A 56,819-nucleotide genomic window follows, 5' to 3' on the forward strand; every position below is an offset into this window, starting at 1 on the left:
GGTGATCGCCGCCGCGGCAGCGGCGTTGGACAGCGGGGCCGTGCCGGCCTTCCGCATCACCTCGAAAAGCTTCGTCAGCTTGAGCGCGAGATCAGAGTCGTTGTCAGCAGCGCCACCGGCTACCGCTTCGTCTGGCCCGCCGCCGCGATCCAATGCACTCTCATTTCATCCACAGTCGATCATCGTGTACTGACGTTACCAGCCACCCAGCGTCAAATCCACCGAGCACCCCGCCTGACCTTGGCCGTTGGCCATCAGGGGAGGGGCGGCGCGGCGGTCGCCGCACACCGCGACCGCCGACGAACCCGGCCGCATACCAGCTGGCAGGCTGGTCCGGCGCGCCACGCCACGGCCTGTACGAACTTCCTTCTGCGCGAATGGATTTCGACGCAAAGACGCAGATGCGGCCGGATGCGGGTATCGGCTCCGAGGCACCGCATTCTTACGCTGCCGTAAACCGCCGGGGCGACGATTCGGCGCGCCAGCGGCGAAAGGGCGGGTTGTAACATGGGCCGAAGCTGTTGGCGGGTGCACGAAACGGGAGACCAGTGGGAGTCGACGATGTCCGGGCCGAAGGGCCGGATAACGGCGAGTTGGCATCGCGCTTGACGAAGCTTTTCGAGGTGATGCGCAAGGCCGGCACGGCCCCGCTGTCCAACGCCGCTGCCGCGGCGGCGATCACCGAGACAACCGGCGTATCGATCAGTCCGGCGTATCTGTGGCAGCTGAGAAGCGGCGTCAAAAGAAACCCGACGGTCGCGCATTTGCGGGCGATCGCAGAGTTTTTCGGGGTGCCGGCGTCGTATTTGATCGATCGCGACACGGACCAGAAGATCGACGCACAGCTGACCTTGATCCAAGCGCTGCGCGATGTCGGCGTACGGGATTTGGCGGTGCGTACGTCCGGGCTGACGCCGCAGGCGATAACGAGTTTGGCGGCCATGGTCGACGAGGTTCGTAAACTCCAAGACCTGCCGGTGATACCGCGCGAGGGCGGTGAGGCGTAGATGGCATCCACGGTTGACATGCTTGCGTTGGTTCGCACCCTGCCGGTTCCCGTGCCCTGGGATCGCGCGGCGTTCATCGACGGCGTCGCCCGCTTGCGGGGCCGGCCGATTCGCCTGGTGTCGACGGTGGACCAGCTCGCGCTGGGCCCCTGCGGGGTGTGGCTGAAGCGCGACGAAGACGACATCATCGTCCACGAGGCGGGTACGTCGGAATATCACATCGACCAGATCGTGTGCCACGAAATCGGGCACATGGTGTTGGAACACGATGGCGGGTCGCGGGGGGACGCGAGCGCCGAGTACTACCCCAAAATGATCTTCGCGAGCGCCCTGGCGGGGTTCGACCCCGGCACCGGGGTGATATTGGGCCGCACCAGCTTCGACGACAACCGCGAACGCGATGCTGAGATGTTCGCGTCGTTGGTGATGCTTGCCGCCGCCGAAGCCGGTGCGCGACAGTCGATGATGAGCAGCGTGTTCTTCCGCCAGTGAGCGCCTCCACTGTGCCCGGCTTCATCGCCTGGCCCTTGATCGCCTTCATGATGCTGGTGCTGCTCGGGCGCTACCGATGGTGCAACAGCAATCTCTATGAGAAGTATTTCAACAGCACACTGGCGTTGATGCTGGTTGCCCAATTGTTGCGCGAGCACCTTGTGCAAAACGTGCTCGTCCGAACGGCCTTCATGACGCTGCCCGGCACGTGGCAATTGAGCACCGCGGCGTTGAGTTACAGCTACAGCGAATTCATCGGGTTCACGCTGTTGTGGTCGGGAATGTCTGAAGCCGAAACCCGGCGCAGGCACAAATATTATCGGCTGGCGGGTGTGCTGCTCGCAGTCGGGTTGCTCGTCTTCGGCACTCATGCCCGCATTGCGGGGCAGTCCCTGGAGTTCACGACCGGCTGGAACTCCGTGACGACCTTGGCCTGCTTCATTGCCATGCCGATGGCCCTGGTTACTCGCGTGATCTGGAATTCCTTGCGCGAGTTGCGGATTGTTGACAGGCGGCGAGAGCGCCTGATCGCGATCAGCACGCTGGCGATGGGTCTGACGGCCGTTGTGACAGCGCTCCACGAGGTGGCCCTGCAGATATCCGACCAACTTGGTTGGACTCAGACCGACGAACTCAGGCACCAGTTCCACGCGTCCTGCTTTTTCTACATGATATTCAGCCTGTTCCTGATCGCCCCCGTCCCTCTTGTGGTGAAGCTGCGTCGCTCCCTCGGACTCGATCACATCAGCCGGAGCTGGCGCGAACTGCAGCCGCTGCGACAGGCCATGAGGGTTGTTGTCCCAGAAGGAGTTTTCGAATCCGGCGACGACGGGCAGGGGCGCCCGAAGACGGAGTTGCAGCTGCACCAGACCGTGGTCGAGATCCGCGACGCCATCTTGGGACTGCGACCATATTTCCGTGCAATACCCGGCGATGAGCTGACGCACTATCTCGCCGAGCCCCATAAGGTACCGGAGCGCGAGCGCAACGCGGCTATCTCAGCCCTGCGCCTGGCCCACGCCGCGAGGGCCAAAGTTGCCGGCGTCGGACCGGAACCCGCCGACGTCGACTCGACGGCGATCGTCGCGTCCCGAGCGGCGACGCTTCGACAGGAAGCGACCGAACTGACGCTGCTGGCGAAATGGTGGCCCGCCGCTTACGCCGCCGCCGAGAAGTTCACCGAACCTGCGGCCGAGACGAAAGCGGGCTCGACATCATGACCTGCCCGCCGCAACGCCGACCCCGGCGTTGATCGACAAGGTGGGCTAGTTATCGGCGAATGTGCCTTCCGGCCTTGCCATTACCGCTTTCGGGATGGGCCAGCACCGCCGAGCACAGCGGGCGCCGGGTCACCACGTTCGAGCAGCACGTGCACAGCTTCCTGGAGTCGCTGCCGATCATGGCGGGCTCGGCGCTGGGCTGCCTGCACTGGCGCGAGGTTCGTCAGCTCACCCGCGGCGCCCGATCGCGCGACGCATGGCGGCTGCGCTGGAAAAAGAACCGGCTGCCGGGCGGGTACCTCGCCGCCGTCGGGGCCGCGGTGGGCGCCGCGATCGTCGTCCCGTACGGCGAGGAGCTGTATCGGTGCCTCGCCCCGCGAGATGCAGCAGCGCGGGCTGGGGGACCGGATCATAACGGTGAACCGCGGCGCCTCGGTGACCGTTTGATGGACGGCGGGTGACGGGTAAACGGCCCTGGCCAGCAAATGTCAAATCGCTCTCAGCCAAAGGTATAGGGTGTCCTAACACGCGGCGGTCGAACTGGGAGGTACCGACTGCAGGTGACAGGCTTCGACGTGCAGAGTTTCAGGGTTCTTCGTTGCCTGGTTAACGCAAATTTGCTGGGGACGTTCTCAGCGTGGGCATTGTGAGATGTGATGGATCTTTTTGCACCCCCCGAGGTCACCTCGACGCTCATCCACACCGGGCCGGGAGCGGGCTCGTTGATCGAGGCCGCCGGCGCGTGGCAACGGCTTGCCGTCGAGCTGGAGAATTCGGTCTCCACCTATGCCTCGACCCTGTCGTCGCTCATCGAGTCCTGGGACGGTCCGTCGGCGATGGCGATGCTGCAGTCCGTCCAGCCCTACCTGCTCTGGCTGCGTGAGACCGCGCAGCAGTCCGCGCAGATGGCCACGTCGGCCGATGCCGCCGCGTCGGCATTCACCGCCGCGCGCTCGTCGATCGTCCCGCCGGCGGTGGTCACCGCCAACCGGACGCGCCTGGCGCAGCTGCTGGCCACCAACCGGTTCGGCACCAACACGGCGGCCATCGCCCAGGCCGAAGAGGAATACCAGACCATGTGGGCGAACAACTCGGCGGCGATGACCCGCTACCAGGCGGCGTCATCCCAGGCGACCACGCAGCTGTCGCAGTTCAACTCGCCGCTGTCCACCACCGACCCGAGCGGAACGACCAGGCAGCAGGCCGCGGTGTTCACGGCCCAAGACCAGGCCGCCGGCAACACCAGCGACTCACTTTCCTCGTTGCTCTCTTCCGCCGGCATCTTCGGCAGCGACGGCGACCCCAACAGCGGGTGGTTCGGCTACTTCAGCACCTGGGGCAACCAGTTCATCTCGTCCGGCTTCCCCATCAACATGCTGAGCTACCTGGCGCAGAACTCGTCGGCCAGCGCGCTGCAGAGCGTGGGCGGCGACATCGGCAGCGGCCTGTCGGAGGGCCTCGGAGCCGCCTCGGCGAGCCTGTCCAACGCGGTCAAAGGCATCGGCGCGGGCATGGCGCCGTCGGGCGCGATGGGCGTCGGGGTGTCGCTGGGCAAGCTGACCGCGCCCCCCGCCGTGGTGGGGCTGTTGCCGGGCACGCAGACCGGGGTGCAGCTCGCCTCGGCGGCCTCGCCGCTGCCGGCCGCGGAATCCGGTCTGCCCCTGATGCCGATGATGGTGCCGCCGACGACGGCCTCGGCCGGCACCGGCTGGCGCAAGCGCAAACAGCAGAAATACGAGGACGTTGCCGTGGGCCGGGAGGTCAAGGGCAAAGTGATGCCTCGGAACCCGTCCGCGGGATGACCTCTATGGTGCCCCACGACTGCGGACGCCGAACCCCACGGTCAACGGCGACCGGCAGCGGGACACCGCGATGTTTGATCGCCACCCGCTCGCGAATCGCCGGACGGGCCGACGCATGGCGTTCGCCCCACCCACGTTCTTCCCCAAGGTAAAGGTTCATGGATTTCGGGATGCTGCCGCCGGAGGTCACTTCGGCGCTGATCCACTCTGGGCCCGGTCCTTGGTCATGGATCGCGGCCGCCGGCGCCTGGCAGGAGCTCAGCACGGAGCTCGAGCAGTCCGCCGCCGGCTACAGTGCGGAGCTGTCCTGGCTGATGACGACGTGGCACGGACCGTCCGCCGCGGCGATGGCCCAAGCGCTGGAACCCTATTTGGACTGGCTGCGCGTCACCGCGCAGCAATGCCAGGAGGTCGCCACCTCGGTAGAGGTGATGACCGCGGCGTTCGAATTGACGCACTGGACGGTGGTGCATCCCTCGCTGGTGGCCGCCAACCGCGCGCGCCTGGCGATGTTGTTGGCCACCAACTTCTTCGGGATCAACTACCCGGCGATCGCCGAAACCGAAGCCGAGTACGCCACCATGTGGGTGAACAACTCGGCGGCGCTGGTCCGCTACGACGCGACCTCGGCGAGCACCGTCCAACCGCCCTCCTTCACGCCGCCGCCTCAGGTCGCCAATCCCTCCGGCGTGACGACCCAGGCCGCCGTGGTGCCCACCTCGAACACCGCCAACTCGGGAATGATGACGGCCGCCGACCTGGGGGCGGGCCAGGATCTCGCCACTTCCAGCGCCTTCGGCCTGGATCCCGACTCGGGCTGGTTCCGGTATTGGAGCGTCTGGGGCTGGCAGGAACTCGCGGGCGGCATGCCGATCAACCTGCTCAGCTACCTCGCCCAGTTCAACACCGCGCAGGCCCTGCAGGGCGGCGTGGCCGGGGACATCTTCGGCGGACTGGCCGAAGGTACGGCTGCGCTGTCGTCGGCCGAGACACAGCTGATCGGCGCGGTCAACGCCGCCGGATCCTTGGCGCCCCGCGCGGCGCTGGGCATCGGTGTCTCGCTCGGCAACCTGACCATGCCGCCGGCGACGGTGGGAATGCTGGGGTCGTCGGCGCCGGTGCAGCTGGTGTCCGCGGTCTCCGCGCTGCCCCCTGGCGCCGGCCAGACCCCCATGCTGCCGATGGTCCCGATGCGCCCGGGGGGTGGCTCGGCGAACGGTCGCCGGCGTAAGGGGGGACGCGACTACGACGATATTGAATACGGTGCGGAGCTGCCGGGCACCGTGATGCACAGGCCGCCGTCGGCGGGATAGCGCTGGTTGGGCGACTCCATCATGCGGTTGCGGACGAGGTGCTCGACGAGGATGGGGACGAAGGTCTGCACCGGTGCGTCGATGAATCGTTGCGCCGTCTCCTCGCACCAGCGCCTGATCTGCGCGGTGCGCCGTTCGTCACCGAGGCCCTCGTGGCGGGCCAGCTTGTCGGCCACGTCCGCCACCGACCGCCCAACCGTCACCCGGACGGCCGGCGACACCCCGGCCTCGGCGGGTGCCCGGACCGCCTCGAGTGCCCGGCGGGCGACGTCCGCGTCGGTCTCCGGCCGGATGACCTGCAGGGTAATGTGGCGGCCGTTCTCGCCCATCACGATGACGCTGGCCTCCTCGTCATTGATAAAGCCCAGCAATTCGATTGTGTGCCCGTCGATTTCAACCAGCGGGGGTGTCTCGTGCCACGCGTTGCGACGGTAGCCCACCATGACGATCTGCCCCAGCCGGTCGGTCAGCGACCGCACCAGGTCGGGCAGCTCGTCGGCCAGGTTCGTCGACCGCGGCCACCAGGCGCCGTCGATGTGCTCGGATACAGCACGATATGCCTTGAGCTGCAACCGGTTTGATTGCTCCATGTCACCCACCTGCTCGCTGAATCTCTCGGGTCGGGCCGACGGCCCCCCGCAACGTCAAGACCATCACGGGTAGTCGGCGACCACGGCGCGAGCGAGTGGCTGGCGGGTTTACCGATCGTGAACAACGATTGAGAAGATGTCGTGATGCAGATCGCTTCGAGTATCCAGGGCCGGGTGTGGCGCGGCGGCAAGGCGCAGGACGACTTCGAGTTCGACAAGATCTCGGACTACCTCACCGAACCCGGCACCCTGGTGTGGGCCGACCTGTGCGAACCGGACCACGACACGCTGTGCGGCCTGGCCGACGAACTCGGCCTGAACCGCTGGGCGGTCGAAGACGCCGTGGCGGCCGCCGAGCGGGTCAAGGCCACCGCATACGAAAGCCACACCTTCTTCACCGTCTACGCCGTCGAGATCGTGACGGACGCCCCCGACACCGGCGGGCGGATGCTGTCGATGCAACGCATTTCGGGATTCGTGCTGCCGCAGGGGCTGATCACCGTGCGCCTGACGCCCGACTTCGACATCGCACAGGTGACCCGGCGGTGGCAGGAGATCGGCGGCCAGGGCTACGGCGTCGGCGCGCTGGTGCACGGCCTGCTCGATGTGGTGGTCGACAGTCATTTCACCGCCGTGGAGGCCCTCGATGACTGCATCGAAGCCATCGAGGACGAGCTGTTCGACGGCAGGCCCCGTAAGGGGATCTTTCAGCGTCGCACCTTCCGGCTGCGCAGGGACCTGGTGAACCTGCGCCGGGTCGCCCTGCCGATGCGCGAGGTCGTCAATGCGATTGTGCATCACCGTGTTTCGGACGGTTCCGATCGCCGGCTTGACCCGCTGTACGCCGACCTGTACGACCACGTGCTGCGGGTGTCCGAATGGACGGAATCGTTGCGCGACATGATCACCACCATTTTCGAGACCAATCTGTCGCTGCAGGACGCCCGGTTGAACACCGTCATGAAGAAGCTGACGGGATGGGCCGCCATCATCGCCGTGCCGACGGCGATCACGGGCTTCTACGGGCAGAACGTGCCCTACCCGGGCTTCGGCACGCATGCCGGATTCGCGGCCAGCACCGGCGTGATACTCGTCTTGATGGTGGTGCTCTACGTGATGTTCAAGCGGCGCGACTGGCTGTAGGCCGCGGTGGGTTACTGTGCGACGTGCGGACTTGAAATGCCTTGGTGGATGCCCTGTTCGATCTTGTCCCGCAGCGCGGGGCTGCCCGGTGGATCGGAATCCTTACAGGCGCAGCTGAGATGACCGAAGGGATTGGGGTCAGTGGCGGCTGACGCCATTGCCCCGCTGGAAGCACCGAGGGCGATCGCCATACCCGCAACACCGACCAAAAGTTTCGGAACCATTTTGGCCTTGCTGGGTTTCGATTAGATCGGATACCTCAAATTTTATCCGCGATCACATCACGGGCCTGTCAACCGGCTGTAAATTTCAGGACCCGGATGATGCCGCGGCATCCGCGTATTTCGGGCAGTACGCCTTGATGCTGACCCCGACGAAATAGCCGGCGTGATAGCTGTCCAGGGTGCTGCTGGACAGCACGCTGTTGGCGACCTGTTCGGGTGTCTGGCCCATGTCGAGTTCGTGACACACGGTGTGCCCGGAGTTGACCGCGGCGTCGGGTGACTCGTAATTGATGCCCTTGGCTTTCAGCGCGGCCAGGAAGGCGTCATCGGGAGAGGTGGCGTGCGCGGTGACGGACGCGGCCAGCACGCCGAGCAGCCCGGCCACCGGCGCCACGCCGATCGCCAGGAGCGACAGCGGCCCGATGGGCTTGCGTATCTGGGTGGTCGTCATTTCTGATACTCCCGTGGAACAGAAGTGCCGTTGCTTGCTGAAGGCGGGGCTAGTTCGAATGTTTGCATGCCGGGGCGTCACCCGGCGCCGGATCGCCGATAATGCGGTGTGTGCCACACAAGGGTTTGCTCCGTCGTCGGACACGCGTTACCGGCGAGCCCTCGTCGACGCGCCGTCGGTGATCTGACGACATGACGTATGCGCGGTGGCTGTGCCTCGCTGTGGTGGCGATATGCGTGGTCGGCTGCGGTGTGCGGCACGTGTCGGCGGCCAGCGCTCGAGACATTTCCGGCACCTTTCGATCCGGCGGCATGGACCGAACCTACATGTTGCACGTGCCGGCGGGCGACCCCGTCGGGCTGGTGCTCAGTTTGCACGGGGGCGGCGGCACCGGGATCTCGCAGCGCGGCCTGACGGGCTTCGACACCGTTGCTGACGCCCACAACCTGGTGGTGGCCTACCCCGACGGCTACGACAAGAGCTGGGCCGACGGGCGCGGCGCCTCGCCCGCCGACCGGCGCCACATCGACGATGTTGGCTTTCTGGTCGGGCTGGTGAGCAAGCTGCAGAACGACTACGGCATCGCGCCCGGGCACGTGTTCGTCACTGGGATGTCCAACGGCGGCTTCATGACGAACCGGCTGGCGTGCGACCGCGCCGACCTCTTCGCCGCGATCGCCCCGGTGGCCGGCACCCTGGGCGTGGGGGTGGCCTGCAACCCGTCGCGGCCGGTGTCGGTCTGGGAAGCCCACGGGACGGCCGACCCGCTGGTGCCCTTCAAGGGCGGGGTGGTGCGCGGGCGCGGCGGGGTCAGCCACTCCATCTCGGCGGACAACATGGTGGCCAAGTGGCGCTCGGCCGATGGGTGCCAGGGCGAGCCGGCCATGGAGGTGCTGCCCGACGTCCGCGACGGCACCGTCGTGCACCGCTACGAGTCCACGGGATGCGCGGCGAACACCGAGGTGGTGTTCTACAAGATCGACCGCGGCGGCCACACCTGGCCGGGCGGCAAGCAATACCTGCCCGCGGCCGTCATCGGTCCCACCACGCGCGCGCTCGACGGGTCCGAGGCCATCGCTCAGTTCTTCCTCGCGCACGGCCGCGAGTAGCGGCGCACCTCAGCGCTGGCAGGACGGGCACCAGTACGTCACCCGTTCCCCGGAGTCGTCGACATTGATCCGAGTGCTGCAGCGCCGGCAGGCCTGCCCGGATCGCCCGTAGACCCACAGCTGCCGGCCGGTCCGGGTGTCGCCCGTGGTGCACCGGTTCCAGCGGAAGCGATTGAGCCACAACATATCCCGCGCGCGTGAGGCCAGCCGATGGGGGTCGGCGATGTCGCGCACCGGCGCGGTGGGCAGATGCCCGAACAGGAAACACAATTCGTTGCTGTAGACGTTGCCGACCCCGGCCAGCACCCGCTGGTCCAGCAGCGCCTCGGCGATCGGCCGATCCGGGTCGGCCGTCAGGTTGGCGGCGGCGAGCGCGGGATCCCAATCCTCGCCCAGCAGATCGGGACCCAGGTGCGCGACGGCGTCGCCGTCACGCTCGCGCTCCAGGATCTCCAGCACGCCGAGGTCCACGCCGACGGCGCGGACGCTGTCGGTTTCCAGGATGATTCGCGCGCGGTGGTCGATCCGTACCGGGCGGCTGCCGACCCGCCAGCTGCCGTCCATCTTCAGGTGCGAGTGAATGCTGGCGGCTCCCACCCGGATGAACAGGTGCTTGCCGCGGCTGAGCACCTCGTCGACCACCTGCCCGGTGAGGTCGACGGTGGCGAACCGCGGCACCCGGATGTCGCAGCGGGTCAGGGTGCCGCCGACCAGATGCTCGCGCAGCACGGCGGCGGTGTGCCAGACGGTGTCGCCTTCGGGCATGTCAGCGCAGTCGCATTCCGCGCGGGGTGCGGGCGAAGCCGGCGTCGGACAGCGCGTCGGCCGGGCCGGGCCCGTCCGCGCGGGGCTGCAGGGCCGGCACCCCGTCGATGCGTTCGACCAGGATCGACGCGACGCGCCGGGACGCGACGAGGTCCGCAAGCGCGGTGGCCGCGGCGTGGTTCGCGGCGGGGTCGTCGGTGAAGGTGAGCAGCGACCGCCCGCCCCGCTCGAGGAACCAGGCCAGCTCGCCGTCCACCAGCACGACCAGCGCACCGGCCTTGCGGCCCGGGCGCGCCCCCGGGCCGCCGGACCCCGAGGCCTCGCCGCGCGGCGCGGGCCAGGGCAGCGCGGCGCCGTAGGGGTTGGCCGGATCCGCGGCGGCCAGCGCGACCGCCCGGTACTCGGGCCGTTCCGGGTCGACCCCGTCGGAGTAGGCGCGCAGCCGGTCCACGGTCGACGCGACCGCGAATTGCGCGCCGCCCAGCGACTCGATGAAGTAGCCGCGCTGGCACCGGCCGGCGTCCTCGAAGGTGCTCAGCACCTTGTACAGGGTGGCGAACCCGCCGGGCACGCCCTCGGCGGTCACCGCGCCCCGGGTCAGCACGCCGTGGCGGCCCAGCAGGAGCTCGGCTTGGAAGTGGGCGCGCAGCGTGGAGTCCGGCTCCGGGACCGGCAGGACCGACCACCGGCCGGCGACCGTAGGGTCGGCGGGCCGCGCCTGCGGGTGCGCGATGCTGTATCGGCTCAGCCGTGGCGGGCGATGCGACCGGTGCGCGGGCGCCGAGCGCTTGCGGGTTCCGGTGCCCCCGAGCAGGGCGCGCACCGGCGCGAACGTGTCGCCGGTGATCCAGCCGGCCCAGATCAGTTCCCACAGCGCGGATTTGAGTTCGGACTCGGGCAACCCGTCCTGCGTGAGCTGGCGGAAGAAGTAGGCGCCCCCCGGCGCCAGCGTGTCCAGGACGGCGCGGTGGGCGTCGCCCAGTTCGATGTCGGCCGGCCCGGGCAGCGTCAACGGCGCGGATTCGCTGGGGTGCAACGCGATCCAGCCGTCTCCGCTGGAGATCGACCCGGCCCCTGACCAGGTGACCTCGCCGGTGGCGAGCAGCTCGTCGAGCAGCGCGGGGGAGTAGTCGCGGATCCGGGGGGCGAGCACCAGTGGCTCGATCGCCGAGGCGGGCATCCTCACCCCGGCCAGCTGATCGATCACCGTCATCAGCCCGTCCAGCCCGAAATGGCTTGGGGAGCGCGATGATTCGGCCGCCGCCACCCGATGCCACGCCGGCAGGAACCGGCCGTAGGCGGCCGTGCTGACCGGCTCGACCTGGGCCCGCAGCGCCGCCAGCGACCGCCGCCGCAGGATGCGCAGCACGTCGGCGTCACACCACTGCTCGCCCCCGGCCACCGGGGCCCCGGGCATTTCGGCCGCGGGGGCGCAGGAGCCCCGCCCCCCCCCCGCCGGGCCCGCCCCCCCCGCCCGGGGGGGGGGGGGGGGCCCCCCCCCCCCCCCCCCCCCGCCCCCGGGGCCCCCGGCTATTCGGCCGGGGCCCCCCCCCCCCCCCCGCACCAGCCGGCCGTCACCGGCCAGCCGGCCCAGGATGTCGGCGGTCACCCGCAGCCCCAGCCCGAACCGGGCGGCGGCCTCGCCGGTGGTGAACGGGGTGTGGGTGCGCGCGTAGCGGCCCAGCAATTCGCCCAGCGGGTCGGCCACCTCCTCGGTGAAGGCCGCCGGCACGCCCAACGGAACCGCGATGCCGATGCCGTCGCGCAGCCGGCCGATGTCCTCAACGGCCACCCACCAGCTGCGGCCGGCGAACGACACCGTCAGCGCGCGGCGGGCCGCGCGCAGCCCTTCCAGCCAGCCGCCCACGTCGGCGCCGCCCGCGCGGGCGGCCACCTCCTCCTCGGTCAGCGGGCCCAGCAGCCGCAGCAGGTCCGCGACGCCCACGGCGTCGCGGGCGGCCCGGTCCGGCGCGAGGTGCTGCAGCTGGCGGCCGGTGCCGGCGATGATCTCGGGATCGAGCAGGTCGCGCAGCTCCACCCGGCCCAGCAGCTCGGCCAGCAGCGTGCTGTCCAGCGACAGCGCGGCGGCCCGGCGGTCGGCCAGCGGGCTGTCGCCTTCGTACATGAACGCGCCGACATAGCCGAACAGCAGCGACGCAGCGAACGGCGACGGGCGCTGCGTCTCGACCTCGAGCACCCGCACCCGCCGCTGCGCGATGCCGGTCATCAGCAGGGTCAGGGCCGGGACGTCGTAGACGTCCTGTAGGCATTCGCGGACGGTCTCCAGCACCACCGGGAAGTCGGGGTATTTGCGGGCCACCTCCAGCAGTTGGGCGGCGCGCTGGCGCTGCTGCCACAGGGGCGAGCGGCGGCCCGGGTGCCGGCGCGGCAGCAGCAGCGCGCGGGCCGCGCACTCGCGGAACCGCGACGCGAACAGCGCCGAGCCGCCCACCTCGGCGGTGACGATCGGGTCGATCTCCTCGGCGTCGAAGACGAAAAGGTCGGCGCCGGGCGGGGTATCAGTTCCCGTGTCGGACGCGAAATCGGAAATAGTGTCGGGCAGCCGCACCACGACGCCGTCGTCGGAGGCGGTGGGCTTCTCGTCGATGCCGTAGCGCTCGCGCAGCCGTCGGGCCACCGCCAGCGCCAGCGGGCCGTTCACCGGCAGGCCGTACGGCGAGTGCAGGATCACCCGCCAGTCGCCCAGTTCGTCGCGGAACCGCTCGACGAGCAGGGTGGTGTCGGTGGGCACCACCCCGGCCGCGGTGCGCTGCTCATCGAGCAGCCCCCACAGGTTGTCGGTGGCGTACGCGTCGAAACCCAGTCCGGCGCAACGGGTGTCGAAGGCCTCGCGCTTGAGCCCGGCCAGCTCGCCGGTGAACGCGCCGAGCGCGGCGCCCAGCTCAGCCGAGCGGCCCAGGCCGTCGCCGCGCCAGAACGGCAACCGGGCCGGCTGGCCGGGTGCGGGGATGACGAGCACTCGGTCGTGGGTGATCTCGGTGATCCGCCAGCTGGTGGCGCCCAGCGAGATGACGTCGCCGGGGCGCGACTCGTAGACCATCTCTTCTTCGAGTTCGCCTACCCGCGAAGGCTTTTCGGATTCGGAGGCGAGGTAGACGGTGAACAGCCCGCGATCGGGGATGGCGCCGCCGGAGGTCACGGCCAGCCGCTGCGCGCCGGGCCGCGCGGTCAGCATGCCGGTGTCGCGGTCGTAGACCAATCGCGGTCGCAGCTCGGCGAATTCGGTGGACGGGTACTTGCCGCTCAACAGGTCCAGGGTGGCCTCGTACACGCTGCGCGGCAGCGTCGCGAACGGCGCGGCCCGCCGGACCGTGTCGAACCACCGGTCGGCGTCCAGCGGTTCCAGCGCGGCCGCCGCCACGGTCTGCTGCGCCAGGATGTCGAGCGGATTGGCAGGCACCCGCATGGTTTCGATCTGGCCGGTCAGCATGCGCTGCACGCTGACCGCGCAGCCGATCAGGTCGGTGCGGTGCTTGGGGAACAGCACGCCCCGCGAGACCTCGCCCACCTGGTGACCGGCCCGGCCGATGCGCTGCAGGCCGCTGGCCACCGACGGCGGCGCCTCTACCTGGATCACCAGGTCGACGGCGCCCATGTCGATACCCAGCTCCAGGCTGGAGGTGGCCACCACCGCCTTGAGCAGCCCGCGTTTGAGGTCCTCTTCGACCAGGGCGCGCTGTTCCTTGCTGACCGAGCCGTGGTGGGCGCGGGCCAGTATCGGGTCCGCCCCGTAGGTCTGGCCGCTGCCCATGATGTGCGCCGGCGCGCCGCCGGCCACCTTCGGGTTGGCGTCCGTGGACAGCTCGACGCCGCTGCGTTCGGCGTGAATCTCATTGAGGCGGGCGGTAAGTCGCTCCGCCAGCCGGCGCGAGTTGGCGAAGACGATGGTGGAATTGTGCGATTCGATCAGGTCGACCAGGCGGTTCTCCACGTCGGGCCAGATGGTGTTGTTCGCCAGGTTGGCCATGTCGGGCACCGGCACCTGCACGGTGAGCTCGACCGTCTTGGCCGACGGCGGGGCCACGATGGTCGTCGGCGCCTGCCCGGACAGGAACCGGGCGAGCTCCTCGGGCGGGCGCACCGTGGCCGACAGCCCGATGCGTTGGGCGGGCTTGTCCTCGCGCAGCGCGTCCAGGCGCTCCAGCGACACGGCGAGGTGCGCGCCGCGCTTGCCGGCGGCGATCGCGTGGATCTCGTCGACGATGACGGTCTGCACGCCGGCCAACGTCTCGCGCGCGGCCGAGGTGAGCATCAGGAACAGCGACTCGGGTGTGGTGATCAGCACGTCGGGCGGGCGGTTGATCAGCTGGCGACGGGTGGCGGGCGGGGTGTCGCCGGAGCGGACCCCGACGCTGATGTCGGGGGCGGGCAGGCCCTGGCGTTCGGCGATGCGGGTGAGGCCGGCCAGGGGGGTGCGCAGGTTGCGTTCGACGTCGACGGCCAGCGCCTTGAGCGGGGAGACGTAGAGCACGCGGGTGCCCGGCGGGCGCATAGTCGACCCGGCCAGGCTGTCCAGCGCCCACAGGAACGCCGCCAGCGTCTTACCCGATCCGGTCGGGGCGATCACCAGGGTGTTGTGGCCGTCGGCGATCGCGTTCCAGGCCTCGGCCTGGGCGGTGGTGGGGCTGTCGAAGGTGCTGGTGAACCACTCGCGGGTGATGGCGCTGAACCGGCCCAACGGGTCGGCAGCGCCGGGCGGCCCGGAATCGGCGCGAGTGCTCACCTATCCATGGTGCCAACGGGCACCGACAAGGCGTCGGCTAGCGCGGCTCGAGGCGAGCGGTGGACATCGCGTGGGACAGTTCCTCGGGGATCTCGGGCACCCGGGCGATGGCGTCGAACAGCGAGTGCGCGCACGCGTCGGCGAGGCGATCGGCATTGGTGGTGGGATCGATGATGCGCTGCCGGCACAGCTCGAAGGTGAACGCCAGCCAGCCGTGACAGATCACCCGGAGGTCCCGCTCGACGTCGGGTTCCAGCTTCCTCGCGGGGGTCTTGGCCACGAGGTCGGTGATCCGGCTCATGATGTGCTCGAGCTGACGATTCTTGGCTTCGTCGTCGACGCCCAACAGGACCGGGTCGGAACGGCCCAGCCCGACGTACGCGGCCCACGCGGCCTCGGGGTTCTGCTCGTGGTAGGCCATGTAGGCCATCACACCGGTCCGGACCTCTTCGTACATGGTCAGGCCGGTGGCGTCGTCCATGTTGGTGTTCTCGTACAGGCGGTCGGCCTCGTCTTTGACCACCGCCGCGAAGAATGCCCGCTTGTCCGGGAAATAGTGGTACATCAGGGCCCGCGACACCCCGGCGCGTTCCGCTATCTCATCGATGCGGACCTCGTCGTAGGGTCGCTTCCCAAAGACCTCTGCCCCTAAAGCGAGCAGCTCAGCGCGTCGATCCTCGGGGGACAAGCGCCTGCGGGCTGTCGGCATGTGTCAGATAGTACTCATACGACATGAGACGCCGGCCACATTGGATTCATCCGAACTTCACGCCCTGGGCCAGCGGCAACTCACCGGAATAATTGACGGTATTGGTACTTTGGCGCATGTAGGCCTTCCACGAGTCGGTGCCCGATTCGCGTCCGCCGCCGGTTTCCTTCTCACCGCCGAACGCGCCGCCGATCTCCGCGCCGGACGTGCCGATGTTGACATTGGCGATTCCGCAGTCGGATTCGGCCAGGAACCGCTCGGCCTCGCGCAGGTCGGTGGTGAAGATGGCCGACGAAAGACCTTGCGGCACAGCGTTATTGAGCGCAATTGCGTCATCCAGCTCGTCGTAGGTCAGCACGTAGAGAATGGGCGCGAACGTCTCGGCCGCCACGATGGCGGTCTGCGCGGGCATCCGCACCAGCGCCGGCGCGACGTAGTAGGAACTCGGGTGTTCGGCGGCACCGGTGCGCGCGCCGCCGATCACCTCGCCGCCGTCGGCGCGCGCCTGCTCCAGCGCGCCGACCATGTCGCGGTAGGCGGTCTCGTGGATCAGCGGTCCGACCAGCGTGCCCGGTGCGGCCGGGTCGCCGATGGCGAGCTGTCCGAACGCGGACGCGACGCGCGCGACGACCTCGTCGGCGAGCGAGCGGTGCACGATCAGCCGGCGCAGGCTGGTGCAGCGTTGACCGGCGGTGCCGGCCGCGGCGAACACCACCGCGCGCACCGCGAGGTCCAGGTCGGCCGACGGTGTGACGATGGCGGCGTTGTTGCCGCCCAGTTCCAGCAGCACCCGCCCGAACCGGGCCGCGACGCGGGGACCGACGGCCCGGCCCATTCGGACCGAGCCGGTCGCGGACACCAGCGCGATGCGGGGGTCGTCCACCAGCAGCTCGCCCAGGTCGCGGTCGCCCAGCAGCAGGGAGCTCACCGCGGGCGGGGCGCCCACGTCGGCCGCGGCCCGGGTGATCAGCGACTGGGTGGCCAGCGCCGTCAACGGCGTCAGCTCCGAGGGCTTCCACACCACCGGGTCCCCGCACACCAGGGCCAGCGCGGTGTTCCAGGCCCAGACCGCGACCGGGAAGTTGAACGCGGTGATGACCCCGACGACACCGAGCGGGTGCCACGTCTCCAGCAGGCGATGGCCGGGGCGCTCCGAGGCGATGGTGCGGCCGTAGAGCTGGCGCGACAGGCCGACGGCGAACTGGCAGATGTCGATCATCTCCTGCACCTCGCCGGCGGCCTCGGAGGTGATCTTGCCGACCTCGAGCGTCACCAGGGTGGCCAGCTCGTCCTTGTGCTCGGTCAGCAGCTCGCCGAGCCGTGCCACCAGCGCACCCCGGACCGGGGCCGGGGTGGCGCGCCATGCCGAAAATGCTTGTGCTGCCCCCGATATCACCAGCTCGGCCTGCTCGGGGGTGGTGGGTGCGACGGTGAACAGCACCTCGCCGGTGATCGGTGTGCTGACCGCCATGCCGTGGTCGTCCGGCTCGCCGAGCGCGACGTCGGCCCCCATCGCCCGCAGGGCGTCGCGCACCCGGGCGCGCAAGTCATCGGCTGTGGGCATGGTCATCGGGGTGCCTCCTGGGAGAGAGCTTCGTAAAGCGGGTAGGGATCGTAGATCTCGCGGCCGATAGACCCGGCCAGCCACTGCGCGTCGTAGCCGGAATCGTCGACGGCGCAACGGTTTCCGAATCCGGCGGGCGAGTCCAGGTTGGAGCGGAAAATGCCCGCCGCCGACGCGGGCAGGAAGTCCTCGTAGACGATCGGCGCCGACGGATCGCCGCCGCGGTAGTAGCCCAGTCCCGCGGCCGCCATCTCGGCGTCCGTAGGCGGGAAGTAGTCCGCCCACACCGCGGCAGGGTCGGCGGTGGCCATCGCGGCGTCGTAGCGTTCGCGGCCCTTGGGCGTCAGCGCGACGCCGCGCGCCTCCACCTCGCCGAAGCGCACCCGCAGCGTCGCATCGGTGATGCGCCCGTCGTCGCCCCGGAAGCGGCGCGGCTCGGCCAGGGCACGAAAAGACGTCTGGCGCAACAGGACCGCTGGCCCGTCGGTGCGAGGCGGTCCCTGGATGGCGTCGATCATGGTGATGCCGCGCCGGGTCATCCGCCCGTACAGGTCGTCGATGTCGAGCACGCGGGGCGTCAGGTGGTTGATGTGGGTGGAGCCGACGCCCGCGATGTCGGCGGCGACCGCGGAGACGCGCGCCAATTCGTCGTACCAGGATCGCTCGATCGGCTCGCCGGACAACGCGAAGGCCGCCACCGCCGCCGCGACGAACGGCCGCGCCTCGTCGGCAGCGCAGCCACCCTCGGCGGCGATGACCCGCGCCCGGGCCGCCAGCGCGGGGTCGAACAGCCGGCGCCGCGCCAGGAAGGCGTCGACGCGGCGGCGCAGGTCGCGGTCGAAGTAACGCGGGTCGCGGGTGGCCAGCATCGAGGTGAATACCCGGAACGGGTTGTGAGACAACTCGATTGGGTCGATGGGCCGGAAGGCGGTCGACACCACCGGGACGGGTGACGCCGCGCACCGCAGGTCGTAGTAGCCCACCGGCAGCATGCCGAACGCCGCGAAAAGGTCTGCGACGGCGGCCAGTTCGGCCGGGCTGCCCACCCGGATGGCGCCGTGCCGCTCGGCGGTGACGCGGCGCAGCGAACCGAAGCGTTCGGCATCGGCATGACGCGCCGCGTAATCGGCGTTGACCCGCTCGCTGACCTCGATCAGGGTGCCGTACGCGGGTACCTCGGCCGCATACATCGCCGACAGGCCCGCGGCGAACTCCGCCCGAAGCTGCCAGGTTTCCAGCCATTTCGTGCGGGTCACGACGGCCCGTTCCTGCGATAGTCTCCGGCCATGAGTGAGACGCTCGACGAGGTCGACCGGATTCTGGTGCGCGAGCTGGTCGCCGACGGCCGTGCGACGCTGGCGGAGCTGGCCGCCAGCGCGCGGCTGTCGGTGTCGGCGGTGCAGTCGCGGGTGCGCAGGCTCGAGGCGCGCGGCGTCATCTCGGGATACTCGGCGCGCGTCGACCCGGAGGCGGTCGGACACCTGCTGTCGGCGTTCGTGGCCATCACTCCCTTGGATCCCTCTCAACCCGATGATGCGCCCGCCCGCCTCGAGCGCATCGAGGAGATCGAATCGTGTCACTCGGTGGCCGGCGAGGAAAGCTACGTCCTGCTGGTACGCGTTCCCTCCGCCCGGGCGCTGGAGGACCTGCTGCAGCGGATCCGGACGACGGCGAACGTCAGGACGCGAAGCACCATCATATTAAATACTTTTTACGCTGATAGGCAGCGAATACCATAAAATATACGGCACAGCACTCATGATTCCGTAAAAATCGGCTACCATGAGGCCATGACCGCCACCCTGGAACGCCGCACCGGCACCGCGCCCGACCGGGTCCACGAGGTGCTGGCGCGCAGCATTCTGGTCGACGGTTTCGACTTCGTGCTCGATCTGGCCCGCTCCGCCGGCTCCTACCTGTACGACGCGCGGGACGGCCGGCGCTACCTGGACATGTTCACCTTCTTCGCGTCGTCGGCGCTGGGCATGAATCACCCCGCGCTGGCCGATGACCAGGAGTTTCGCGCCGAGCTGGCGCAGGCTGCCCTGAACAAGCCCAGCAATTCCGACGTCTACTCGGTGGCGATGGCCCGCTTCGTGCAGACCTTCGCCCGGGTGCTGGGCGACCCGGCGCTGCCGCACCTGTTCTTCGTCGACGGCGGCGCGCTCGCGGTGGAGAACGCGCTCAAGGTGGCGTTCGACTGGAAGAGCCGGTTCAACGAAGCGCGCGGGATCGATCCCGCGCTGGGCACCCGGGTGCTGCACCTGCGCGGCGCGTTCCACGGCCGCAGCGGATACACGCTGTCGCTGACCAACACCAAGCCGGTCACCGTGGCCCGCTTCCCCAAGTTCGACTGGCCCCGCATCGACGCCCCGTTCCTGCGGCCCGGCCTGGACCGCGCGGCCGTGGCGGCGCTGGAGGCGGAGTCGCTGCGCCAGGCCCGTGCGGCCTTCGAGGCCCACCCGCACGACATCGCCTGCTTCGTGGCCGAACCCATCCAGGGCGAGGGCGGCGACCGTCACTTCCGGCCGGAGTTCTTCGCGGCCATGCGCGAGCTGTGCGACGAACACGACGCCTTGCTGATCTTCGACGAGGTGCAGACCGGCTGCGGCCTGACCGGAACGCCTTGGGCCTACCAGCAATTGGGCGTGCTACCCGACGTAGTGGCGTTCGGCAAGAAGACCCAGGTATGCGGCATCATGGCCGGCCGTCGGGTCGACGAGGTCCGCGACAACGTGTTCGCGGTGTCCTCCCGGGTGAACTCGACGTGGGGCGGCAACCTGGCCGACATGGTGCGCGCCCGCCGCATCCTGGAGGTGATCGAGGCCGACGGACTGTTCGACCGGGCCGCCGAACAAGGGGCCTACCTCCATGCGGGCCTCGACGAGCTGGCCGACGAATTTCCCGGCCTGGTGCTGGACCCCCGCGGCCGCGGCCTGATGTGCGCCTTCAGCGTGCCGACTACCGCCGACCGCGACGAGCTGATCCGCCTGCTGTGGCGCCACGCGGTGATCGTGCTGCCCTCGGGGCACGACGGTGTCCGGTTCCGTCCGGCGCTGACCGTCTCGCGCGCGGAGATCGACGCCGCGCTGAGCGCCATCCGTGCCGCTCTGCGGGCCCTGCGCTAGGGCTTGATCTCACATCGATCCCGTTTACCCCGGTTTGCCGCCGGGTATTTGATCCCGTGCGGCTTCCGCTGCTACCAGCACGGTGACGAATGCCCCGTAACAAATGCGACGTAGCGAGCGATGAACCAAGCGCGGGCCCCTGAGGGAGGTGACCAACGATGCAGAAAGCGGACGCTCGATCCGGCGGTGACCGCTTGGGTCAGGAGGACGGCGAAGTGCACGCCGCCATCCGGTTTGCGGCGCTGTCCACGCTGGCCGCCGTCGGCTTCGTCCTGATCGCCGCGGTGTGGGTCAGCACCTGCCCGGGAGTGAGCGTGGACACGGTGGCGTGCGGCGTGCCGCAGCGCACCCTGCTGGCGTTCGGCGGTCCGCTGATCGCCCTCGCCGCTGGAATCTGGGCCTTCGTGCGCACCTATCGGGTGTGGAAGGCCCGCGGAACCTGGTGGGCATGGCACGGCGCGGGCTGGTTCCTGCTGACCGCGATGGCGCTGATGGTCGCCATGGGCGTTGCTCCGATCGCCGGTCCGGTACTGGCCCTTTAGCTTTGTCGTCCCGCGATCTAACGTTGATGGTGCGGTGAGGAGCAGCTATGGGAGACACCTACCACGACCCCGTCGACCATCTGAGGACCACGCGGCCGCTCGCCGGCGAGTCGCTGATCGACGTCCTGCACTGGCCCGGGTATCTGTTAGTTGTCGCGGGCGTGATCGGGGCCTGCGGCAGTCTTGCGGCCTTCGGCAGCGGACATCACCACGAGGGCATGACGGCGGGGATTGTCGCGGTCATCGCCGCGGTGCTCGGGCTGGCGTGGCTCGCGGTGGAGCATCGCAGGATTCGTCGAATCGCGGATCGCTGGTACGCCGAACATCCCGAGGTGCACCGGCAGTGGCCGGCCAGCTGACACCCGCCGCCGAATGAGCTTCCCCCCAGTGAACTGCCCCGACGTGGGGTGGTGCGAAATTTCGCGCGAAAGCTGATTCCGAGGTTACGGGCACTGACTTGTGGGTATCAGGTCTGCACCATGATGAGTGCCGGAACGGTTGAGTTAGCGTGGTCACCCCATCATGGGGAACAGGATCACGAACCCACCGACCTATATGTCTACTGCAACGACTATCGATATGACCAGCGTGACTCCGGCGATCACCGCGGCGCGTCGCTCTCGGCGCGTCGCGATTGTGTCGGTCGTGTCAGGCCCGCGCGCCGCGGGCCGAATACCCGGCGGCGATCATGACTAACCGGCTCGAACGCGAGGTCCACGGCGGACTGCGGAGCAGTAGTAGTGTCAGTCAAACATTGCCGGGAGACCATATGAAGGATGCTGGATTGCACGCTAAAGAGCGTCCGCGCGGCCATCGCGCCGTCGAGCTTCACGTTGCTGCGCGACTGGAGAACCTCGCGATGCTGCGCACCCTGGTCGGTGCCATCGGCACCTTCGAGGACCTGGATTTCGATGCGGTGGCGGACCTGCGGCTCGCGGTCGACGAAGTGTGCACCCGGTTGATTCGTTCGGCGACTCCCGACGCGACCCTGATCGTCGTGGTCGATCCGCAGGATGACCAGTTGGTGGTGGAAGCTTCCGCGGCATGCGACACCCACGATGTGGTGGCGCCCGGAAGCTTCAGTTGGCACGTGCTGACGTCGCTCGCCGACGACGTCCAGACTTTCCATGACGGTCGCGAACCCAATGAAACCGGCAGTGTCTTCGGCATCACACTGACGGCGCGACGGGCGGCCTCCAGCAGGTGACAGCGCGAGCTGCCGGCGGTTCGGTGTCGCGTCCGAACGAATACGCCGATGTTCCGGATATGTTCCGTGAGTTGGCGACGGCCACGCCCGACTCGATGGAATTTCAACGTCAACGGGACAAGATCGTCGAGCGGTGCCTGCCGCTCGCCGATCACATCGCGCGCCGCTTCGAGGGCCGCGGCGAACCGCGTGACGACCTGGTTCAGGTGGCGCGCGTCGGCTTGGTCAACGCGGTGGTCCGCTTCGACGTCGATGCCGGCTCGGACTTCGTCTCCTTCGCGGTGCCCACGATCATGGGCGAGGTTCGCCGCCACTTCCGCGACAACAGCTGGTCGGTCAAGGTCCCGCGCCGGCTGAAGGAACTGCACCTGCGGCTGGGCACCGCCACCGCCGACCTGTCACAGCGGCTGGGCCGGGCGCCCACCGCGACCGAACTCGCCGCCGAGCTCGAGATGGACCGCGAGGAGGTCGTCGAGGGCCTGGTGGCCGGCAGCTCTTACAACACCCTGTCCATCGACAGCGGTGGCGGCAGCGAGGAGGAAGAAGCCCGCGCGATCGCGGACACCCTCGGCGACGTCGATACCGGCCTGGACCGGATCGAGGATCAGGAGGCGCTGCGTCCGCTGCTCGAGGCGCTGCCCGAGCGCGAACGAACGGTGTTGGTGCTGCGATTCTTCGAGTCGATGACGCAGACGCAGATCGCCGAGCGGGTCGGCATCTCGCAGATGCACGTGTCGCGGTTGCTGGCGAAGTCGCTAACGCGGCTCCGTGACCAGCTGCAGTAGCGGCCGGGGCTCGTCCTCAACCCACAGCGGTTCCAGCAGCGGCTCGGCCCGCTGCGTCGTCACCGGTAGGGTGCCGTCCGGGTCGCAGACCCGCAACAGCCTGGCGACCGCCGGGCTCGGCGCCATGGCCCACGACACCTGGGCGGCCGAGCATTTCACGTTGATCCGGTGCAACGCCGAAAAGCCCGCGGTACCAATGAACTTCAGGCCACGCAGGTCAAGGACCATTCGCCGGGAGCGGCTGGTGCTCTGCTGCACGTAGGCGACGAGCTGATCGGTGTTGGCCGCGTCGAGCTCCCCGTCCACCGTGATCAGGGTGCCCGTCGGACCCCAGCGGGCGGTGAATTGTGCTGTGCGGCTTTGTTGCCAAGATTGCGCCACAGACATCGCTGACTCCATCCCATCGAGGAGGATTCCTGCTGTGGATACGTCAGCCACGTGCGAAACGTTCGGAGAAGGAGGGAATTCCGCCTACCCCACGCTACCGACGCATCCCGGGCGGCTGTGAACTCAACCTTGTCCGAAACCCTACTCGCGATAGCCAGGGCCGACAACGTTGTCTGAAAAACTCTCGCCGCAGCGCTACTTGATCTCGGCCAGCACCGTGCCCTGGGTGATGGCGGCGCCGGGCTCAACCGCAAGCCCGGTGATGACACCGTCCTTGTGCGCCGTGACCGGGTTCTCCATCTTCATCGCCTCGAGCACCACCACCAGGTCGCCCGCGGCAACCTCTTGGCCTTCCTCGACCGCGACCTTGACGACGGTGCCCTGCATGGGGGCGGTCACCGCGTCGCCCGAGGCGGCCGCACCCGCGTGCGCCCCGCGCTTGCGCGCCTTCGGCTTCTTGCGGATGACACCGGCCGGGTCGGCCGTGCCGCCGCTGGACAGCGCCAGGTCGCCGGGCAGCGACACCTCGAGCCGGCGCCCGCCGACCTCCACGACCACCTTCTGGCGCGGCCGGGCGTCGTCCTCGTCCAGCGGCTCGCCACCGGTGAACGGTTCGATGGTGTTGTCCCACTCGGTCTCGATCCAGCGGGTGTGCACCGAGAAGCCGTCGCCGTCACCGATGAACGCCGGGTCGGACACCACGGCGCGGTGGAACGGGATGACCGTGGCCAGGCCTTCGACGTGGAACTCGTCCAGGGCCCGGCGGGAACGGGCGAGCGCCTCCTCGCGGGTGGCGCCGTACACGATCAGCTTGGACAGCATCGAGTCGAACTGGCCGCCGATCACCGAACCGGCCTCGACGCCCGAGTCCAGCCGGACGCCGGGCCCGGTCGGGATGTCGTAGCGGGTGACCGGGCCGGGCGCGGGCAAGAAGCCGCGTCCGGCGTCCTCGCCGTTGATCCGGAACTCGATGGCGTGCCCGCGCGGCGTGGGGTCCTCGGTGAGGTCCAGCTTTTCGCCGTTGGCGATCTTGAACTGTTGCAGCACCAGGTCGATGCCGGCGGTCTCCTCGGTGACCGGGTGCTCGACCTGCAGCCGGGTGTTGACCTCCAGGAAGGAGATCAGCCCGTCCTGGCCGACCAGGTACTCCACGGTTCCGGCGCCGTAGTAGTGCGCCTCCTTGCAGATCCGCTTGGCCGACTCGTGGATCTCCTTGCGCTGCGCGTCGGTCAGGAACGGCGCGGGGGCCTCCTCCACCAGCTTCTGGAACCGGCGCTGCAGCGAGCAGTCGCGCGTGCCGGCGACGATGACGTTGCCGTGCTGGTCGGCGATCACCTGCGCCTCGACGTGGCGCGGCTTGTCCAGGTAGCGCTCGACGAAGCACTCGCCGCGACCGAACGCCGCGACCGCCTCACGGGTGGCCGACTCGAACAGCTCGGGGATCTCTTCGATGGTGCGGGCCACCTTCATGCCGCGGCCGCCACCGCCGAACGCCGCCTTGATGGCGATCGGCACGCCGTACTCCTTGGCGAAGGCCACCACCTCGTCGGCGTCCTTGACCGGGTCGGGGGTGCCGGGTACCAGCGGGGCCTGCGCGCGGGCGGCGATGTGGCGGGCGGTGACCTTGTCACCGAGGTCGCGGATGGACTGTGGGCTGGGCCCGATCCAGATCAGGCCCGCGTCCAGGACCGCCTGGGCGAAATCGGCGTTCTCCGAGAGGAATCCGTAGCCGGGGTGGACGGCGTTGGCGCCGGACTTCGCCGCCGCGTCAAGGAGCTTGCCGAAGTCCAGGTAGGACTCCGCCGACGTCTGACCGCCCAAAGCGAACGCCTCGTCGGCCAGACGCACGTGCGGCGCGTCGGCGTCGGGTTCGGCGTACACCGCCACGCTGGACAGGCCCGCATCGCGGGCCGCGCGGATCACCCGGACAGCGATTTCGCCGCGGTTGGCGACGAGCACCTTGGAGATCCTCGAGCTGGCGTGATTAGCCACTGCGCCTCCTGTTTGGCATAACCGCAGACGTATTCCTGCGGGCTTCTCTAAGAGAATTTCTTACAACGAGTTCTCGGGAAGTCTAAGCGGCGCGCCGTTCGGCCCGACGAGGCGGTCCACCTTTTCTCAGGACGCCTCGCGCAGCCTGCGCTTGATGCGGGCGAGCATCGCCGACAGGCCGCGCAGCCGCAGTGGGCTGATCAGTGCGGCCAGCCCGAGGTCGGCGTAAAAATCCTCGGGCACCGCCAGAATGTCGGCGGCCGGCTGTTCGTCGAGGCCCGCGGCCAGAATCGACGCGAAGCCCCGCGTGGTGGGCGATTCGGCGGGCGCGCTGAAGTGCAGCCGCACCCGCTCGGGGTCGCGGGCGTCGACATGCAGAAACAGCGGGGTCTGGCATTCCGGCACCGGCTCCATCGCCGCCTGTTCGAGGTCGGGCGGCAGCGCCGGGAGCTCGTTGGCGAACTCCAGCAGCAGCGCCAGCTTGTCCTGGCCCTCGACCTCGGCGAAGTCGGACACCACCTCGGCGAGCGGCGCGGGCATGCTCATCGCGGCACCATCACACCGGAACGGTGCCCGGCTCTTCACCCGCCACGATCGGCGTGCGCACGGTGTTGCCCCATTCGGTCCACGAGCCGTCGTAGTTGCGCACCCCGGGCTTGCCCAGCAGATGCGTCAGCACGAACCAGGTGTGGCTGGACCGCTCGCCGATGCGGCAGTACACGACGGTCTTGTCGTCCGGTTGCAGGAAGCCGTACAGCTCCTCGAGCTCCTCGCGGCTGCGGAACCGGCCGTTCTCGTCGGCGGCCTTGGCCCACGGTATCGACCGGGCCGTGGGGATGTGTCCGCCGCGCAGCACGCCTTCCTCGGGGTACTCGGGCATGTGCGTGCGCTTGCCGGTGTACTCGTCCGGGGAGCGTACGTCGATCAGCGGCTGTGTGCCGAGGATGCCCAGCACGTCGTCCTTGAAGGCGCGGATGGGCGCGTCGTTGCGGGTGACGACGGGGTAGCCGGTGGACGTCTTGGTGGGCACGTCCAGCGTGGTCTCCCGGCGTTCGGCCAGCCACAGGTCACGGCCGCCGTTGAGCAGCCGTACGTCGGGGTGGCCGAACAGGGTGAACACCCACAGCGCGTAGGCCGCCCACCAGTTGCTCTTGTCGCCGTAGATCACCACGGTGTCGTCGCGGGCGATGCCCTTGCGGTCCATCAGCTCGGCGAACTGTTCGCCGTTGATGTAATCGCGGACCCGGGGATCGTTGAGGTCGGTGTGCCAGTCGACCTTCACCGCGCCGGGGATGTGGCCGACGTCGTAGAGCAGGACGTCCTCGTCGGATTCGACGATCGCCAGGCCGGGGGCGCCTTGATTGGCGGACAGCCAGTCGGCGGTGACCAGTCGCTCGGGGTGGGCGTAGCCCTGCAGGGTGGGGCTTGGATCGGGTGGTAATGCCACACTGCCGAGCCTACCCATCCCGTTCGCCTGCGCCCAACGTCGACGTGTTGTCGGAAAACCCGGCTTGCGGCCCGACGAGCGACGTTCGGCGTCAGTTGCCGTTGGCGGCCCACAGTGCGGACACCGACAGCCCGACCCGGCCCAGCAGCGACCGCAGCAGCGGCAGGCTGACGCCGATCACGTTCGACGGGTCGCCGTCGATGCCGTCGACGAACCAACCGCCCAGGCCGTCCAGAGTGAAGCCGCCGGCCACGTGCCATGGCTCCCCATGATCGACATACGCCCGCAGGTCCGCCTCCGATGGAGTGGCGAAATGCACTGTGGTGCTTAGTGATTCGACTTCCCAGTGCGTGATGCCACCGTCGGTGAGCCGCAGCAGGCAGTGCCCGGTGTGCAGCTCGCCGGAGCGGCCACCCATCAGGCGCCACTGGCCGGCGGCGGCATCGGCCGACCCGGGCTTCCCGCACAGCCGGCCGTCGATGGACAGCATCGAATCACAGCCGATGACAACGCAATCGGACGCCAGGTCGTCGTCGAGCTCGCCGGCCACCCGGTCGGCCTTCGCGCGGGCCAGGGCGCACACCACGTCGGCCGGGGACGCGTCGGGGCCCAGCGCGGCGGCGACGGCGTCCTCGTCGACGCCGGAGACCACGACCAGCGGATCGACGCCAGCCTGGCGCAGCACCTTGAGCCGGCCGGCCGACGCCGAGGCCAGCACCAGGCGGGTCACTGCCTCATGTGGGTCATCTGCTGGAACGTGAGCCGCTGATAGTTGGTCATCGCGAAACGCAGCCGGTCGACCGGCAGGCCCCAGCGGGTCCGCTCGGGCTGCTCGGGCTCCGGCGCGCCGCCACCGGCGCAGCCCAGCACCGCGACCAGCGCGGCCACCTCCTCGACGGTGGGCTCACCCTTGAGGATCTGGATGTGCGGCTCGTGCGCCTGCGGCTGCGCGGTCTCGCCGGCCACCGCGTCGTCGGTCTGCACGTCGGTCGTCTCGGTCATAGCGGGATGTTCCCGTGCTTCTTGGGGGGCAGGTGGGAGATCTTGCGTTCCAGCAGGCGCAGCGCCGTGCCGATGTAGCCGCGGGTGTGCGACGGCGGGATGACCGCGTCGACGTAGCCGCGCTCGGCGGCGACGTACGGGTTGACCAGCGTGTCCTCGTACTCCTGCTGCAGCTGCAGGCGCAGCGCGTCGACGTCCTTGCCCTCCTTGGCGGCCTCGCTCAGCTGCTTGCGGTAAACGAACCCGACCGCACCCGAGGCGCCCATCACCGCGATCTGCGCCGACGGCCACGCCAGGTTGACGTCGCAGCCCATGTCCTTGGACCCCATGACGCAGTAGGCGCCGCCGTAGGCCTTGCGGGTGATGACGGTGATCTTCGGGACCGTCGCCTCGCCGTAGGCGAACAGCAGCTTGGCGCCGCGGCGGATGATGCCGTTGTACTCCTGGCCGGTGCCCGGCAGGAAGCCCGGGACGTCCACCAGCATGATGATCGGGATGTTGAAGCAGTCGCAGGTCCGGACGAACCGCGCCGCCTTCTCTGAGGCGTTGATGTCCAGGCAGCCGGCGAACTGGGTCGGCTGGTTGGCGACGATCCCGACCGGCCGGCCCTCCACGCGGCCGAACCCGACGACGATGTTCTGCGCGTAGCCGCCCTGCACCTCGAGGAACTCGTCGTCGTCGAGGATGCGGGTGATCACCTCGTGCATGTCGTAGGGCTGGTTGGGCGAGTCCGGGATCAGCGTGTCCAGCTCGAGGTCCTCCTCGGTGAGGTTGTCCTCGATGGCGCCCGGCGGATGCGGCTCGGCGTAGCGCGGCGCGTCGGTGGCGTTGTTGGGCGGCAGGTAGCTGAGCAGGTCGCGAACCCAGTCGAAGGCGTCCTGCTCGCCGGAGGCGACGTAGTGCAGGGTGCCGGACTTGGCCATGTGGGTGTGGGCGCCGCCCAGCTCCTCCATGGTGACGTCCTCACCGGTGACGGTCTTGATGACGTCGGGCCCGGTGATGAACATCTGGCTGGTCTGGTCGACCATCACCACGAAGTCGGTCAGGGCGGGGGAGTACACGTGCCCACCGGCGGCCGCCCCCATGATCAGCGAGATCTGCGGGATGACGCCCGAGGCCAGGATGTTGTTGCGGAAGATCTTGCTGTACAGGCCCAGCGAGACGACGCCCTCCTGGATCCGCGCGCCGGCGCCGTCGTTGATGCCGATCAGCGGGCGGCCGGTTTTGATCGCCAGCTCCTGGATCTTGACGATCTTCTCGCCGTACACCTCGCCGAGGCTGCCGCCGAACACCGTGGCGTCCTGGCTGAAGATGCACACGTCGCGGCCGTCGATGGTGCCGTAGCCGGTGATCACGCCGTCGCCCAGCGGGCGGTTGTTCTCCAGGCCGAAGTTCTTGCTGCGGTGCTTGGCCAGCGCGTCGAGCTCCACGAACGAGTCCTCGTCGAGCAGGGCGAGGATGCGCTCACGGGCGGTCAGCTTGCCCTTGGCGTGCACCTTCTCGACGGCCTCTTCGCCCACCGGATGCAGCGACTCTTCGCGGCGCTTGTGCAGCTCGGCCAGCTTGCCGGCGGTGGTGTGGATGTCGATGGAGTGTTCGGCGGCCGGTTCCGCGGTGTGGTCGGTAACGCTCGTCATGGCAGCGATGTTATCGGCAGCCCTGTCGGTCCCCCTTAAGCAGCCCTTAAATATTCGCCGGCGATTCACGAATATAAACATCCGTTGAGTTTCGCCCCGCGGGCTCGTAGGTTGCAGGGGTGGCTTCCGAAAACCCGTTGGCCGGGGAACAAATAGTGTTCATGCCGTCTCATCCGCTGGAATCGGGGGACAGATACGGCGTGCTGAGCGGGTTCGATCCCGGCACGCGGACCCTGCCGGCGGGATCTCGGCTCGCGCCCGCGTTCCGGGAGCTGCCGGTCGACATCGTGCTGGAAAAGGACGTGGCGGTCACCATGCGCGACGGCGTCACCACCTACGTCGACATCCTGCGGCCGGTGGGTGCGGAGAAGGTGCCGGTCATCGTGGCGTGGAGCCCGTACGGCAAGGGGGAGGGCAGCGCCCCGGCTGCGATGGGGGTGTTCGGGCTCGTCGGCCTGCCCAACGACATCGTGTCGGGTTTGCACAAGTTCGAAGGCCCCGACCCCGCCTACTGGTGCGCGCGGGGTTACGCGATCTGTAATCCGGATGTTCGAGGCGTCTCGGACTGCGACGGCGACAGCGTCCTATGGGATCGCCAGGAGGGCGAGGATTGCTACGACCTGATCGAATGGCTGGCCGTCCAGGACTGGTGCACGGGAAAGGTCGCCATGAGCGGCACGTCCTACCTCGCGGTCGCGCAGTGGTTCGCCGCCGCCGAGCAACCGCCGCACCTGGCGGCGATCAACCCCTGGGAAGGCGTCAGCGACGTCTACCGCGATCTGGTGATGCGCGGCGGCATGCCCGACACGGGGTTCGCCCGGCAGCTCCGGGACAACAGCTTCTGGGGTAAGGGTCGCAAGGAGGACATCCTCGCCGAGGCCGAGCGCTACCCGCTCGTCAACGACCTGTGGCGGAACAAGATCCCCCGCGTCGAGCGGATCACCGTGCCGGCGTATGTCGTGGCGAGTTACTCCAACTCGTTGCACACGGCGGGGACTTTCCGCGCCTGGCGTCGCCTCGGGTCGCCGCAGAAGTGGCTGCGCATCCACAACAGCCAGGAGTGGCCGGACTACTACGACGAAGCGAACAGGGAGGAGCTGCGGCAGTTCTTCGACCACTTCCTCAAGGACGCCGACAACGGCTGGGAGCAGACTCCGCGCGTGCGGTACGCGCTGCTCGACCTCCAAGGCGGCGACCGCGTCAATCTGCCCGCGAAGCAATTCCCCCCGGCGGCTGTCACGTACACGAAGTACTACCTTGACGGCGCGACGCGAACGCTGCGCTCCGAGGCCGCCGCGGCGGCGACCGCGGCGTACGACGCGCAGGCCAACCCGAACTTCGTCTCATTTCTGGTCCGCTTCGGCGAGGAGACCACGATGGTCGGCTATCCGAAGGCGCGGCTGTGGGTGGAGGCAAAGGACGCCGACGATATGGACCTGTTCGTCTTCGTCCAGAAGCTGGATCGGCACGGGACGCCGCTGCAGCAGTTCACCGTGCCGAATCACAGCGCGCGAGTCCACGACGTCACCGAACGGGGGGCATCGATCCTGCGGTACAAGGGCTCCGACGGCCGCTTGCGGGTCTCGATGCGGCATCTGGACGAGGCGCAGTCGACCGATGAGGTTCCCGTCCACAGCTTCGACCGGGTGCAGAAGCTGAATCCGGGCGAGGTGGTCGAGGTCGAAATCGAGTTGCTGCCAATCGGTCTCGTGTTCCATCCCGGCGAGCAGCTGCGGTTCATCATCAGCGCGCAGAACTTGTTCGGCACCTGGATGCCCGGACTGCGCGAATACTCCCCGTTCAACAGTGGTCAGCACGTCATCCACACCGGGGGATCGCGTGCCTCGTATCTGCAACTGCCCGTTCACCCGACGCGATGACCGCGAAGCCAGTCGTCGGCGGGCGCCGCGGCCGCCGGCCGGGGGCGAGCACAACCCGGCAGGCCATCCTGGACGCGGCTCGCGCCAGGTTCGCCGCCGACGGCTATGCCGGTACCACGATCAGGCGGATCGCCGCCGACGCCGGGGTCGATGCGTCGCTGGTGATGCAGTTCTTCCGATCGAAGGACGACTTGTTCGGCGCGGTCATGTCGATCACGCCGGAAGCGTTGGCGCGCTTGGGATCCGCGTTCGAGGGCCCCGATGAACACCTCGGGGAGCGAGTCGTGCGCGCCTTCCTCGGCGTGTGGGAGGGCAACCCCCGGGACTCGGAGCCGCTCATGGCGATGCTGCGCGGCGCGATCGTCAACGAACAGGCGGGCGAGCAGCTGCGTGAGTTCATCCAGGCCCGACTGCTCGACGGCACTCGCTCGCGGCCGGGCGACCCCGACGAAGCGGCGTTGCGCGCCGGTCTGGCGTCGTCGATGTTGGTCGGTATCGTCGTCGGACGACGAATCGTGGGAGTTCCGATCCTCGCGGGAGCGGACAGCGAAACGCTGATCGAGCGGATCGCGCCGGCGATTCACAGCGTATTGACGGCAGCGCAGGAGGAGTAGCGATGGTCGACTGGCCGGCCGAATGCGACGTGCTGGTCGCGGGTTCCGGCGGCGGCGGCGTCACCGGCGCCTACACCGCGGCGCGCGAGGGCCTCGACGTGCTGCTGGTCGAGGCGACATCGAAATTCGGTGGCACCACCGCGTATTCCGGCGGCGGTGGCGTCTGGTTCCCGTGCAACCCCGTCCTGCTCCGCGCCGGCATGGACGACGACACCATCGACGACGCGCTCACCTACTACCGCGCGGTGGTCGGCGACCGGACCCCGCGCGAGCTGCAGGAAACCTATGTCCGCGGCGGCGCGCCGCTGATCGAGTACCTGGAGGCCGACCCGAACCTGAAGTTCGTGCCGCTGCCGTGGCCCGACTACTACGGCAAGGCGCCCAAGGCGCGGCTGGACGGTCAGCGCCACATCGCGGCCAAGCCGCTGAAGGTGGCCGCAGCCCCCGAATTCCGCGCGGCGATCCGCGGGCCCTTGGACACCGACCGCCTCGGCGCCGAACCGCCGTCCGACTACTACCTCGGGGGTCGCGCCCTGATCGCGCGATTCCTCAAGGCCATCGGGCAGTACCCGACGGCGTCGCTGTGGCTCGACACCGCCCTGGTCGAGCTGGTGGTGTCGGACGGGCGGGTGACGGGAGCGGTCGTCGAGACCGCCGGCGAGCGCCGCGCGATCCGCGCCCGCCGCGGGGTGCTGCTGGCCGCCGGGGGCTTCGAGGCCAACGAGGAGTTGCGCCGGCGCTACGGCGTGCCGGGTACGTCGCGAGACACCATGGGCGGACCGGGAAGTCGCGGCCTGGCGCTGCAGGCCGGCATCGCCGCGGGCGCCGACACCGACCTGTTGGACCAGGCCTGGTGGTCGCCGGGCATGACCCATCCCGACGGCCGGTCCGCCTTCGCGCTGTGGTTCACCGGCGGCATCTTCGTCAACCAGTCCGGCGACCGGTTCGTCAACGAGTCCCGCGCCTACGACCGGGCCGGCCGCGAGATCATCGCGCAGCTGCAGGACGGGTCGATGACCTTGCCGTACTGGATGATCTACGACGACAAGGAGGGCGAGGTCCCTCCGGTCAAGGCGGCCAACGTCTCCATCGTGGAGACCGAGAAGTACGTCGCCGCCGGCCTGTGGCACACCGCGGACACCCTCACCGAACTCGCCGCCAAAATCGGCGTGCCGGGGGAGCGGTTGGCGGCGACGGTCGCGCGGTTCAACGGCTTCGCCGCCACCGGCGTCGACGAGGACTTCGGTCGCGGCGACGAGGCCTTCGACCGCGCCTTCTCGGCGGGCGCGTCGCCGCTGGTGCCCATCGATTCGCCGCCGTATCACGCCGCCGCGTTCGGCATCTCGGATCTGGGCACCAAGGGCGGGCTGCGCACCGACGCCGCCGCTCGGGTACTCGACCCGGCCGGCAACCCCATTCCCGGCCTGTACGCGGCGGGCAACACGATGGCCGCACCCAGCGGCACCGCCTATCCCGGCGGCGGCAACCCGATCGGAACCAGCATGCTGTTCAGCCATTTGGCGGTGCTGGACATGCGCGACCGCCGGCCCTGAGTTCTAGGCTGGGTGCGGTGACAGAACGAGATCGGCTTCGAGCACCGTTGGACGAGAGCGCATTGCGCGCCGAGTTGATCGGCACCGGCCTGGGCTGGCGCAAGCTTGACGTCGTCGAGCAGACCGGCTCCACCAACGCCGACCTGCTGGCGCGCTCGGCGTCGGGTGACGACGTCGCCGGTGCCGTGCTGATCGCCGAGTACCAGACCGCCGGGCGGGGCCGGCACGGCCGCGGCTGGTCGGCCACGCCGCGGGCCCAGATCACCATGTCGGTCGGCGTCAGCGTCGTCGACGTTCCCACCACCGGATGGGGCTGGCTGCCGCTGGCCACCGGGGTGGCGGTGGTCGACACCGTGGCGCCGCTGCTGGCGGGGACCGGCGCGCAGGCGGGCCTCAAGTGGCCCAACGACGTGCTGGCCGGTCCGCCGGATTCGCCGGGCAAGCTGGCCGGCATCCTCGCCGAGGTGGCCAAGCCCGTCGTGGTAATAGGCTTGGGGCTCAACGTGACTCAGGCCGCCGACGAGATCGACGGCCCCGGCGCGACGTCGCTGCTCGACTTGGGCGTGGCCGCGCCCGACCGGACCCAACTGGTGTCGGCGCTGCTGCGGGAGCTGGGCCGGCGCATCGTGGGCTGGCGCGCCGCGCGCGGGGCCGACTGGGCGCTGGCCGCCGACTACCGGGCGCGCAGCCTGACCATCGGCACCCGGGTGCGCGCGCACCTGCCCGGCGGCAAGCAGGTCGATGGGACCGCCACCGCCATCGACGACCAGGGCCGGCTCTGCCTGGAGAGCGGCGGGCAGACGGTCGTCGTCGCGGCCGGCGACGTGGTGCATTTGCGCTAGTGGCGATCGCAAGCGCGGCGCAGCCGGGCGCAGCGGGTCGCCACCTTTGCGCTAGTGGCGATCGCAAGCGCGGCGCAGCCGGGCGCAGCGGGTCGCCACCTTTGCGCTCGTGGCGATCGCAAGCGCGGCGCACAGCTAATGTCGGCGGGCATGGGCTACCCGGATAACGTTCTGGCCGCCGGCGAACACGTGATCGTGCATCGCCACCCGCACTGGAGGCGGCTGATCTGGCCGGTGCTGGTCCTCATCCTGGTGACCGGACTGGCCGCGTTCGGTGCCGGATACCTCAACTCGACGCACTGGGAGCAGCTAGCCAAGAACATCATCTACGGCGTCATCTGGGGGATCTGGCTGGTGATCGTGGGCTGGCTGACGCTGTGGCCTTTTTTGAGCTGGCTGACCACGCACTTCGTGGTGACCAACCGGCGGGTGATGTTCCGGCACGGGGTGCTGACCCGCGCCGGCATCGACATCCCGCTGGCCCGGATCAACAGCGTGGAATTCCGCGACCGCATCACCGAGCGCATGTTCCGCACCGGGACGCTGATCATCGAGTCGGCGTCACAAGATCCGTTGGAGTTCTACGACATTCCGCGGCTGCGCGAGGTGCACGCGCTGCTGTATCACGAAGTCTTCGACACCCTGGGTTCCGAGGAATCGCCCAGCTGACCCAGGCGGCTGGCCCGGTTGCGCCAGGCGCGCAGCAGCGTGACGTTGCCGCCCTCGATCTCGTCCTCGAAGATTTCGGCGATACCGCCGGCGGTGAGCGCGGATTCCAGCGCCTTCTCCGGGTCGCGCGCGAATTGGTCGGGGAACACCCAGCGCCGGAACGCCCAGAACCGGAACGCCATCTGCAACAGGTTGCCGATGATGTAGGCCGAGATGAAGTCGGCGACGTTCTCCACCGCCAGCGACACCGTCGGCTCGCGCAGCTGTAACACGTAGCTGGAGAACCACAGCGGCGCCATGGAGAGCAGCACCCCCACACCGCTGAACGCGAAGAACAGCAGCGCCTCGTGGTGGCGCTCGCGCCCGCCGCGATTGCGGAAGCTCCATTCCCGGTTCAGCACGTAGGACGCGATAACCGCCACAATGCCCGCGATCACCTTTGCGGTCACCGGTTTGGGTTCCAGAATTGTCAGCTTCAGCGTGTAGAAAATCGCCGAGTCGATGACGAATGTGGTTCCGCCGACGATGGCGAATTTGATCAGTTCGTGGTGGCGTAGCAAATAGGGCTGCATAACCCGAGGCAGACGCGCGATCGTGGCTTCGGCGAAGGACACAACACGTCAGTCTACGGATGGACACAAATTCGACGCAAAATCGTACATAACAATTCGGTGTCGGCCCCGGTCAACACGCCTTTGGCGCCGGTTTGTTTCGCCGTGACACGATGATGGCCGTGCCGAGTACACGCCCGCCGGGCGCAGCCCCCGTCGTAGCACCCCGAGCCGTCCCCCGAGCCGTCCCCGTCGTCGCAATGGTCGGTGGCGGTCAGCTCGCCCGGATGACCCACCAGGCGGCGATCGCGCTGGGGCAGTCGCTGCGGGTGTTGGCCACCGCCGCCGACGAGCCGGCCGCGTTGGTCGCCCCCGACATCGTCATCGGGTCGCACACCGATCTCGATGCCCTGCGCCGGGTGGCCGCGGGCGCCGACGTGCTGACCTTCGACCACGAACACGTGCCGAACGAGCTGCTGGAGAAGCTGGTCGCCGAGGGCGTCAACGTGGCGCCGCCGCCGCAAGCCCTGGTGCACGCGCAGGACAAGCTGGTCATGCGCCGGCGGCTCGAGGCGCTCGGCGTCCCGGTGCCGCACTACGCCGAGATCCGCAGCGTCGACGAACTCGACGCCTTCGCGCGGCGTATGGGCGGCCCCGTGGTGGTCAAAGCGGTCCGCGGCGGTTACGACGGGCGTGGGGTGCGGATGGCGCGCGACCCGTCGCACGCCCGTGAGATCGCGACCGCCTTCCTGGCCGACGGTGTGCCGGTGATGGCCGAGGAGCAGGTGACCCTGCGCCGCGAACTGTCGGCCCTGGTGGCCCGGTCGCCGTTCGGCCAGGGCGCGGCGTGGCCGGTGGTCGAGACCGTGCAACGAGACGGGATCTGCGTGCAGGTGATCGCGCCCGCGCCGGAGCTGTCCGGCGAGCGCGCCGCCGCCGCGCAGCAGCTGGCGTTGCGGCTGGCCGCCGATCTGGGGGTGGTCGGGGTGCTCGCGGTCGAACTCTTCGAGACGGTCGAGGGCGAGCTGCTGGTCAACGAGCTGGCGATGCGGCCACACAACTCGGGGCACTGGACCATGGACGGGTCGCGCACCAATCAGTTCGAGCAGCATGTGCGCGCGGTGCTGGACTACCCGCTCGGCGACACCGACGCCATCGCGCCGGTGACGGTGATGGCCAACGTGCTGGGCGCCCCCGAAGTCCCGCGGATGAGCGTCGATGAGCGGCTGCACCACCTGTTCGCGCGGATGCCCGACGCCCGCGTCCACCTCTACGGCAAACAAGAGCGTCCCGGCCGCAAGGTCGGGCACATCAACTTCGTCGGCTCCGGGCCGGCGGGTCGGGAGAACGTCGCGAAGCTGCGGGAACGGGCCGAGCTGGCGGCACACTGGTTGTCACACGGGCAGTGGACGGATGGATGGGACCCACATGAGTGAGCAATCGCCTCGGGTCGGGGTGATCATGGGCAGCGACAGCGACTGGTCGGTGATGCAGGACGCCGCGGCGGCGTTGGCCGAGTTCGACGTGCCGGCCGAGGTCCGGGTGGTCTCCGCGCACCGCACCCCGCAGGTGATGTTCGACTACGCGCGCGACGCGGCCGGTCGGGGCATCGAGGTGATCATCGCCGGGGCCGGGGGAGCCGCGCACCTGCCCGGGATGGTCGCGTCCGCGACGCCGCTGCCGGTGATCGGTGTGCCGGTGCCGCTGGCGCGCCTGGACGGCCTGGACTCGCTGCTGTCGATCGTGCAGATGCCCGCCGGGGTCCCGGTGGCCACGGTGTCCATCGGGGGAGCCCGCAACGCCGGGCTGCTCGCGGTGCGCATCCTCGGGTCGTCGGACCCCGCGCTGCGCGCGCGGATCGTCGAGTTCCAGGAGGAGCTGGCGCGCAGCGTGCGGGCCAAGGATGAGGCGCTGCAACAGCGTCAGGGTAAAGTTACCGGCTAGTAGCCTGGCGACGAGGCGGGCCGCGCCCGCCGAGAAGCCGGGCATGTCGGCAGAGTGCAAGAGGAGGCCGAGATGGCTGGATGGGCCGGAAACCCCGACTTCGATCTGTTCCAACTGCCCGAAGAGCACCAGGAGTTGCGCGCCGCGATCCGTGCGCTGGCGGAGAAGGAGATCGCTCCGCACGCCGCCGACGTGGACGAGAACTCCCGCTTTCCCACCGAGGCACTGGATGCGCTGAACTCGTCGGGGTTCAACGCCGTGCACGTGCCCGAGGAGTACGGCGGGCAGGGCGCGGACTCGGTGGCGGCGTGCATCGTGATCGAGGAGGTCGCCCGCGTCGACACCTCGGCGTCGCTGATTCCCGCGGTGAACAAGCTGGGCACCATGGGGCTGATCCTGCGCGGTTCGGACGAGCTGAAGAAGCAGGTGCTGCCCTCGATCGCGGACGGCACGGCGATGGCGTCCTACGCGCTGAGCGAGCGCGAGGCCGGCAGCGACGCGGCGTCCATGCGGACCCGGGCGAAGGCCGACGGGGGTGACTGGATTCTCAACGGCGCCAAGTGCTGGATCACCAACGGCGGCAAGTCGAGCTGGTACACGGTGATGGCCGTGACCGATCCGGACAAGGGCGCCAACGGGATCTCGGCGTTCATGGTGCACAAGGACGACGAGGGCTTCACGGTGGGGCCGAAGGAGAAGAAGCTCGGCATCAAGGGTTCACCGACCACCGAGCTGTACTTCGAGAACTGCCGCATCCCCGGCGACCGGATCATCGGCGAGCCCGGCACCGGTTTCAAGACCGCGCTGGCGACGCTGGACCACACCCGGCCCACCATCGGCGCCCAGGCGGTCGGCATCGCCCAGGGCGCCCTGGACGCCGCGATCGCCTACACCAAGGACCGCAAGCAGTTCGCGCAATCGATCAGCAGCTTCCAGGCGGTGCAGTTCATGCTCGCCGACATGGCGATGAAGGTGGAGTCCGCCCGGCTGATGGTGTATCACGCCGCCGCGCGCGCCGAGCGCGGCGAATCGCACCTGGGCTTCATCTCCGCGGCGTCCAAGTGTCTGGCCTCCGACGTCGCGATGGAGGTCACCACCGACGCGGTGCAGCTCTTCGGCGGCGCCGGCTACACCATCGACTTCCCGGTCGAGCGGATGATGCGGGACGCCAAGATCACCCAGATCTACGAGGGCACGAATCAGATTCAGCGCGTGGTGATGTCGCGGGCGTTGCTGCGCTGATCGCTTTCGGCGATCCCGTTGGGAAAAGCCCGACCGCCAGGCATAGGATCTCCACTCGGTGCGTGAAACCCGCACCGAGGTCGGTAAACAGACACCGAATCTCGTCCGACCACCGTCACGGAGCAAAGGGTCTTATCGCGGCAAGGGGGTCTGCGGTGCAGAACGTGACGTGCCATGTGCGTCTACAGATGGACGGGAATTGATACCGACGCGAGCTCCGGTCACCCCGACGGGGAGCTGGCAGTCATTGTCGTTGCTGTTGGTCGAGGACGACCGCGCCGACGCGGTGCTGGTGGAAGACCTGATCACCGACGCGGTCACCGACATCCGGGTGGTGTGGGCGAAGTCGATGGCGCACGCCGAACGCGAGCTGGCGTCCGCCCGGCCGGACTGCGTGCTGCTGGACCTGCACCTGCCCGACGCCAGCGGGATCGACGCGCTGAACCGCATCGCCAACCTCGACGCCACCGTGCCCATCGTGGTGCTGACCGGGCTGAACGACGAGTACTTCGGGGCGTCGGCGGTGGCCGCCGGTGCCCAGGACTATCTGGTCAAGGGCCGGGTCGAGCCGGAAATGCTGCGACGCGCACTGCTGTATGCGATCGAGCGCAAGCGCGCCGAGCTCATCGCCGCCGACCTGCACGCCACGCAGCTGCGGGCCCGGGAGAACGCGCTGCTGGAACGCGGCCTGCTGCCCTCGCCGCTGCTGCTGGACAACCCGGGCGTCGACATCGTCGCCCGGTACCGGCCGAGCCGCGAAGACGCGCTGCTGTGCGGTGACTTTTATGACGTCGTGCAGACGCCGGACCGGGTGGTGCACGTGCTGATCGGCGACGTCGCCGGGCACGGCCCGCACGAGGCCGCGCTGGGTGCGGCGCTGCGGATCGCGTTCCGCGCGCTCACCTTTGCCGGCGTGCACGGCGTCGAACTGATGCGGCAGCTCGAACGGGTCCTGTATTCGGAACGGCCCGACACCGGAATCTTCGCGACCGTGCTCAGCCTGGAGATCTCGCCCGACGGCCCGCACGTCAGCGTGATCCGCGCCGGCCACCCGCCGATGTTGGTGCAGGCCGGCGGAGCCGTGGAGTGGTTCGAGCCGTCGGGCGGCCCGGCGCTGGGCCTGGGCGTCGGCGACTGGCCGTCCGAAGAGCTGGAGCTGCCCGCCGGGCACGCCCTACTGTTGCTGACCGACGGACTCTTCGAGGGCTATTCGGGCGAGGGCACGCAACGCCTGGGCGAGGACGGCCTGCTCGCCCTGGCCCGCGCGCACGCGCACCGGCCCGGCCCCGCGTTCGTCGACGCGCTCATCAACGGCGCCCAGGAACTCGCCCAGCCCCGCGGCGGTTTGACCGATGACATCGCCGTCCTGCGTGTCGAGAGGACTACCACGTGATCCCATCGCGCCCGCTTCGGCTCACGGAGCTCACCGTGCGGGGATGGCTGGCGCTGGTGCTGTGGATCATGGGCGCGACCGTGCTCGTCGGGGCGCTGGTCGGCGCCGTGTTGCTGCATCGCACCGACGAGGTGTCGCGCCAGATGGCCCAGAACATCCAGCCGGCGCGCGTCGCCGCGGCGCGCTTGCAATCGGCGCTGCGCGACCAGGAGACGGGCCTGCGCGGCTACCTGATCTCCGCCGACCGCCAGTTCCTCGCGCCGTATTACGACGGACAGCGCGCCGAACAGGCTGCGGCCGAGGAGGTTCGCCGCCTGGTGGGCGGCCGCACCCAGCTGACGGCCGATCTGGACGCGGTGGAAGCCGCCGCCGCCGACTGGCGGACGAACTACGCCGAGCCGTTGATCGCCAGCGTGGCCCCCAAGACGCCGAGCTACATCAGCGCGCGCACGGCCGACACGGGGAAGAACAAATTCGACCATCTCCGTGAGCTTTTCGATACGCAGAACAACCACCTGACGGCGGCCACGACGGCCGCCGTCGACGAGCTCAACGAGATCAACGGCTGGCGCGACTGGGTGCTGGGCGCCACGGTGCTGATCGTGATCGGGACCGCCCTGCTGCTGGGGCTGCTCAGCCGCGCCGCGATCACCCGGCCGATCGCCGCGCTGGCCACGGCCTGCCGAAGCATCACCCAGGGCAACTTCGAGGAGACGATCCCACCTCCGGCGCGCCCCAGGGACATTCGGAAGATGGCGATCGACGTCGAGGACATGCGCAAGCGCATCGTCGACGAGCTCGAGGTGTCGCGGTCGGCGCAGGCGCAGTTGGACGAGCAGGCCGCCGAATTGCGGCGATCCAATACCGAACTCGAGCAGTTCGCCTACGTGGCATCGCACGACCTACAGGAACCGCTGCGCAAGGTCGCGTCGTTCTGCCAGCTGCTGGAAAAGCGCTACGGCGACCAGCTCGACGAGCGCGGCATCGAATACATCGGGTTCGCGGTCGACGGCGCCAAGCGCATGCAGGCGCTGATCAACGACTTGCTCACCTTCTCGCGGGTCGGCCGGCTGGGCACCACGGAAACCGAGGTGCAGCTCGACGCCACCCTCGACGCCGGCCTGGCGAACCTGGCCACCGCGATCGAGGAAACCGAGGCGCAGATTGTGCGGCCGGAGCAGCCGCTGCCGCAGATCGTCGGGGATCCGATGTTGTTGACGATGCTGTGGCAGAACCTGATCGGGAACGCGATCAAGTTTCGGCACAAGGACCGTCGGCCCCGCGTCGTCATCGAATGCGCGCCCGGCACCGGCACCCATGACGGCGAATGGCTGCTGAGCGTGTCCGACAACGGCATCGGTATCCCGGAGGAATTCTCCGACAAGGTCTTCGTGATCTTCCAGCGGCTGCACGGCCGCGACGTGTACGCCGGAACCGGGGTCGGCCTGGCGCTGGTGAAGAAGATCATCGAACACCACGGCGGCACCGTCCGGATCGACACGTCCTACACCGATGGGACCCGGTTCGAATTCAGCCTGCCCGGCCCCAGACCCGTCGACGAAGCGGACTCGGTCGCTTTGGAAGGAGCGCATCAATGACGACAACAGAAGGCAGAGCAATCGACATCCTGCTCGTCGAGGACGACCCGGGCGACGAGCTCATCACCCGAGAAGCGTTCGAGCACAACAAGCTCAAGAACAGGCTCCACGTCGCCCACGACGGCGAGGAGGGCCTCAACTACCTTTACCGGCGCGGTGAGTTCGCCGACGCGCCGCGGCCCGACCTCATCCTGCTCGACCTGAATCTGCCCAAATACGACGGCCGCCAGCTGCTGGAGAAGGTCAAGTCCGACCCCGACCTGGCGCGCATCCCGGTCGTGGTGCTGACCACCTCCTCGGCGGAGGAGGACATCCTCAAGAGCTACAAGCTGCACGCGAACGCCTACGTCACCAAACCCGTTGACCTGGACCAGTTCATGAAGGCCGTCCGGCAGATCGACGAATTCTTCGTTCAGGTGGTGCGGCTGCCGGGCGCGGGGGCCTAGCTGTGCGACCTGCGCCCGGCCAGCCAGGTGATCAGCCGGCCGAGCAGGATCAACAGCAGCAGGAACACGATCAGCAGCAAGGCCGCGTCGTACGACAGGTTCTGGGCCGACTTCGACGGCAGGTTGTAGAACGTCCAGATCGGATAGGTCAGGTAGGCGACGGGCGAATCGGTGAGCTGCCCGGTCGGTGGGGAATTCGACCAGCCCGCCGTGTAGAGCATCGGCGCCGTCTCGCCGACCGCGAGCGCGAGCGCCACCAGCAGGCCGGTGACGATCCCCGGAATCGCCTGCCTGAGCACGATTTTGCGCAGCGTCCAAATGGCAGGCAGCCCAAGCGCTTCCGCGCCCTCACGGTAGGACGTCGGCACTTGGGCCAGCGCGGACTCGGTGGCCTTGGTGATGTAGGGGATGCTCATCACCGACAGCACCGTCACCCCGGCCGCCAGCGAGAAGCCCCACTCGAAATACACCACCAGGGCCAGGTACCCGACGTAGCCCAGCACGATCGACGGGATGCCGGCCAGCACCTCGTAGGCGCCACGCAACACGGAACGCCTTCTGCCGGTGGCGAATTCCGAAAGATAGATGCCGGCCAGCACGCTCACCGTGCCGCCGACGAGCATGACGCCGAGGCTGAGTACGGCGGTGCCGACGATGGCGTTGCGCAACCCGCCGCCGTTGCCGTGGGTGTCGCGGAAGAGCACCCGCAGGTGGAACACCGGCAGGGCGCGGCCGATGACCTCGATCAGCATCCACGCCGTCGGGACGATCACCAGGGCCAGGCAGCACAGGCACGCCGCCCAGAACACGGCGTTGACGATCCTGCGCCGGGAAGTCGACGACCGCATCGCGACGGCCACCTCAGACGCCCCGCCCGACCGGTAGGGCGGTGCCCGAGGTCCGGTGCACCAGCGCGCGGGCGGCCAGGTTGGTCACCAGCGTGATCATCAACAGCACCAGCCCGGCCTCGGCGAGCGTCTTGACCGCGAAGTTCGTCGAGTCCGTCATCGCCGAATCCAGTTGGGACACAATGGTGGCGGCGATCGTCGTCATGGTGGAGTAGATGTTGGTGGGCATGGCGCCCAGCATCGCGCCGGACACCATGGCCACGGCCATCGTCTCGCCGAGGGCTCGTCCGAGGCCAAGCACCACCGCGCCGACGATGCCGCTGGACACCCAGGGCAACGTGACCCGGCGAACGCACTCCCAGTCCGACATGCCCAGCGCCGTCGCGCCCTCGCGGGGTAGCGCCGGCACCTGGCGGATCAGGTCGCGGGTGGTGGTGGCGATGATCGGGATGATCATCACCGCCAGCACCAGTCCCGAGACCAGCAAGCCCTCGCCGTTGCCGGTGTTGCCGCGCAGGTAGCTGAGCACCGGCACGTCGGGCGCGTTGCGGGCGACCACCGGCGCCACGCGGTGGGCGATGAATGGCCCGAATGTCATTGCGCCCCAGAGGCCTACGACAACACTGGGGATGCCTGCCAGCAGTTCGAGAACCAGACCCACCGCGCCGGCCAGGCGCCGGGGCAGCTTCTCGGCGATCATCAACGCCGCGCCGATGGACACCGGCACGGCGACCACCAGTGCGATCGCCGAGGTGGCCAGCGTGCCGACGATCAGGGGCAGCGCGCCGTAGTTGGCGTTGGGCGGGTGCGCCACGCCGTGAGTGACCACGGTGTCCCCGTAGGTGTTGCCGGGGTTCCACTCGGTGCCGGTCAAGAAGTGCAAGCCGTTGAGCCGGATCGCCGGAAGCGCCTCGACGACCAGCGTCCCGAGCACGAACACCAGCGCGCACAGCGGCACGACCGCGCCGAATCCGCCCAGCAGCCTGATGATCAGGCCGTCGCGGGCCATCTCCTGGACGCGGAGCACGCCGCGCCGCCCGGCGCGCACCTCGCCCATGGCTTCGGGGTTCGCGGTAGTAGCCAAGAAGTCAGCTCGTGATCTTGGCGATCTGCGCGTCGGAGAGCTTCACCACCGACGCGGGCAGCGGTTGGAAGTGAACCTTGTCCAGGAACGAATTGCTGTTGCCGTCGGTGATGGCCCAGTGCAGGAAGGCCTGCAGCGTCTGGGCGGTGGCGGCGTCCTTCTGCTGGCTGTTGACGATGGCGTATTCGTAGTTGATGATCGGATACCCGTTCGGGGCGGGGCCGTTGATCAGCGAAATCACCTGGTTCGCCGGGGTCGAGGTGAAGCTGGCGGCCGCGGCCTGGATGCTCTGCGCGTCGGGCATCACGAAATTGCCTGCGGCATTGGCCAACTGGGCTTCACCCAGGCCCTTCTGATTTGCCTGGTCTAGGAAGCTGATGCCGATGTAGGCGACGCAGCCGGGGGTGTCGGCGCAGCCGGTCACCATGCCGCCGTTGCCGTTCTCGCCCAATGCCCCTGGCACGGCGGGGAAGTCGACGGTGGTGCCGAACCCGGGCGACTTGCCCCAGCCGTCGGAATCCTGCTTGGACAGGTACTGGGTGAACAGGAAGGTGTCGCCGGACCCGTCGGAACGGTGCAGCGGAACCACCGGTGTGGCAGGCAGATTCACCCCCGGGTTGAGGCCGGCGATCTGCGGGTCGTTCCAGGCCTTGATGGAGCCCTTGTACATCGCGGCCAGCACCTTGCCGTTGAGCTTGATGTGGTCGGTCACGCCGGGCAGGTTGTAGTTGATCTGCTGCGCGGAGATGGCCATCGCGATGTTCATCAGCCCCTTGTGCGCGGCCATGTCGCCCTCGGACAGGTATGCGTCGGAGGCGCCGATGTCGACCGCGCCGGCGGCGGCCTGGGCGATGCCGGTGCCGGACCCGGTGCCCTGGGCGGTGATGCCGACGTTCGGATACTTGGCGTGGTAGGCCGGGCCCCAGAGGTTGAACAGCGGATAGAGCAGGGTGCTGCCCGTCTCCGACAACGCGACCTGTGCGGAAGCCGGGGTGGTGGCGGGGCTGCCGTTGCCCCCCGCGCCGGAGGAACCGCCGGTCGACTTCGAGCCGCAGCCCGCCGCCGCAACGGCCAGCAGCGCGACCGACACGGCCACGATCGTTCGCAATCGAATTGTCACCTCGACACCTCTCTGTACGGGGTTGGTTGCTTACTCGTGGTTCGCGCTGGGCGTCTCCTGCATTGGCGGCGCTTCCGGGGCGCCGATGACCGCGCCCAGCAGCCGGCGGTCGCCGAACAGCCCGGAGACGTAGCGCAGCGTCTCGGCGTGTTTCGGTGAGGAGAAGAGCTGTTCGGTGGGACCCTCCTCGACCAGCCTGCCGTCGAAGAACAGCGCGGTCCGGTCGCCGATGCGGGCCGCCTGGGCCAGGTCGTGGGTCACCATGATCACGGTGAGCCGGTCGGCCAGCGACCGGATCAGCCCTTCGATCGCCTCGGTGGTGGCCGGGTCCAGCGACGAGGTGGGTTCGTCCAGCAGCAGGACCTCGGGGTCGACGGCGAGCGCGCGGGCCAGGCACAGCAGCTGCTGCTGACCGCCGGAGAGCCGGAACGGCGAATCCCCGAGCCGGTCCTTGACGGCGTTCCACAGCCCGACCTCGGTGAGCCGGGCCTCGGCGACGTCGCCCAGCCGCCTGCGCGGCGCCAGCTTGTGGGCGCGCACGCCGGCGACGACGTTGTCGCGGATCGACATCGGGAACGGGTTGGGACGCTGGAACAGCATCCCGACGCGCCGGCGGAAGTCCATCAGGTTGCCGGTGCTGAACACGCTCTGGCCGCCCAGCAGCACGTCGCCGGTGTGCCGGTAGCCGGCCACCTTGTCGTTCATCCGGTTCAGGGTGCGCAGGAAGGTGGTCTTCCCCGAGCCGGTCGGCCCCAGCAGCGAGGTCACCGAGCGGGCGGGAAAGTCGAGACTGACCTGTTCAAGGACGGTTTTGTTGCCGAATCCGAGGGTCAGGTCGACCGCGCGGATGGCCACGTCGCCGTCGTCGGCGGCGGGAGCCGGACCTGCGGCCCGCGATTGTTGTCCTCGACCCATCGCCAACCGATGCTACGTGCCGGCTCCCGCGATTCAGTCACCGCTTATTCACCTCTTATTGTTTGTCAAGGGTTTGTATATTCGCGATTGGTTAACTTTTACTAGCCCGCGGGTCGCGGGCCGGCGCGCATGCGTCATTCGCGGCTCGGACAGCAGCCGGCGGCGTGGCCTGCGCGTTCGCCGCCGCGACGTGCGAAGGAGTCTCGTGAGGTTCGCTCGATATGGCGCGGCGCTGGGCCTGGCGGTGGTCACCGCCCTGGCGCTGGCGGGGTGCGGCCACTCGAACTCGGCCGGCTCCGGCGCCAAGTCGGCGTCGGTGGACTGCGGCGGCAAGAAGGTGCTGAAAGACAGCGGCTCGACCGCTCAGCAGAACGCCATCGAGCAGTTCGTCTACGCCTACGTCCGCGCCTGCCCGGGCTACACGCTGGATTACAACGCGAACGGGTCCGGCGCCGGCGTTAGCGAATTCGTCAACAACCAAACAGACCTCGCCGGTTCCGACGTCCCCCTGGACCCGTCCACGGGTCAGAACGATCGGGCGGCGCAGCGGTGCGGTTCGCCGGCGTGGGACCTGCCCACGGTGTTCGGGCCGATCGCGGTCACCTACCACCTCACCGGGGTGAACGGGCTGAAGCTGGACGGGCCCACCGCCGCGAAGATCTTCAACGGCACCATCACCAAATGGGACGATCCGGCGCTCAAGGCCATCAACTCGGGCCTCAACCTGCCGTCGACGCCCATCGCGGTGATCTTCCGCAGTGACAAATCCGGCACCACGGCGAACTTTCAGAAGTATCTGGACGGCGCGTCGAACGGCGCGTGGGGCAAGGGCGCCAGCGAGACGTTCAACGGCGGCGTCGGGCAGGGCGAAAGCGGGAACAACGGCACGTCCGCGCTGCTGCAGAACACCGAGGGCTCGATCACCTACAACGAGTGGTCCTTCGCGGTGGGCAAGCAGCTGACCATGGCATCGATCATCACGTCGGCGGGGCCGGACGCGGTGCCGATCACCAAGGACTCCGTCGAGAAGACGATCGCCGGGGCGACCTTCAGCGGGCAGGGCAACGACCTGGTGCTGGACACCTCGTCGTTCTACAAGCCGACGCAGCAGGGTGCCTACCCGATCGTGCTGGCGACCTACGAAATCGTCTGCTCGAAATACCCGGACGCGGCCACCGGCGCCGCGGTGAAGGCGTTCATGCAGGCCGCCATCGGCCCGGGTCAGGACGGCCTGGACCAATACGGTTCCATCCCGCTGCCCAGCTCGTTCACGGCAAAGCTGTCGACGGCGGTCAATGCGATTTCCTGACGAGATGAAAGGGGCTCGACGGTGACCGATAACGGTCCGGCCTCGCGGGTCGGGTCCTGGTTCGGCCCCTACCGGCTGGTGCGACTTCTGCGCCAGGGCGGCATGGGCGAGGTGTACGAGGCCGAGGACGCCCGCAAGCGCCGCATGGTGGCGCTCAAGCTGATCTCCACGGAGTTCTCGGGCAACGCGGAGTACCGCGCCCGGCTGCAGCGCGAGGCCGACATTGCCGGGCGGTTGACCGAGCCGCACGTGGTGCCGATCCACGATTACGGCGAGATCGACGGGCGGTTCTACGTCGACATGCGCCTGGTCGACGGCGTCGATCTGGCCACGCTGTTGCGCCGGGACGGGCCGTTGGCGCCGCCGCGCGCGATCGCCATCATCAGCCAGGTTGCCGCCGCGCTGGACGCGGCGCACGCCGCCGGGGTGACGCACCGCGACGTCACACCGGGGAACATTCTGGTTACCCCCAACGACTTCGCCTACCTTGCGGATTTCGGGATCGCACGGGGCGCGAGCGATCCGGGCCTGACCCAGGTCGGGACCGCGATCGGTACGTACTACTACATGGCCCCGGAACGATTCACCGAAGACGATGTCACCCACAGCGTCGACATCTATTCGCTGGCATGTGTTTTGACCGAGTGCCTGACCGGTTCGCCGCCTTACCGGGCCGAGACCATCGAACGGCTGGTCGCCGCGCATCTGACGAAGACTGCCGCGCCGCCCAGCCAGTTGCGTCCCGGCGCGTTTCCTCCGGCCCTGGATCAGGTGATCGCCAAGGGCATGGCCAAGAATCCCCAGGAGCGCTATCGCACCGCGGGCGAATTCGCCGCCGCCGCCCACCGGGCGCTGACCACGTCCGAGCAGCGCAAGGCCGCCACGATCCTGCGCGAGGGAGAAGGCGCGGCCATGGGCGCGGGTGCGGGCGATCCACGCCCGACGCGCGATTCGTTCGCCGCGTCGCCGAGCGCCGAGACCATGGCGGGACCGCTGCCCCGGGGCGCGAGCGGTGCCAACAGAAGCGACCGGTCCGGCCCGGCGCCGTCGCTGATCCGCGCCGCCCCAACGACTTCCGGCCGCCGCGCCTATGGGCCTGGACCGGACTTCGGGCGTCCCGCCGTGCCGCAGGACAGCAAACGCAAACAGTGGATCATCGTCGGCGCCATCGCCCTCGTCGCACTGGTCGCGTTCGTGGTTGCGGTCGTCGGCTACCTGTCCACCGAATCGTCGTCCTCAAAGCAGGCCAGCGGCCAAAGTGTGTTGCCGTTCAACGGCATTGACTTTCGCCTCTCCCCGGGCGGGGTGACGCTGGACAGCGCCGGCAACGTGTACGTCACCAGCGAGGGCATGTACGGCCGGGCGGTGAAGCTGGCGAGCGGTTCGAACGCCACGACGGTGCTGCCGTTCAACGGGCTCTACCAGCCTCAGGGTTTGGCCGTCGACGGCGCGGGCACGGTGTACGTCGCCGACTTCAACAACCGGGTGCTCAGCATGGCCGCCGGCTCCAACAGCCAGAAGGAGCTGCCCTTCACCGGCCTGAACTACCCCGAGGGCGTCGCGGTCGACAGCCAGGGCGCCGTGTACGTCGCCGACCGCGGCAACAGCAGGGTGGTGAAGCTGGCGGCGGGAGCGACGGCCCAGACCGTGCTGCCGTTCACCGGGCTCAAGAACCCGGACGGCGTGGCCGTCGATCCCGCGGGCAACGTCTACGTCGCGGACACCGACAACAACAGGATCGTGAAGCTCGACGCCGCGTCGAATACGGTGTCGGAGTTGCCATTTCATGACCTGTCCGTGCCGTGGGGGATCGCCGTGGACAACAGCGGCACCGTCTACGTCACCGAGCACGACAAGAGCGACGTGGTGAAGTACCCGCAGGGCGCGACCACCGGGACCGTGCTGCCGTTCAGCGGGCTCAACACCCCGCTGGCGGTGACGGTCGACAAGGACCAGAACGTCTACGTCGCCGACCGCGGCAACGACCGGGTGGTCAAGCTGACGCCGTGAGCGCCTACGACGCGGGCTGCGGTGCGCCCAGGTACTCCTCGGTGTGCTGGCCGAGGGCGGGCGGGGGCTCGGCGGCCGCGGCGTCGAAGCTGGAATAGCGCGCCGGAGTGCGGATTACCGTGACCTCGTCCGCGCCGTCGCCGACCGGCAGGGCGAGCTCGTTCTCGGCGAACAGCGCGGTGCCGACCACCTGCTTCCAGGTGTAGGCGTGGCAGGCCATCAGGCCGCCCTCCTGGAGCAGCCGCACCCATTCGTCCGCGGTCTTGGCGGCCAGGGCCTTCTCGAGTTCCTCGGTGAGCTCCGGATAGTTCAGTGCCCGCGCGCGCTGGTCGACGAACCGCTCGTCGTCGCGCATGTCCGGCCGGCCGATGATCTCGCACAGCTTGTCCCAGTGCTTGGGCACGTAGGCGCTGATCACCAGGTAGCCGTCGGAGGCCTTGAAAGCGTCCGACGGTTGGGTGGCGAACCCAACACCCTTGCGCTTCTTGGGTTTTGGCGCCGCGTCCGGCTTCGGGGCCTCGCTCGGCTTGTTGAGGTGGATGGTCAGCTGGCTGGCCTGCAGGCTCACCGCGACGTCATACATGGCGACCCGCACGACGTCGGCCACCCCGTGGCGTTCCCGATTGAGCAGCGCGGCCAGCACCGCCTGGGCCAGCACGTGACCGCTGGCGGCGTCGACGAGCTGGAACGGGATAATCTGGGGTTTGCCGGTGGGCGTGGGCATTCCGGTGGTCATGCCCGATTCGGCGGCAACCATCAGGTCGACGCCCGGTCGGCTGCCCTCCGGGCCGTTGCCGCCGTAGGCGGACAGGCGGGCATAGATCAGCCTGGGGTTGCGGGACTGCAACTCGTCGGGACCCAGGCCCATGCGTTCCATCACCCCGGGCCGAAACCCTTCCAGCACAACGTCGGCCGTATCGACCAGCCGCAGGATCTGCTGTTTGGCCTCGTCGCTGCGCAGGTCGGCCATCACCGACTTCTTGCCCCGGTTGTGGGGCAGGAACAGGGTGGCCAGCGGCGGGCGGCCGGGCAGGACCGCGGTGATGTGCCGGGCCGCCTCGCCGACGGGCGCCTCGACCTTGATCACCTCGGCGCCCAGGTCGGCCAGCACCTGACCGGCCATCGGCCCGGCGATGTTCTGGGTGAAGTCGAGCACCCGGAATCCGTCAAGTGGCTTGGCGGGCTTGCTGTTTGGCATCCTGTTCGCCTTCCTAAGAAGCTGACCGGTGCAGCACCGCAGTGCAGTAGTAATTCTGCGCGAAGGGTGCATCGGGATCGGTCGACTGCAGCGGCAGGCCGTTGTTGGCCAGCATCTGGTTCAGCGGGGTGCGGACCGGCTGCCAGCCCCGCTGCTGCAGGTAGGTCGCCACGTCGTTGCGCTCGCCGGGGAAGCCCAGCTCACCCAGGGCGATGTCGAGGCCGTTGCGGCGCCACTTCTCGCTCGCGGCATTCAGGGCGTCCCCGTTGATTCCGGTGTTGGCGAAGACCTCGGCCACCAACTGGCTGCCATCGGCGGACAGGGCGGTGACGTTGTCCAGCAACCGATCCTGCGCCTCGGGCGGCAGGAAGCCGACCAGGCCCTCGGCCGCCCAGGCGGCGGGCCGGCCGGTGTCGAAGCCGGCCTGCCGCAGCGCCGACGGCCAGTCGTGGCGCAGGTCGATCGGAACGTTGCGGACCGCGGCGGTGGGCTCGGCGCCCAGCTCGGCGATGGTGGCCGCCTTGAACTCCAACACCTTCGGCTGGTCGATCTCGAACACGGTGGTGCCCGGCGCCCACGGCAGCCGGTAGGCCCGCGCGTCCAGGCCGGAGGCCAGGATGACCACCTGGTCGATAACGGGATCTTTCTGGGCGCCCGCCTCGGCGAAGAACGCGTCGATGTAGCGGGTGCGGGCGGCCAGCATGTCGGTCATGCGCTGCATGCCCCACGGGGCGCCCGGCTCGTCGACGTCGGCGGAGGCGAGCTCGCCGGCGGCCCACCGGGTCATGAAGTCGACGCCGACCGCGCGCACCAGCGGCTCGGCGAACCGATCGTCGATCAGCCCGTCCAGGGTGGCCCGGGCCCGCCCGGCGGCCACCATGGTGGCGGTCGCTCCCACGCTGGTGGCCAGGTCCCAGGTGTCGTCGTCGGTGCGCGCCATGGCGGAAATTCCTTCCGGTCTACTGGTTAGCCACAATAACGACCAGTGCCGGGTGCCCCGGCGCGAGGTGCGACACAGATCGATCACGGCCGGGCGTTGCGGCGGCGGGCCCCGCCGCGGCCTCGCTAGCCTCGCGCCATGACCACTTCGGTTGCCACCACGCAAGAGTGCCGGGGCATCGCGTCGCACGACGCCGACTGGCGGCGCGGCGCCGGGTGGGCGCGGCGGCTGGCCTGGATCAGCCTGGCCGTGGTGCTCATCGAGGGCGTCGTCGGGCTGTGGCAGGGATTCGCGGTCGCCTCGGTCGCCCTGACCGGGTGGGCCCTGGGCGGCGCGTCGGAGGCGCTGGCCAGCGCCATGGTGGTGTGGCGGTTCAGCGGGGCGCGCGCCTTCTCCGCGACCGCCGAGCGGCGCGCGCAGCGCGGCGTCGCCGTGTCGTTCTGGCTGACCGCGCCCTACATCGCCGCCGAATCGGTGCGCGACCTGACGGGCGGACACCACGCGGAGACGTCGATGATCGGCATCGGGCTGACCGCCCTCGCGTTGGTGCTCATGCCGGTGCTGGGCCGGGCCAACCACCGGCTGGGCATCCGGTTGCGCTCGGGTGCGACCGAGGCCGAGGGAATCCAGAACTATCTGTGCGCCGCCCAGGCGGCCGGGGTGCTGGCCGGCCTCGCGATGACGGCGCTGTGCTCCGGCGCGTGGTGGATCGACCCGGCCGTCGGGCTGGCCATCGCGGGTGTCGCGGTCTGGCAGGGGGTGCGCGCCTGGCGTGGCGAGGATTGCGGCTGCTGACTTTTCAGCCGGTGCGCTCGCCGTTCGCCGCGGTGCGTGGCGTGTCCAAGCGGTAGCGGATCAGCCGCGAGCTGTTGGCCACCACCGCCACCGATGACGCGTTGTGCAGGATCGCGGCCAGCACCGGGGACAGGGCGCCGCCCGCGCCGATGATCAGCCCGGCGGCGTTGACCGCGATGGACATGCCGTAGTTCTCCCGGATGACGTCGACCGCGCGGGCGCCGAGGTCGCCCACGTCGAGCAGGCGGTGCAGGTCGTCGTTGGCCAGCGCCACGTCGGCGGTCTCGACGGCGACGTCGGTTCCGGCCAGCCCCATGGCGATCCCGATGTCGGCGGCGGCCAGCGCGGGCGCGTCGTTGATGCCGTCACCGACCATGCCGACGGTGTAGCCCTCGTCCTGCAGGTCGCGCACCGCCGCGAGCTTGTCCTCCGGCATCACCTCGGCGCGCCATTCGTCGATCCCCAGCTCGCCCGCCACCACCTCGGCGATGTCCGGGTGATCGCCGGTGAGCATGACGATGCGGCGAATGCCGTTGGCGCGCAGCTTGTTCAGCACGGCAAAGGCCTCGGGGCGCACCTCGTCGCGCAGGCTGATCAGGCCGACCAGCTTGCCGTCGACGGCGAGCAGCAGCGGGGTCTCGGCCTGGCGGCGCAGCCGGTCCACCCACTCCGACGCTTTCTTGGACACCCGCACGTTTTCGGCGCGCAGCAGCCCGGGGCTGCCCAGCAGCAGGGTCCGGCCGTCGGCCCAGGTCCGCATGCCCAGGCCCACCAGGACCTCGCATTCCTCGTGCGGCGGGATGGTGATGTGACGTTCCTCGGTGGACCGGATCACCGCCTCGGCCAGCGGGTGCCGGGAGTGGATCTCCGAGCTGGCCGCATACGCCAGCACCTGCTCGGGTTGCCAATCCTTATGCAGCGCAATGATATTGGTGACCACCGGGCGCCCGACGGTCAGCGTGCCGGTCTTGTCGAACACGATCGCGTCCACCCGGCCGGCCTGCTCGAGATGCGAGCCGCCCTTGATCAGGATGCCGCGGCGGGCGCCGTTGCCGATCGCCGCGCTGATCGCGGTCGGGGTGGCCAGGCCCACCGCGCACGGGCACGCGATCAGCAGCATGGTCATCGCCCGGCGGACGTCACCGGTGATTGCCAGCGTGATGGCCGAGACGATGAACGAGGTGGGAACGAAACGGCGCGAGAAGTTTTCGCCGACGGTCTGGATCGGCGCGCGGTCGTGCTGGGCCTCCTCGACCCGGGTGATGATGCGGCCGATGGTGGTCTGGTTGCCGACGGCGCGGGCGCGCACCACCAGGCGTCCGCGCACCACCACCGAACCGGCGTGCACGTGCGCGCCGACCACCACGCTGACCGGAAGGTTCTCCCCGGTGATCGCGGACTGGTTGACGATCGCCTCCCCGTCGACCACCTCGCCGTCGACCGGAATGGCGACGTGGTCGTGCACCACCACCTCGTCGCCGATCTGCACGGTGTCGATCGGCACCTGAACCTCGGTGCCAGGCTCGAGGGCCCCAGAAGAATGCGTGAGCCGGATCCAGGCCGTGTCCTGGCTGCCGCGCAGCAGTTCGGAGATGGCGCGGCGGGTCCGGCGCAACGTCAGATCCTGAAGGTATTCACCGATATTGAGCAACCACAGCACGGTGAGCGCGACGACGTTCTCGCGCAGCACCAGGCTCGCCACGGTCGCCGCCGACACCAGCGCGTCGGTGCCTGCCTTGCCGGAACGTAACGAGCGCAGCGCGCCGCGCAGGAACGGATAGCCGGTGAACACCGTGACGCCGGTGGCGAACACCCGGCCGCTGGGGCCCAGCAACGGTGGCCGCGCGAAGACGTAGCGGCGCACCCCGAGCAGGGCCAGCGCGGCCCCGCCGATGACCATGCGCAGCACGTCGGCGTTGCGGATCTCCTCCGAATGCGGCGCGCGGGCCGGGATCAGCTCCGCGGCGATGTGCAACGCCTCGCCGACGGCGGCCAGCACCGCGGAGCGGTCGCAGCGCCGCGGCGAGTACCAGACGACGACCGATCCGGTGCGCGGGTAGGCGTGCACCACGCGCACGCCCTCGCACTTGGCGACCGCCTCTTCGACCGCGACCGCGCGCCCGGAGTTGGCGCGCACCCAGTCGACGGCGACCCGCATGCGTCCCGCTGCATCCGAAATGACTTGCAGCGCAGGGTCTTCGGTTCGCACCTCGTCTGCGATGTCGGGGACTAGGGCGAGGTCCATATCGCGTCGATCAGTGGTCGTGGTCGTGGGTGTCGGCGATCGAGGGAGTGGGCGCCTCCTCGCCGATGCGTTCGCGGGCCTCGGCCATGACGTCGGCCAGCCTGAGGCGCGCCGACTCGGCGGCCTCCTCGGCCTTGCGGGTGCCGCGCAGCCCGAGCTCGGCGCCCTTGACCGCGGTCTCGTGCAGCGGCGCCTTGGCCACGGCTTTGCGCACCACCTCGTAGGCGGTCACGCCGACCAACCCGGTGACCACCGTGCCTGCCGCCTTCGCCAGGAGCCCGTACACCGCCATTGCCGCAACCTTCCTATCGTCTGAAGCGTTAAGCCCATGCTTGCACGACGTTAACATCGAAATATAGCGATATCAATATGAATCCAAGAGGCGCCGGCGCCAGAGCCCAGCGCGAGGGTGCGCAGTTGTACCAGTTGTACGCCGTGTACGACGTGTCGCCGTACAGATACACACGCTCGCGGAGGGGAAGGGGAGGGGCCTACAGGACCCTGGTGACTTTTTCGGTCTCGATGCGGCGCTGTTGCCCGGCCGGGTCGGCGTTGGCCACCTGCACCAGCGAGCCGCCGACCGCCATGATCGCCAGCAGGCCGTCCACCAGCTCGGCGGGCCCCGGCCACGCCGCGCCGGAGAGCACCCGGTCGCTCGACGTCAAACCCCTTGCGGCCGCGGAGCTTTGGCAATCGGCCAGCACGTCCTCGACCGATCGCCCGGCCAGCGCGGGGCCCGGGCTCGGTTCGGGCACGATCTGGTCGCCGTGCACCCGCACCGCGGTGGCGTAGTCCGTCACGCCGATCGGCAGGTCGGGCGCCGGGCGGCCGAACGGATCCAGCGACAGCACCGCCACCTCGCCGCCTCCGACCGCGTCGTCCGCCTCGTCCAGGCGCTGCGCCGTGCACAGCGCGAGGTCGGCCGGGCCCGCCAGCACCGCCTCGGCGCCGATCCACCACACCCCGAACAGCACGGCCGCCGTCTGCCAGTGCGCGGGCAACAGGATCGCCACCCGGCTGCCCGGTCCGGCGCCCAACTCGTCGCGCAGCAGGTTGCCCGTCTTGGCGGCCCAGTTGGCCAGCGTCACACCGGACAGTTCGATGCGCTCGCCGGTGGCGTCGTCGTAGTAGGTGATGCGCGGACCCACCGGATCGGCCCGCAGCATCGGATCGAGGATGGCCCCGCTCAGCGTGGTCAGTTGATGCACTCCGGCTTGTCGGAGCCGGCGGTCAGGATCGGCGAGGGCGCGGGAACCTTGGGGTCGGCCGCCACCGCGCCGGCGGTGGACACCTTGGCCGGCATGACCTCCGGGCCGCCGGACAGGCCCGAGCCCGGGCCGCTGTAGTCGTTGGCCAGCACCACCCGCACCGCACCCGGCGCCAGCGAGGTGTCGGCGACCACCGGCAGCCCACCCAATTCCTTGGAGACCTCCTTCGCCCCCAGGTCGTCGCTCTTGGCGGCGCGCACCTGGCTGGCCTTGACGTGCCCGCTCTCGTTGTTGCCCACCGTACCCGTGGCAAACCCCTTGGAGCTCAACACGTCTGACACGGCCGAGGCGAGGCCGTTGATGTCGGTGTCGTTGAGGACGCTGGCGGTGGTCTTCGCCGGCGTGTAGGCGATCTCCTCGGTCTTGCCCTGCTCCTGATCGTGCAGCAGGCCACCCACCCAGTCGGCGACCTGATGCGGATCCAGCCGCACCACGCTCTGCATGCCGTCGTCGCTCCAACCGGCGCCGTCGAGCACCGGGATGGTGGCGAAGGCGACGTTGCCGCCGGCCAGTTTCTGCATCTGCTGCACGAAATCCATGACATCCCAGCCCGCGGAGATCACCACCGAGCGCTGGACGGCGGCCTCCAGCCGCTTGACCGTGGCGGGGCTGGACAGCGTCTTGCCGGAGATCACCCGGTGGGCCAGCGAGGCCATCACCACCTGCTGGCGCACCACCCGGTCCAGGTCGCCGCGCGGCAGCTCGTGGCGCTGACGCACGAAGCTGAGCGCTTCGGGGCCGTTGAGTCGCTGCGGGCCGGCTGGGAAGTCGGCGCCCGAAAGCGGTTCGAACACCGGCTCCTTGAGGCAGACGTCGACGCCGCCGAGGGCGTCGGTGATCAGCGAGAAGCCGAGCAGGCCGATCTCGGCGTAGTGGTCGACGGTGACGCCGGTGAGGTCGGCGACGGTCTTGATCAGCGCCTCGCGGCCGGCCTCCGTGCCCTGGGCCGCCGCCTCGGTGGCCGACGCGCCGGCCTTGACCAGGGCGGTGCGCTTGGCCTCGCGGGTCTGGCCGTAGACGCCGTTGATCTTGGTCTTACCCAGGCCCGGGGCGGCGACGTAGGAGTCGCGCGGGATCGAGATCGCGGTGGCCGAC

The 56,819-nt window shown here is 69.2% G+C and carries 52 protein-coding genes and 1 pseudogene (1 of these 53 running past the window's edge); 28 read left to right on the forward strand and 25 right to left on the reverse strand.

Annotation, left to right across the window (positions count from 1 at the left end):
- Positions 1-548: 548 nt before the first annotated feature.
- The 6 genes and pseudogenes from ACYQ8K_RS18780 (at position 549) to ACYQ8K_RS18805 (ending at position 5,834) form a co-directional block, all read left to right on the forward strand.
- Positions 549-1,007: a helix-turn-helix domain-containing protein gene (locus ACYQ8K_RS18780; RefSeq protein ID WP_459971297.1), complete on the forward strand. Its 459-nt coding sequence runs from the start codon at positions 549-551 to the stop codon at positions 1,005-1,007.
- Complete coding sequence (locus ACYQ8K_RS18785; RefSeq protein WP_459971299.1) at positions 1,008-1,499, forward strand: hypothetical protein; 492 nt, start codon at positions 1,008-1,010, stop codon at positions 1,497-1,499.
- Positions 1,496-2,719 (forward strand): DUF6545 domain-containing protein, encoded by a 1,224-nt coding sequence (locus ACYQ8K_RS18790; RefSeq protein WP_459971301.1) that lies wholly within the window; start codon positions 1,496-1,498, stop codon positions 2,717-2,719. The genes ACYQ8K_RS18785 and ACYQ8K_RS18790 overlap by 4 nt, the downstream gene beginning before the upstream one ends.
- A 101-nt stretch (positions 2,720-2,820) precedes the next feature.
- Positions 2,821-2,976, forward strand: a pseudogene (locus ACYQ8K_RS18795) (diguanylate cyclase/phosphodiesterase); the annotation flags it as partial.
- 399 nt (positions 2,977-3,375) lie between these two features.
- Positions 3,376-4,521: a PPE family protein gene (locus ACYQ8K_RS18800; protein ID WP_459971303.1), complete on the forward strand. Its 1,146-nt coding sequence runs from the start codon at positions 3,376-3,378 to the stop codon at positions 4,519-4,521.
- A gap of 158 nt (positions 4,522-4,679) precedes the next feature.
- Entirely contained in the window at positions 4,680-5,834 is a 1,155-nt protein-coding gene (locus ACYQ8K_RS18805) for a PPE family protein (RefSeq protein ID WP_459971305.1), read from the forward strand.
- Here the strand turns inward: ACYQ8K_RS18805 and ACYQ8K_RS18810 are convergent.
- Positions 5,765-6,424, reverse strand: a complete 660-nt coding sequence (locus tag ACYQ8K_RS18810; RefSeq protein ID WP_459971306.1) for a DUF5994 family protein — start codon at positions 6,422-6,424, stop codon at positions 5,765-5,767. The two genes, ACYQ8K_RS18805 and ACYQ8K_RS18810, sit on opposite strands and share 70 nt — an antisense overlap.
- Positions 6,425-6,568: 144 nt before the next feature.
- Here ACYQ8K_RS18810 and ACYQ8K_RS18815 point away from each other — a divergent pair, with 144 nt between their 5' ends.
- Positions 6,569-7,567 carry a magnesium transporter CorA family protein gene (locus ACYQ8K_RS18815; RefSeq protein ID WP_459971308.1) on the forward strand — a complete coding sequence of 333 codons (999 nt, stop codon included), beginning with the start codon at positions 6,569-6,571 and terminating at the stop codon, positions 7,565-7,567.
- A 309-nt stretch (positions 7,568-7,876) separates the two neighbouring features.
- On the opposite strand, the gene ACYQ8K_RS18820 is transcribed toward ACYQ8K_RS18815, so the two are convergent.
- Positions 7,877-8,242, reverse strand: coding sequence for a DUF732 domain-containing protein (locus ACYQ8K_RS18820; protein ID WP_459971310.1), 366 nt, complete (start codon positions 8,240-8,242; stop codon positions 7,877-7,879).
- Between the two features lie 191 nt (positions 8,243-8,433).
- On the opposite strand from ACYQ8K_RS18820, the gene ACYQ8K_RS18825 reads away from it, so the two are divergent.
- Positions 8,434-9,351, forward strand: a complete 918-nt coding sequence (locus ACYQ8K_RS18825; RefSeq protein ID WP_459971312.1) for an extracellular catalytic domain type 1 short-chain-length polyhydroxyalkanoate depolymerase — start codon at positions 8,434-8,436, stop codon at positions 9,349-9,351.
- Positions 9,352-9,360: 9 nt separating this feature from the next.
- On the opposite strand, the gene nei2 is transcribed toward ACYQ8K_RS18825, so the two are convergent.
- From nei2 to hglS, 5 genes are read right to left on the reverse strand one after another with little or no spacing between them, the layout of a single operon-like run.
- Positions 9,361-10,116, reverse strand: coding sequence for an endonuclease VIII Nei2 (gene nei2 / locus ACYQ8K_RS18830; protein WP_459971313.1), 756 nt, complete (start codon positions 10,114-10,116; stop codon positions 9,361-9,363).
- A gap of 1 nt (position 10,117) precedes the next feature.
- Complete coding sequence (locus tag ACYQ8K_RS18835) at positions 10,118-14,860, reverse strand: ATP-dependent helicase (RefSeq protein ID WP_459971315.1); 4,743 nt, start codon at positions 14,858-14,860, stop codon at positions 10,118-10,120.
- A gap of 37 nt (positions 14,861-14,897) precedes the next feature.
- A complete protein-coding gene (locus ACYQ8K_RS18840) occupies positions 14,898-15,569 on the reverse strand; it encodes a TetR/AcrR family transcriptional regulator (RefSeq protein ID WP_459971317.1) in 672 nt (223 codons plus the stop codon).
- A 46-nt stretch (positions 15,570-15,615) separates the two neighbouring features.
- Complete coding sequence (gene amaB / locus ACYQ8K_RS18845; protein WP_459971319.1) at positions 15,616-17,139, reverse strand: L-piperidine-6-carboxylate dehydrogenase; 1,524 nt, start codon at positions 17,137-17,139, stop codon at positions 15,616-15,618.
- Positions 17,136-18,389 (reverse strand): 2-oxoadipate dioxygenase/decarboxylase, encoded by a 1,254-nt coding sequence (gene hglS / locus ACYQ8K_RS18850; RefSeq protein ID WP_459971321.1) that lies wholly within the window; start codon positions 18,387-18,389, stop codon positions 17,136-17,138. The genes amaB and hglS overlap by 4 nt, the downstream gene beginning before the upstream one ends.
- 30 nt (positions 18,390-18,419) lie before the next feature.
- On the opposite strand from hglS, the gene ACYQ8K_RS18855 reads away from it, so the two are divergent.
- The 6 genes from ACYQ8K_RS18855 (at position 18,420) to ACYQ8K_RS18880 (ending at position 22,795) form a co-directional block, all read left to right on the forward strand.
- Positions 18,420-18,872: an Lrp/AsnC family transcriptional regulator gene (locus ACYQ8K_RS18855; RefSeq protein ID WP_459971323.1), complete on the forward strand. Its 453-nt coding sequence runs from the start codon at positions 18,420-18,422 to the stop codon at positions 18,870-18,872.
- A 51-nt stretch (positions 18,873-18,923) separates the two neighbouring features.
- Entirely contained in the window at positions 18,924-20,261 is a 1,338-nt protein-coding gene (gene lat / locus ACYQ8K_RS18860; RefSeq protein ID WP_459971325.1) for an L-lysine 6-transaminase, read from the forward strand.
- A gap of 158 nt (positions 20,262-20,419) precedes the next feature.
- Positions 20,420-20,803 (forward strand): hypothetical protein, encoded by a 384-nt coding sequence (locus tag ACYQ8K_RS18865; RefSeq protein ID WP_459971327.1) that lies wholly within the window; start codon positions 20,420-20,422, stop codon positions 20,801-20,803.
- A 47-nt stretch (positions 20,804-20,850) separates the two neighbouring features.
- The gene (gene usfY / locus ACYQ8K_RS18870) at positions 20,851-21,162 is read left to right on the forward strand and encodes a protein UsfY (RefSeq protein WP_044484132.1); all 312 of its coding nucleotides are present in this window, start codon (positions 20,851-20,853) and stop codon (positions 21,160-21,162) included.
- A 410-nt stretch (positions 21,163-21,572) separates the two neighbouring features.
- Positions 21,573-22,010 carry an ATP-binding protein gene (locus ACYQ8K_RS18875; RefSeq protein WP_459971398.1) on the forward strand — a complete coding sequence of 146 codons (438 nt, stop codon included), beginning with the start codon at positions 21,573-21,575 and terminating at the stop codon, positions 22,008-22,010.
- Positions 22,007-22,795 (forward strand): RNA polymerase sigma factor SigF, encoded by a 789-nt coding sequence (locus tag ACYQ8K_RS18880; RefSeq protein ID WP_459971329.1) that lies wholly within the window; start codon positions 22,007-22,009, stop codon positions 22,793-22,795. The genes ACYQ8K_RS18875 and ACYQ8K_RS18880 overlap by 4 nt, the downstream gene beginning before the upstream one ends.
- On the opposite strand, the gene ACYQ8K_RS18885 is transcribed toward ACYQ8K_RS18880, so the two are convergent.
- The 7 genes from ACYQ8K_RS18885 to ACYQ8K_RS18915 form a co-directional block, all read right to left on the reverse strand.
- A complete protein-coding gene (locus ACYQ8K_RS18885; protein WP_459971400.1) occupies positions 22,766-23,194 on the reverse strand; it encodes an STAS domain-containing protein in 429 nt (142 codons plus the stop codon). The genes ACYQ8K_RS18880 and ACYQ8K_RS18885 overlap by 30 nt on opposite strands.
- A 183-nt stretch (positions 23,195-23,377) precedes the next feature.
- Positions 23,378-25,174 carry an acetyl/propionyl/methylcrotonyl-CoA carboxylase subunit alpha gene (locus ACYQ8K_RS18890; protein WP_459971331.1) on the reverse strand — a complete coding sequence of 599 codons (1,797 nt, stop codon included), beginning with the start codon at positions 25,172-25,174 and terminating at the stop codon, positions 23,378-23,380.
- Between the two features lie 126 nt (positions 25,175-25,300).
- Entirely contained in the window at positions 25,301-25,720 is a 420-nt protein-coding gene (locus ACYQ8K_RS18895) for a SufE family protein (protein WP_459971333.1), read from the reverse strand.
- 10 nt (positions 25,721-25,730) lie between these two features.
- Positions 25,731-26,621, reverse strand: a complete 891-nt coding sequence (locus ACYQ8K_RS18900; protein ID WP_459971334.1) for a sulfurtransferase — start codon at positions 26,619-26,621, stop codon at positions 25,731-25,733.
- Positions 26,622-26,712: 91 nt separating this feature from the next.
- Positions 26,713-27,351, reverse strand: a complete 639-nt coding sequence (locus ACYQ8K_RS18905) for a Maf family protein (RefSeq protein WP_459971336.1) — start codon at positions 27,349-27,351, stop codon at positions 26,713-26,715.
- The gene (locus tag ACYQ8K_RS18910) at positions 27,348-27,623 is read right to left on the reverse strand and encodes an acyl-CoA carboxylase subunit epsilon (RefSeq protein WP_459971338.1); all 276 of its coding nucleotides are present in this window, start codon (positions 27,621-27,623) and stop codon (positions 27,348-27,350) included. The genes ACYQ8K_RS18905 and ACYQ8K_RS18910 overlap by 4 nt, the downstream gene beginning before the upstream one ends.
- Positions 27,620-29,260 (reverse strand): acyl-CoA carboxylase subunit beta, encoded by a 1,641-nt coding sequence (locus tag ACYQ8K_RS18915; RefSeq protein WP_459971340.1) that lies wholly within the window; start codon positions 29,258-29,260, stop codon positions 27,620-27,622. Before ACYQ8K_RS18915 ends, ACYQ8K_RS18910 begins: the two co-directional genes overlap by 4 nt.
- A 119-nt stretch (positions 29,261-29,379) precedes the next feature.
- On the opposite strand from ACYQ8K_RS18915, the gene ACYQ8K_RS18920 reads away from it, so the two are divergent.
- The 5 genes from ACYQ8K_RS18920 (at position 29,380) to ACYQ8K_RS18940 (ending at position 34,818) form a co-directional block, all read left to right on the forward strand.
- On the forward strand, positions 29,380-31,140 hold the full coding sequence (locus ACYQ8K_RS18920) for a CocE/NonD family hydrolase (protein ID WP_459971342.1): 1,761 nt from the start codon (positions 29,380-29,382) through the stop codon (positions 31,138-31,140).
- Positions 31,137-31,754: a TetR/AcrR family transcriptional regulator gene (locus ACYQ8K_RS18925; RefSeq protein WP_459971344.1), complete on the forward strand. Its 618-nt coding sequence runs from the start codon at positions 31,137-31,139 to the stop codon at positions 31,752-31,754. Before ACYQ8K_RS18920 ends, ACYQ8K_RS18925 begins: the two co-directional genes overlap by 4 nt.
- A 2-nt stretch (positions 31,755-31,756) precedes the next feature.
- Positions 31,757-33,307: an FAD-binding protein gene (locus tag ACYQ8K_RS18930; RefSeq protein ID WP_459971346.1), complete on the forward strand. Its 1,551-nt coding sequence runs from the start codon at positions 31,757-31,759 to the stop codon at positions 33,305-33,307.
- A gap of 17 nt (positions 33,308-33,324) precedes the next feature.
- Positions 33,325-34,149: a biotin--[acetyl-CoA-carboxylase] ligase gene (locus ACYQ8K_RS18935; protein WP_459971347.1), complete on the forward strand. Its 825-nt coding sequence runs from the start codon at positions 33,325-33,327 to the stop codon at positions 34,147-34,149.
- Positions 34,150-34,299: 150 nt separating this feature from the next.
- A complete protein-coding gene (locus ACYQ8K_RS18940; protein WP_459971349.1) occupies positions 34,300-34,818 on the forward strand; it encodes a PH domain-containing protein in 519 nt (172 codons plus the stop codon).
- On the opposite strand, the gene ACYQ8K_RS18945 is transcribed toward ACYQ8K_RS18940, so the two are convergent.
- Positions 34,773-35,432 (reverse strand): GtrA family protein, encoded by a 660-nt coding sequence (locus ACYQ8K_RS18945; RefSeq protein WP_067355780.1) that lies wholly within the window; start codon positions 35,430-35,432, stop codon positions 34,773-34,775. The two genes, ACYQ8K_RS18940 and ACYQ8K_RS18945, sit on opposite strands and share 46 nt — an antisense overlap.
- 110 nt (positions 35,433-35,542) lie before the next feature.
- On the opposite strand from ACYQ8K_RS18945, the gene ACYQ8K_RS18950 reads away from it, so the two are divergent.
- The 6 genes from ACYQ8K_RS18950 (at position 35,543) to ACYQ8K_RS18975 (ending at position 41,992) form a co-directional block, all read left to right on the forward strand.
- Positions 35,543-36,805 carry a 5-(carboxyamino)imidazole ribonucleotide synthase gene (locus tag ACYQ8K_RS18950; RefSeq protein ID WP_459971351.1) on the forward strand — a complete coding sequence of 421 codons (1,263 nt, stop codon included), beginning with the start codon at positions 35,543-35,545 and terminating at the stop codon, positions 36,803-36,805.
- On the forward strand, positions 36,798-37,313 hold the full coding sequence (gene purE / locus ACYQ8K_RS18955; RefSeq protein WP_459971353.1) for a 5-(carboxyamino)imidazole ribonucleotide mutase: 516 nt from the start codon (positions 36,798-36,800) through the stop codon (positions 37,311-37,313). The genes ACYQ8K_RS18950 and purE overlap by 8 nt, the downstream gene beginning before the upstream one ends.
- A 72-nt stretch (positions 37,314-37,385) precedes the next feature.
- Entirely contained in the window at positions 37,386-38,555 is a 1,170-nt protein-coding gene (locus ACYQ8K_RS18960; RefSeq protein WP_459971355.1) for an acyl-CoA dehydrogenase, read from the forward strand.
- Between the two features lie 247 nt (positions 38,556-38,802).
- Entirely contained in the window at positions 38,803-39,948 is a 1,146-nt protein-coding gene (locus tag ACYQ8K_RS18965) for a PP2C family protein-serine/threonine phosphatase (protein ID WP_459971357.1), read from the forward strand.
- Entirely contained in the window at positions 39,945-41,546 is a 1,602-nt protein-coding gene (locus ACYQ8K_RS18970) for a sensor histidine kinase (protein WP_459971358.1), read from the forward strand. The genes ACYQ8K_RS18965 and ACYQ8K_RS18970 overlap by 4 nt, the downstream gene beginning before the upstream one ends.
- Positions 41,543-41,992: a response regulator gene (locus tag ACYQ8K_RS18975; RefSeq protein WP_459971360.1), complete on the forward strand. Its 450-nt coding sequence runs from the start codon at positions 41,543-41,545 to the stop codon at positions 41,990-41,992. Before ACYQ8K_RS18970 ends, ACYQ8K_RS18975 begins: the two co-directional genes overlap by 4 nt.
- Here the strand turns inward: ACYQ8K_RS18975 and pstA are convergent.
- The 4 genes from pstA to ACYQ8K_RS18995 form a co-directional block, all read right to left on the reverse strand.
- Positions 41,989-42,840, reverse strand: coding sequence for a phosphate ABC transporter permease PstA (gene pstA / locus ACYQ8K_RS18980; protein ID WP_459971362.1), 852 nt, complete (start codon positions 42,838-42,840; stop codon positions 41,989-41,991). The genes ACYQ8K_RS18975 and pstA overlap by 4 nt on opposite strands.
- Before the next feature lie 13 nt (positions 42,841-42,853).
- Positions 42,854-43,849 (reverse strand): phosphate ABC transporter permease subunit PstC, encoded by a 996-nt coding sequence (gene pstC / locus ACYQ8K_RS18985; RefSeq protein WP_459971402.1) that lies wholly within the window; start codon positions 43,847-43,849, stop codon positions 42,854-42,856.
- 79 nt (positions 43,850-43,928) lie between these two features.
- Positions 43,929-45,044 (reverse strand): phosphate ABC transporter substrate-binding protein PstS, encoded by a 1,116-nt coding sequence (gene pstS, locus ACYQ8K_RS18990; RefSeq protein WP_459971364.1) that lies wholly within the window; start codon positions 45,042-45,044, stop codon positions 43,929-43,931.
- A 30-nt stretch (positions 45,045-45,074) separates the two neighbouring features.
- The gene (locus ACYQ8K_RS18995; RefSeq protein WP_459971365.1) at positions 45,075-45,959 is read right to left on the reverse strand and encodes an ATP-binding cassette domain-containing protein; all 885 of its coding nucleotides are present in this window, start codon (positions 45,957-45,959) and stop codon (positions 45,075-45,077) included.
- A gap of 205 nt (positions 45,960-46,164) precedes the next feature.
- On the opposite strand from ACYQ8K_RS18995, the gene pstS (ACYQ8K_RS19000) reads away from it, so the two are divergent.
- Positions 46,165-47,268, forward strand: a complete 1,104-nt coding sequence (gene pstS / locus ACYQ8K_RS19000) for a phosphate ABC transporter substrate-binding protein PstS (RefSeq protein ID WP_459971367.1) — start codon at positions 46,165-46,167, stop codon at positions 47,266-47,268.
- 21 nt (positions 47,269-47,289) lie between these two features.
- Positions 47,290-49,278, forward strand: coding sequence for a serine/threonine-protein kinase PknD (locus ACYQ8K_RS19005; protein WP_459971369.1), 1,989 nt, complete (start codon positions 47,290-47,292; stop codon positions 49,276-49,278).
- A gap of 4 nt (positions 49,279-49,282) precedes the next feature.
- Here ACYQ8K_RS19005 and ACYQ8K_RS19010 read toward each other — a convergent pair whose 3' ends face one another.
- Both ACYQ8K_RS19010 and ACYQ8K_RS19015 read right to left on the reverse strand, forming a co-directional pair.
- Positions 49,283-50,476 (reverse strand): CoA transferase, encoded by a 1,194-nt coding sequence (locus ACYQ8K_RS19010; RefSeq protein WP_459971371.1) that lies wholly within the window; start codon positions 50,474-50,476, stop codon positions 49,283-49,285.
- A 13-nt stretch (positions 50,477-50,489) separates the two neighbouring features.
- Positions 50,490-51,416 carry a class I SAM-dependent methyltransferase gene (locus tag ACYQ8K_RS19015; protein WP_459971373.1) on the reverse strand — a complete coding sequence of 309 codons (927 nt, stop codon included), beginning with the start codon at positions 51,414-51,416 and terminating at the stop codon, positions 50,490-50,492.
- A 138-nt stretch (positions 51,417-51,554) separates the two neighbouring features.
- On the opposite strand from ACYQ8K_RS19015, the gene ACYQ8K_RS19020 reads away from it, so the two are divergent.
- Positions 51,555-52,211 (forward strand): cation diffusion facilitator family transporter, encoded by a 657-nt coding sequence (locus ACYQ8K_RS19020; RefSeq protein WP_459971375.1) that lies wholly within the window; start codon positions 51,555-51,557, stop codon positions 52,209-52,211.
- Between the two features lie 4 nt (positions 52,212-52,215).
- Here the strand turns inward: ACYQ8K_RS19020 and ctpC are convergent, their stop codons facing one another.
- From ctpC to ACYQ8K_RS19040, 4 genes are all read right to left on the reverse strand, one after another.
- Positions 52,216-54,456: a manganese-exporting P-type ATPase CtpC gene (gene ctpC / locus ACYQ8K_RS19025; RefSeq protein ID WP_459971376.1), complete on the reverse strand. Its 2,241-nt coding sequence runs from the start codon at positions 54,454-54,456 to the stop codon at positions 52,216-52,218.
- 10 nt (positions 54,457-54,466) lie between these two features.
- The gene (locus ACYQ8K_RS19030) at positions 54,467-54,748 is read right to left on the reverse strand and encodes a DUF1490 family protein (RefSeq protein WP_007773190.1); all 282 of its coding nucleotides are present in this window, start codon (positions 54,746-54,748) and stop codon (positions 54,467-54,469) included.
- Positions 54,749-54,947: 199 nt separating this feature from the next.
- A complete protein-coding gene (locus ACYQ8K_RS19035; RefSeq protein WP_459971378.1) occupies positions 54,948-55,664 on the reverse strand; it encodes a TIGR03089 family protein in 717 nt (238 codons plus the stop codon).
- Positions 55,652-56,819, reverse strand: partial view of an LCP family protein gene (locus ACYQ8K_RS19040; protein WP_459971380.1) — the 3' portion only. It continues 305 nt past the right edge of the window; the window shows 1,168 of its 1,473 coding nt (coding positions 306-1,473); the start codon falls outside the window, past its right edge; the stop codon is at positions 55,652-55,654. Before ACYQ8K_RS19040 ends, ACYQ8K_RS19035 begins: the two co-directional genes overlap by 13 nt.

Source organism: Mycobacterium sp. MUNTM1 (assembly GCF_054660795.1).

What these genes read in the sequence shown, in the direction of transcription:
- ACYQ8K_RS18865 (WP_459971327.1), top strand. Translation starts at nt 20,420, where the DNA reads ATGCAGAAAGCGGACGCTCGATCCGGCGGTGACCGCTTGGGTCAGGAG.
- ACYQ8K_RS18940 (WP_459971349.1), top strand. Translation starts at nt 34,300, where the DNA reads ATGGGCTACCCGGATAACGTTCTGGCCGCCGGCGAACACGTGATCGTG.
- nei2 (WP_459971313.1), bottom strand. Translation starts at nt 10,116, where the DNA reads ATGCCCGAAGGCGACACCGTCTGGCACACCGCCGCCGTGCTGCGCGAG.
- ACYQ8K_RS19010 (WP_459971371.1), bottom strand. Translation starts at nt 50,476, where the DNA reads ATGCCAAACAGCAAGCCCGCCAAGCCACTTGACGGATTCCGGGTGCTC.
- ACYQ8K_RS19030 (WP_007773190.1), bottom strand. Translation starts at nt 54,748, where the DNA reads ATGGCGGTGTACGGGCTCCTGGCGAAGGCGGCAGGCACGGTGGTCACC.
- ACYQ8K_RS18800 (WP_459971303.1), top strand. Translation starts at nt 3,376, where the DNA reads ATGGATCTTTTTGCACCCCCCGAGGTCACCTCGACGCTCATCCACACC.
- ACYQ8K_RS18910 (WP_459971338.1), bottom strand. Translation starts at nt 27,623, where the DNA reads ATGACCGAGACGACCGACGTGCAGACCGACGACGCGGTGGCCGGCGAG.
- ACYQ8K_RS18875 (WP_459971398.1), top strand. Translation starts at nt 21,573, where the DNA reads ATGAAGGATGCTGGATTGCACGCTAAAGAGCGTCCGCGCGGCCATCGC.
- ACYQ8K_RS18930 (WP_459971346.1), top strand. Translation starts at nt 31,757, where the DNA reads ATGGTCGACTGGCCGGCCGAATGCGACGTGCTGGTCGCGGGTTCCGGC.
- lat (WP_459971325.1), top strand. Translation starts at nt 18,924, where the DNA reads ATGACCGCCACCCTGGAACGCCGCACCGGCACCGCGCCCGACCGGGTC.
- ACYQ8K_RS18855 (WP_459971323.1), top strand. Translation starts at nt 18,420, where the DNA reads ATGAGTGAGACGCTCGACGAGGTCGACCGGATTCTGGTGCGCGAGCTG.
- ACYQ8K_RS18815 (WP_459971308.1), top strand. Translation starts at nt 6,569, where the DNA reads ATGCAGATCGCTTCGAGTATCCAGGGCCGGGTGTGGCGCGGCGGCAAG.
- ctpC (WP_459971376.1), bottom strand. Translation starts at nt 54,456, where the DNA reads ATGGACCTCGCCCTAGTCCCCGACATCGCAGACGAGGTGCGAACCGAA.
- ACYQ8K_RS18805 (WP_459971305.1), top strand. Translation starts at nt 4,680, where the DNA reads ATGGATTTCGGGATGCTGCCGCCGGAGGTCACTTCGGCGCTGATCCAC.
- ACYQ8K_RS18820 (WP_459971310.1), bottom strand. Translation starts at nt 8,242, where the DNA reads ATGACGACCACCCAGATACGCAAGCCCATCGGGCCGCTGTCGCTCCTG.
- purE (WP_459971353.1), top strand. Translation starts at nt 36,798, where the DNA reads ATGAGTGAGCAATCGCCTCGGGTCGGGGTGATCATGGGCAGCGACAGC.
- pstC (WP_459971402.1), bottom strand. Translation starts at nt 43,849, where the DNA reads ATGGCCCGCGACGGCCTGATCATCAGGCTGCTGGGCGGATTCGGCGCG.
- ACYQ8K_RS18950 (WP_459971351.1), top strand. Translation starts at nt 35,543, where the DNA reads ATGATGGCCGTGCCGAGTACACGCCCGCCGGGCGCAGCCCCCGTCGTA.
- ACYQ8K_RS18960 (WP_459971355.1), top strand. Translation starts at nt 37,386, where the DNA reads ATGGCTGGATGGGCCGGAAACCCCGACTTCGATCTGTTCCAACTGCCC.
- ACYQ8K_RS18885 (WP_459971400.1), bottom strand. Translation starts at nt 23,194, where the DNA reads ATGGAGTCAGCGATGTCTGTGGCGCAATCTTGGCAACAAAGCCGCACA.
- ACYQ8K_RS18975 (WP_459971360.1), top strand. Translation starts at nt 41,543, where the DNA reads ATGACGACAACAGAAGGCAGAGCAATCGACATCCTGCTCGTCGAGGAC.
- ACYQ8K_RS18915 (WP_459971340.1), bottom strand. Translation starts at nt 29,260, where the DNA reads ATGACGAGCGTTACCGACCACACCGCGGAACCGGCCGCCGAACACTCC.
- usfY (WP_044484132.1), top strand. Translation starts at nt 20,851, where the DNA reads ATGGGAGACACCTACCACGACCCCGTCGACCATCTGAGGACCACGCGG.
- ACYQ8K_RS18840 (WP_459971317.1), bottom strand. Translation starts at nt 15,569, where the DNA reads ATGCCGACAGCCCGCAGGCGCTTGTCCCCCGAGGATCGACGCGCTGAG.
- ACYQ8K_RS18995 (WP_459971365.1), bottom strand. Translation starts at nt 45,959, where the DNA reads ATGGGTCGAGGACAACAATCGCGGGCCGCAGGTCCGGCTCCCGCCGCC.
- ACYQ8K_RS18785 (WP_459971299.1), top strand. Translation starts at nt 1,008, where the DNA reads ATGGCATCCACGGTTGACATGCTTGCGTTGGTTCGCACCCTGCCGGTT.
- ACYQ8K_RS18810 (WP_459971306.1), bottom strand. Translation starts at nt 6,424, where the DNA reads ATGGAGCAATCAAACCGGTTGCAGCTCAAGGCATATCGTGCTGTATCC.
- pstA (WP_459971362.1), bottom strand. Translation starts at nt 42,840, where the DNA reads ATGCGGTCGTCGACTTCCCGGCGCAGGATCGTCAACGCCGTGTTCTGG.
- ACYQ8K_RS19015 (WP_459971373.1), bottom strand. Translation starts at nt 51,416, where the DNA reads ATGGCGCGCACCGACGACGACACCTGGGACCTGGCCACCAGCGTGGGA.
- ACYQ8K_RS18925 (WP_459971344.1), top strand. Translation starts at nt 31,137, where the DNA reads ATGACCGCGAAGCCAGTCGTCGGCGGGCGCCGCGGCCGCCGGCCGGGG.
- ACYQ8K_RS18825 (WP_459971312.1), top strand. Translation starts at nt 8,434, where the DNA reads ATGACGTATGCGCGGTGGCTGTGCCTCGCTGTGGTGGCGATATGCGTG.
- ACYQ8K_RS19020 (WP_459971375.1), top strand. Translation starts at nt 51,555, where the DNA reads ATGACCACTTCGGTTGCCACCACGCAAGAGTGCCGGGGCATCGCGTCG.
- amaB (WP_459971319.1), bottom strand. Translation starts at nt 17,139, where the DNA reads ATGACCATGCCCACAGCCGATGACTTGCGCGCCCGGGTGCGCGACGCC.
- ACYQ8K_RS18895 (WP_459971333.1), bottom strand. Translation starts at nt 25,720, where the DNA reads ATGAGCATGCCCGCGCCGCTCGCCGAGGTGGTGTCCGACTTCGCCGAG.